Raw genomic sequence first — 57671 nt, 5'->3', positions numbered from 1 at the left:
GGCAGTGACGTGTGCCGGGCCGACTCAGCGACTCAGAAGTCCCAGTCGTCGTCCTCGGTGTTCACAGCCTTGCCGATGACGTACGACGAGCCCGACCCGGAGAAGAAGTCGTGGTTCTCGTCGGCGTTCGGCGACAGGGCCGAGAGGATCGCCGGGTTGACGTCGGTCTCGTCCTTGGGGAACAGAGCCTCGTAGCCGAGGTTCATGAGCGCCTTGTTCGCGTTGTACCGGAGGAACTTCTTGACGTCCTCGGTGAGCCCGACGCCGTCGTAGAGGTCCTCGGTGTACTGCACCTCGTTGTCGTACAGCTCGAACAGCAGCTCGAACGTGTACGCCTTGAGCTCGTCGCGCTCGGCGGGCGAGAGCTTCTCGAGGCCCTTCTGGAACTTGTAGCCGATGTAGTACCCGTGCACGGCCTCGTCACGAATGATCAGGCGGATGAGGTCGGCCGTGTTCGTGAGCTTGGCGCGGCTCGACCAGTACATCGGCAGGTAGAAGCCGGAGTAGAACAGGAACGACTCGAGCAGGGTGCTCGCGACCTTGCGCTTCAGCGGCGAGTCGCCCTTGTAGTACTCCATGACGATCTCGGCCTTGCGCTGCAGGTTCGGGTTCTCCTCCGACCAGCGGAACGCGTCGTCGATCTCGCGCGTCGAGCACAGCGTCGAGAAGATCGACGAGTAGCTCTTCGCGTGCACCGACTCCATGAACGCGATGTTGGTGTACACCGCCTCCTCGTGCGGCGTGATCGCGTCCGGGATGAGCGAGACGGCACCCACCGTCCCCTGGATCGTGTCCAGCAGCGTCAGGCCCGTGAACACACGCATCGTGAGCTCCTGCTCCTGCGCGGTCAGGGTGTGCCACGACTGGATGTCGTTGGACACCGGCACCTTCTCGGGCAGCCAGAAGTTGCCGACGAGACGGTCCCAGACCTCGAGGTCCTTGTCGTCCTCGAGACGGTTCCAGTTGATCGCGCTCACGCGATCGATGAGCTTGAGCTTCCCGGTGGGCGACATCTGCTCTCTTCTCTCCTGCTAGGCCCGGACCGACCGGGAACGACTTCGTGAACGGGACGCTGCGCCGTCGGGCGCTGCCGATAGTTGCTTACGTCAACTACAGCATGCAGCTGACGCAACCCTCCACCTCGGTCCCCTCCAGGGCCATCTGGCGGAGGCGGATGTAGTACAGCGTCTTGATGCCCTTGCGCCACGCGTAGATCTGCGCCCGGTTGACGTCACGCGTCGTCACGGAGTCCTTGAAGAACAGCGTGAGGCTCAGGCCCTGGTCGACGTGCTGGGTCGCGGCTGCGTAGGTGTCGATGATCTTCTCGTACCCGATCTCGTACGCGTCCTCGTAGTACTCGAGGTTGTCGTTCGTCAGGTACGGCGCCGGGTAGTAGACGCGACCGATCTTGCCTTCCTTGCGGATCTCGATCTTCGACGGCACCGGGTGGATGGAGGACGTCGAGTTGTTGATGTAGGAGATCGAGCCCGTCGGCGGGACGGCCTGGAGGTTCTGGTTGTAGATCCCGTGCTCCATGACCGAGGTCTTCAGCGCGCGCCAGTCGTCCTGGGTCGGGATGTGCACGCCGGCGTCGGCGAAGAGGCCACGGACCCGCTCGGTCTCGGGCTCCCACGTCCGGTCGGTGTACTTGTCGAAGTACTCACCGCTCGCGTACTTCGAGTCCTCGAAGCCGCCGAACGCCCGCCCGCGCTCGATCGCCAGCCGGTTGGAGGCCGCGATCGCGTGGTAGGCGACCGTGTAGAAGTAGATGTTGGTGAAGTCGACGCCCTCCGTGGACCCGTAGCGGATGCGCTCGCGCGCGAGGTACCCGTGCAGGTTCATCTGGCCGAGGCCGATCGCGTGGCCCATCTGGTTCGCCCGCTTGATCGACGGCACCGACTCGATGCTGGTCTGGTCCGAGACGGCGGTGAGCGCGCGGATCGCGGTGTCGATCGACTTGGCGAAGTCCGGCGAGTCCATCGTCTTGGCGATGTTCAGCGAACCGAGGTTGCACGAGATGTCGCGGCCGACGTGCTCGTACGAGAGGTCCTCGTTGAACGTCGACGGCGTCGAGACCTGGAGGATCTCCGAGCACAGGTTCGAGTGCGTGATGCGGCCCTTGACGGGGTTCGCGCGGTTCACCGTGTCCTCGAACATGATGTACGGGTAGCCGGACTCGAACTGCAGCTCCGCGATCGTCTGGAAGAAGTCGCGCGCCTTGATCTTCGTCTTGCGGATGCGCGAGTCGTCGACCATCTCGTCGTACTTCTCGGAGATCGACACGTCGGCGAACGGCGTGCCGTAGACGCGCTCGACGTCGTACGGCGAGAACAGGTACATGTCCTCGTTCTTCTTGGCCAGCTCGAACGTGATGTCCGGGATCACGACGCCCAGCGACAGCGTCTTGATGCGGATCTTCTCGTCGGCGTTCTCCCGCTTGGTGTCGAGGAACCGCAGGATGTCCGGGTGGTGCGCGTGCAGGTACACCGCGCCGGCGCCCTGGCGCGCGCCGAGCTGGTTGGCATAGGAGAACGAGTCCTCGAGGAGCTTCATCACGGGGATGACGCCGGAGGACTGGTTCTCGATGTGCTTGATCGGTGCGCCGTGCTCGCGGACGTTGCTCAGGAGGAGGGCGACGCCGCCGCCGCGCTTGGAGAGCTGCAGCGCGGAGTTGATGCCGCGCGCGATCGACTCCATGTTGTCTTCGATCCTGAGCAGGAAGCAGGAGACCGGCTCCCCACGCTGCGCCTTGCCCACGTTGAGGAACGTCGGTGTCGCGGGCTGGAACCGGCCCGAGATGACCTCCTCGACGATGTCGAGCGCCGCCTGCTCGTTCCCGTCCGCGAGCCCGAGCGCGACCATGCACACGCGGTCCTCGAAGCGCTCGAGGTAGCGCTTGCCGTCGAACGTCTTGAGCGTGTACGAGGTGTAGTACTTGAACGCGCCGAGGAACGTCTCGAACCGGAACTTCTTCGAGTACGCGAACTCGAAGAGCGACTTCACGAACGCGCGGTCGTACTTCGCGAGCACCGCGGGATCGTAGTACTTGTTCTCGACGAGGTAGTCCAGCTTCTCCGCGAGGTCGTGGAAGAACACCGTGTTCTGGTTCACGTGCTGCAGGAAGTACTGGCGCGCGGCCTCGCGGTCCTTGTCGAACTGGATCTCGCCGTCCGGACCGTAGAGGTTGAGCATCGCGTTGAGCGCGTGGAAGTCGAGCTGCGAGCTCGACAGCGAGACCTGCTGCACGGCCGGCGCGGCGCTGGCGCCCCCGGCTTCCGGGATCACGCCGGAATCTGTGACTGTCGTTGCCAAAATCGTCCCAATCCGTCGCGGACGCGGGTGGCGTCCTCGGCTGTCCCCAGAAGCTCGAAGGCGTACAGGTAGGGCACCTGGCACTTCGCGGAGATGATGTCGCCGGCGATGCAGTACGCCTCGCCGAAGTTGGTGTTGCCCGCGGCGATCACGCCACGGATCAACGACCGGTTGTGCACGTCGTTCAGGAACTTCACGACCTGTCGCGGCACGGCGCCGCCCTCGTTACCCCCGCCGTAGGTCGGGACCACGAGCACGTAGGGCTCGTGCACCCGCAGGAAGCCGTCCGTCGGCCTCAGCGGGATGCGCTGCACGTCGATGTTCAGCGCACGGAGGCCGAGCCGCTGGACGAAGCGGTGCGTGTTCTCACTCACGCTGGAGAAGTAGACGAGCGACCCCACGGGGACGCACCTCCGTCCTGCTGTGCCTGGTCGTGCTGCTCGGACCACCCGGGGGTGGCCCTGGTGCGTGTGCCGTTCAGGCCACGACGGGTGAAGCCTTCAGCGCGAGCGCGCTGATCTGGTCCGGACGGAACCCGGACCAGTGCTCGTCGCCGGCCACGACGACGGGCGCCTGCAGGTACCCGAGCTCGCGGACCATCGCGAGCGCCTCGGCGTCCTCGCTGATGTCCACGACCGTGTACTCGACGCCCTTCTTGTCGAGAGCGCGGTACGTCGCCTCGCACTGGACGCAGGACGGCTTGCTGTAGACCGTGACGCTCATGTGGATCTCCTCGTCTCGCGCGCTCGGGAGGTGTGCTCGGGGAGGGAGGGAACACCTCTGACCTCGAAGGACACCGCTGGAACTACGTCTGTGTGATTCGCCAGAGAGCCTGTGGCCCCCTGGGTGTGAAACCACTATACCTAGGGGTCCGGGCCGCGCCACCCCACAACATGTCGTGGTGAGAGGTGCGGGCGAGTTCACCCGCTGAGGTGTGCTAGCAGCCATCCGACCATGGTCTCAGCACCCTCTGACACTCCCCCTGGAGCAGGTTCCCCACCGCGTCGTCCACCGCACCGGCGGCCACGTTTCGGCGTCCTCCTGCGACTCCCGCGACGTCGTCCACAGGCTGGGGACGGCGTCGGTCCACACCCTGTGCAGACCTGCCCGACGCGTTCCGGGCGCCCGCCACGAGCGCCTCGCGGCCCGATCGAATCGGGCGGAACCGGGCACGTCCAGGCCGGGCGATGTCGCCAGAACTCGTCGGCGTGTCGTCACCCGCTCGGCGTGTCGCCGCCCGTCCTGCTCGCTGCCCGTCCTGCTCGTCGGAGCCGATGCCGCGCTGCGAGAAAGGTCACCCTCGCCGATCGAGGGACACGGGTCGTCCCCGCGGGCGCCGACGCTCGCGGGGACGACGGGAGAGGTGTCAGCCGACCTCGTCGACCCCCGGCAGCACGTTGCTCGTCGCGAGGCGGCGGTACCAGTGCGCCGAGTCCTTCCACGTCCGTTCGAGCGTGTCGTAGTCGACCCGGATGATCCCGAACCGCCGCTCGTAGCCGTAGCCCCACTCGAAGTTGTCGAGCAGGGACCACGCGAAGTACCCGCGCACGTCGGCACCCGCGTCGACGGCTGCCCCGACCGCGTCGACGTGGTCGTGCAGGTAGGCGACGCGTCGTTCGTCGTGCACGCGCCCGTCGGGCGAGACCTCGTCCTCGAACGCGGCGCCGTTCTCCGTGACCATGAGCGGTTGCCCCGGGTAGGTCGTGGCGACCGACACGAGGAGCTCCGTCATGCCGGCCGGCTCGATGTTCCACCCCATGGCCGTGTACGGGCCGGGCTGCTGGACGAACTCGACGTCGCTCACCCCGATCCACGGGCTGTGGCCGGACGCGCCGTGACCGTCGTTCTCCGACCGCTCGCCGACACCGGAGTAGTGGCGCACCCGCACGGTCGAGTAGTAGTTCACGCCCAGGACGGACAACGGCTGGCGCACGATCTCCAGGTCGCCGTCCTGCACGAACGACCAGTCGCTGACGTGCGCGGTGTCCGCGAGGAGATCGGCGGGGTAGGTGCCGTCGAGCATCGGGCCGAGGAACGCCCGGTTCGCGAGCGCGTCGATCGTGCGGACCGCGTCGAGATCGTCCGCGGACGTCGGGTCGTCGGGCCGGATCACGTGCAGGTTGAGGGTGACCGAGGTCTTCGCGTCCTGGCCGAGCTCGTCGCGGATCGCCGCCACGGCGAGACCGTGGGCGAGGTTCAGGTGGTGCACCGCGGCGAGCGCCGCCGCGGGCTCGGTGCGTCCGGGCGCGTGCACACCGGACCCGTAGCCGAGATAGGCGGTGCACCACGGCTCGTTGAGCGTGGTCCACGTGTCGATGCGGTCCCCCAGCTCTCGCGCCATGTGGCGTGCGTACTCCGCGAAGGCGAGAGCCGTGTCACGGTTGGCCCAGCCGCCGGCGTCCTCGAGCTCCTGGGGCAGGTCCCAGTGGTACAGCGTCACGACGGGCTTGACGCCCTTCTCGATGAGCGCGTCGACGAGGCGGGAGTAGAACGCCACACCCTCGGGGTTGAGGGGTCCGGTGCCCCCGGGCTGCACGCGGGACCACGAGATGGAGAACCGGTACGCACCGAGCCCCAGGTCCGCGATGTGCTGCACGTCCTCGGCCCACCGGTGGTAGTGGTCGTCGGCCACGTCCCCCGTGTCACCGTTGAGGGTGCGCCCGGGCGTGCGGGAGTAGGTGTCCCAGATCGACGGGGTCCGGCCGCCCTCGGCCGCGGCCCCCTCGATCTGGTACGACGCGGTGGCCGAGCCCCACAGGAAGTCGACGGGCAACCTTCGGCCCGACGGCGCGGCGGTGGGCTGACGACCTGGCGCGCGGTCGACGTCGGGCTGGCTGGAGATGTCGGTGCTCACGGTTCCTCGCTGATCTGTGTGCGGTCTCTGCTGGGCGGGGCGCGCGGGTGGAAGCGCTTCCACTCGCGCACCCAGCGTACGCCTTCCGCGCGAGGGCGCCGCGCACGCCTCGGTCCGGTCACGCCGAGAGACCACCCGAGCCCGGTGGAGCAGACGCGTCGCGTCAGTCCGCCGCGCCACCGACGTCGGCCCCGGCGCGCAGGACCTGCTGCACACGCAGGTCGGCGTCCGTCCGCACGACGTCGGCGCGGCGCCCCGTCACCAGGCCACCCACGTCCTCGAGCCCCAGCACCACCGCGGGCGTCCACGACGCGGCGCGGACGGCGTCGACCAGCCCCACGCCCGCCGCGACCGCCTCGCGGACGACGTCGAGCAGGTGGGAGGTCCCTCCGGCGATGCTGCCACCGTCGGCGAGACGGGCGACGCCGTCGGCGACGGCGACCCGCACCGGACCGAGCTCGTAGGTGCCGTCGGCCATTCCTGCGGCGGCCATCGCGTCGGTGACGAGGGCGACGGCGTCGGGCCCGGCCACGTGCCCGTCGGCGTCGACGTGCGCGCCCACCAGCCCGACGACGCTGCGCACGGTGCCGTGCGCGAGGTGCGTCCCGTCGGCGACCAGCTCGACGACCATCTGTCCCCGCGCCGCCGCGGCGAGGCACGCGGCGATCGGGCCGGGGTCACGGTGGTGGAGCGGCCGCATCCCGTTGAACAGGTGCGTGGCGGTCAGTCGCGCACCCGGGCGTCCGGCCGCCGCGAGCGCCGCCAACGCCGCGGCGATCGCGGCCTCGGTCTGCTCCGTGGTCGCGTCGGTGTGCCCGATCGACGGCAGGGCGCCGACCTCGACGAGCGTCTCGATGACGCCACCCGGCCCGACGACGCCCCGGACCTCGGGCGCGACCGTCATCGTGCGCAGATGGCCGCGGGCCGCCGCAGCGATCTCGCGCACGAGCACCGGGTCGCCGTCGAGCATGTCGTGCGGGTTCTGGGCACCGCACCGCGCGCGCGACAGGAACGGACCCTCGAGGTGGATGCCGACGAGGTCGCCCGTGCCGGCGACGTCGGCCAGGGTCGCGACCCGCTCGAGCAGGACCTGGCGGGGGGCCGTGACGAGCGACGCGACGAGGCTGGTGGTGCCGTGGCGCAGGTGCTCGCGAGCGGCGACGAGCACCTCCTCGGCGCTGGTCGCGTCCGGGAAGCTCGCACCGCCGCCACCGTGGTCGTGCAGGTCGACGAGACCGGGCACGAGCGTCGTGCCCGGTTCCGCCGGCGCGAGGTCGGTGACGTCGTACCCGGCCGCGGTCGCGCGGTTCCGCTCCCCCACCCAGGCGATGCGGTCGCCCTGGACGACGACGACGCCGTCGTCCAGGACCGACGTGGGGGTGACGACGCGCCCGGCCAGCACCTGGGTCGGCAGGTGGGCCGGCACCTGCGGCGGGCGGTTCGTCCGGTGCGGCGGCGTGCGTGCGGCGTCGGTCATGGCCTCATTCTGGCGCACTTCGTACACCCGGCGTGCAAACTGCTCTCAGCCGGCACGTGCCCGGAGGAGCTTCGCGGCACCGCGGCCGAGGTGGTGGGCGAAGACCCGCTGGAACGTCGGGACGACGAGCGCGAGCGGACGTACCCACCACAGCGCGGGCCGGCTGAAGACGTCGATGGTCCACCACAGGTCGCCCGCGACGTCGCGCTCCACGGCGAAGCACTCCTCGCCCACGAACGCGTGGCCCGGCAGCGTGCCGTAGCCGAACGCGACCCGGCGCTCGCCCCGCTCGACCCAGACGACCTCGCACGGCTCGAACAGCCGCAGCCGTCCGACCCCGAGGAGCGTCGTGACCTTCCCGCCCGGGGCGGCGACGGGGGCGTCCGCCTCGAGCGTGACCCGCGCCGCCGCGTGCACGCGCCAGGTCAGCAGCTGCTCGCCGAGCCACGCGAGGTCCTCGGGCGGGTGCGCCCGGCGCGACAGCCGGTGGCGCACGTGCAGGTGCCGGTAGCCCGGGGGCAGCGTGCCCGTGCGGGTCGCCCCCACCTCGGTGTACGTGAAGGTCATGTCGTTCTCCGTCCGCCGTGCTGGTCGTCGAGGAAGCCTGCGCCGTGGAGGGCGCCCGGACCGGCACCCGGATGCCCACCCGGACCGTCGGCGTCCCGCGGTCGCCGTGCGACCAGGCGCAGCCCGAGAACCGTGCACAGCACGAACCCGAAGGCGTTGGCCACTCCGTGGGTCGCCGCCATCACGTCGAGGCCCGGGTGCGCGACGTCGAACGCCTCGCCGGCCGCCCACCAGAGCGCCAGGAGCATCGAGACCGAGACCGAGACGACGCCTGTCACCAGCAGGGCGCGCGCGGCGGGGGTGACGACGGCCGGCCGTGCGAGGCTGCGGGTCGTCGCGACCGCCGTCGCCCACAGGGCACCGGTGAGGACGAGCGCGCCGACGAGCTCGGCCACGTCGCCGACGAAGTAGCCCAGCAGCACGAGCACGGTGCCGACCGGCACGCCCCACGCCCCGGCGACCGCGAGCGGGTCCACCGCCCCGTCCGACCGACGAGCGAGCTCGGCCACGCCCCCGGCGACCAGCGCCGCACCGAAGCCCGCGTACAGCATGTGCGGGACGGTCAGGGCGAGATACGTGCCTCCGAACCCGAGCAGGCCCCACCCGGCGCGCTCCGCGACGAGGGCGCACGCACCGACGGCGGGCATGGTCAGCGCCACGGTCGCCGCCACGACCGGTGCGCGCAGCCCTCCGCGCACCGCGTGCCGGAGCGCCGCGAGCAGAATGACGGCGGCGGCGACCGCGAACGGGAGCGCGAGCGCGACGGCGAGCGGCCCCCGGGGCAGGAGCAGGCTGACCGTGCCTGCCGCTCCTGCCAGGGGCCATGCCGGGCTGCGCGGCGCCGGGACGACGTCCGGCCCGAGCAGGCGCAGGCCGAGCGGCAGGACGAGCACGAGCCCCACGGCGACGAGCACGGACACGAGTGCCGCGCCGGCGGCGCTCACGCCGCACCCCTCGCACCGTCGGCGGCCCTCGCCGGCTGGTCGACCGGACCCGACGGCTCCGGACCCGGACCCGGATCCGGATCCGGGGCGACCGATCGCACGAGCCGCAGCACCTGGTCGACGACCCCCCGCGCCACGGGAAGGCGGGAGAGGCGCACGACCTGCCCGACGAGCGACGCCCCGCCGTCGACGAGCCGACGCGTCCGCACGGACCCCGGCGAGGAGTCGTAGACCCAGAAGAGCGTGACGCCGAGCTGAGCGAGCCACAGCAGCCCGGGCAGCTCCGCACGGAGCCGGGCGGGAACCTGAGGGGAGGAACCGGCGACCACCTGCTCGAACAGACCTTGGGACAGCTCGCGCGACGCGGCCGAGTCTGCGGAGAACGGGCTCGCCGGGGAGCCGGGCCGGATGGCCACCGACACGAACTCCGCCCCGAACGCGTGGAAGGGCGCGAACGCGTCGATCGCCGCGTGCCACACGCCGCGCAGGCGCTCGTCCAGCGATCCGGAGGCCTCGAGGACCGGCGCCGCGCGCTCGGCGTGCTCGTGCTGCACCTCGAGGTACAGCTCCTGGACGAGGGCGTCCTTCGAGGGGAAGTGGTAGTAGGCGTTGCCGGTGCTGACACCGGCCTCGGTGGCGATGGCGCGCATCGTGGTGCGCTCGTAGCCGACGTCGCGCAGCATCTGCACCGCGACCTCCCGCACGTGGGCGCGCGTGCGCTCGGACTTCGGGGTCGAGGTGGTCATCGTGTGCTCCGTGAGTTGTTTTTGAACACGTTCAGAATAGTAGCACTCCCGCTCCGGCCCGGCGCCATCGTGTTGTTTTGTGTCGGGAACTGTGCAAATCTGTCCGAGACACCGGTGTCAGGATCAACCTCACTCGACGACGAGGACCCCATGCGACGATCACAGACCCGGGGCGCGGGCGCCCTGGTCACGGGCGCACTCCTGCTCGCGCTCGCCGTTCCGACCGCGACGGCGCTGCCGCACGCACCCGCTCCCGGCGACCCGGCGCAGGTCGAGGTGGACGTGGACCCGACCACGCCCGCAGGGCTGCCCGAGGTCGGGGCCGGCACGTCGTTCGTCGACGGGGGCACGAAGCTCGCCGGCTACGCCGAGCAGGACTGGTACCTCGCCAACGTGCCGATGATCGACCTGCCGGACACGGACGCCGAGGCCGTCTACTACTACCGCTGGCGCGTCCTCAAGGAGCACCTGCGCTACACCGAGCCCGGCACCGGCTGGGTCCTGACCGAGTTCCTCGACTGCTGCGGCTACGCCGCGCCCTACCAGGCGATCAACGCCGCTGCGGGCCACCAGCTCGCGGAGGGACGCTGGTTGCGCGACCAGCGGTACCTCGACGACTACGAGGACTACTGGCTCACCGGACCCGGGCAGATCTCGCCCGCCCAGAACCCCGAGGCGTCCGACTGGGCCCACCAGTACTCGTTCTGGGCGGTCTCGGCGATCGTCGAGCGGGCACAGGTCACCGGCGACCTCGACCGGCTGGCGTCGTTGCAGCCCGAGCTGGAGACGTTCGTCGAGGACTGGAGCAACCAGTACGACGCCGAGACGGGCCTCTACTGGCAGACGCCCGAGTACGACGCGAAGGAGTCCTCCCCCGCGTCGTACGCCACCGACCAGGCGTACGCCGGACGCCACACGTTCCGGCCGTCGATCAACGCCTACCTGTACGGGGACATGGTCGCGCTCGCCCAGGTCGCCGACCTGAACGGCGACGCCGCGACCGCAGCCGAGTACCGGGGCCGCGCCGCGGAGCTGCGCGAGGCCGTCGACACCTACCTGTGGGACGACGACCGCCAGTTCTTCTACGACGTCGTCGACCGGGAGAACCCGGACCACGAGCAGCTGCGCGACCGCCTCGACGTCGGTCTCGTGCCGTGGAAGTTCGGTCTCGCGTCGGCCGACCAGTCGGCAGCGCTCGACCAGCTCTTCGACCCCGAGGGCTTCGCGGCACCCTACGGACCGACCGTCACCGAGCGCCGCAGCCCGGACTTCTGGAAGCACGCCGACGAGGGGTGCTGCAAGTGGGACGGGCCGTCGTGGCCGTTCTCCACGTCTCTGACGCTCGACGGCGTCGCGACCGCGCTGCGCGACGGCACGGCGGGGGACGTCACGCGCGAGCAGTACACCGACCTGTTCGACACCTACGTGCGGACCCAGTTCCGCGACGGCGAGCCGTACGTCGCGGAGGCCCATCACCCCGACGAGGACCGCTGGATCTACGACGGGTACGACCACTCCGAGGACTACCTGCACTCCAGCTACGTCGACCTCGTGCTCCAGGACGTCCTCGGGCTGCAGCCCCAGACCGACGGCACGCTCGTGATCGACCCCCTCGTCCCGGCGGACTGGGACTGGTTCGCCGCCGAGAACGTGCCGTACCACGGACGCAACGTGACGGTCCTGTTCGACCGGGACGGGTCGCACTACGGCGCCGGTGCCGGGCTGCGTGTCTTCGTCGACGGCGAGGAGGCGCTGCACTCCGACGCGACGGTGCTGGACGAGGGCGCAGATCCCGTCGTCGTGCCCGTCCCGTCCGGCGAGGCGCAGCGGCTGCCCCATGCGGTGAACACGTCGGCGAACCCCCTGCAGCACGAGTTCCCCCGGCCGATCGCCTCGTACACGTGGCAGTACGACGACGCGTGGCGGGTCCTCGACGGCAAGGCCTGGTACGACGAGGTGCCCGAGAACACGCGCTGGTCGAACTACTCGTCGCCGAACGCGAGCGACTGGATCGGTGTCGAGTTCGCCGAGCCCACGCAGATCAGCGACGTCCGCTTCCGCGGGTACGCCGACTCCGACGCCGTCAAGGCCGCCGCGTCGTACGAGCTGGAGTACTGGACGGGGTCCGCCTGGCAGGCGGTGCCGGACCAGACGCGCTACCCGGCGCAACCCGTCGGCAACGGGGTCAACCGGATCACGTTCCCGCCCCTCGAGACCACCCGGTACCGCGTCGCCCTCGAGAACGCGCCCGGGAAGTCCGTCGGGGTCACCGAGCTCGAGTCGTGGACACCCGTCTCGCGGAAGGTCTCGGTCCGCGTCGCCGCGCCGGGCTCGTCGGCGCAGGGCGAGTCGTCGCGCGTCGACGTCACCGTGTCCACCCGCGAGGACCCGGTCGACGGCGCGACGGCCTCGCTCGAGCTCCCCGACGGCTGGACCGCAGTCCCGGTCGACGACGCCGGCCCCCGGGACCTCGACGCCTGGGACCGCACGACGCTCTCGTGGGACGTCACTCCCCCGCAGCGCGCCGTCCCGGGCAGCGAGGCACAGCTGGGCGCCGTCGTGCGCTGGGCCGAGGGCGACGTCGAGCAGGAGGCGCGCGCCGCGACGACCACCCGGCTCGCGTTCGACCCCGCGTGGTACGACGACGTCGTGCTGCACGACGACTTCGACACCGACTCGTCCGACGACTACACGACGCTGCAGCCGTCCGCCGAAGCCCTGCCGACCGTGACGGTGGGCGACGGGACCCTCGCGGCGGACGGCGACGCCCGGTACTGGGGCCTGTACGGCCACGAGACCGCGCGCGCGACGAGCTCGTCGGTGCTGATCGCCGAGATCGGCGAGTTCTCCGGCGCGGGAACGTCCGAGGACTCGCTCTTCCTCGGCCTCGCCGCGGCCGACCGCACGTACGCCCTCGCATGGTTCAACCACACGAACGTCGCCGCGGGGCTCGACCGCGTCGGCGGGGAGGGCGGGCCCTCGCCGTGGTTCGGCATCAAGGGCTACGGCCCCGGTGACCGCATCGCGATGCAGGTCGACGGCTCGCGCGTCGAGGTCTTCGCCGAGGAGGACGGCGGGTGGACCTACTACGGCGGCACGACGACGGGCGGCGCGCTCGACACGTCGGACCCGGACGTCCTGGCGAGCCTGCTGCCGACCGTCGGCTTCCGCGCCGACCGTGGGACGGTGAGCATCTCGTCGTTCGAGGTCCGCGCGCGGAGCGGGGCGGCACCGACCCCCGACGTGCAGGTCACCGCCGTTCCTCGCTGCCTGGGCGGCAAGGCCTACGTCGCCGTGCGCGCCGCGTACACGGGGACGGGCGGTTCCGGAACCGGTGAACCGGTCGACATCGAGCTGGTCACGCCGTACGGCACCCGGACGGTCCCGGACGTGACGCCCGGTGCGAACGCCTACCAGTCCTTCGCAGCCCGGGCCACGAGCCTCCCGGCCGGTGCGGCCACGATCCGGGTCACGGACGCGACGACCCGGGTCACGACCCTGCACGCCTCCCACCCGGCGATCACCTGCTGAGCGCGGGGTGGCGACCACCGGGCGGGCGGTCGCTGCCCCGGCTCAGAAGAGCCGCGAGTCGACGTCGTCGACGCCCCGCATCGCGTCGTAGTCCAGGACCAGGCAGCCGATGCCACGGTCCGCGGCGAGGACGCGGGCCTGGGGCCTGATCTCCTGGGCCGCGAAGACACCGCGGACCGGCTTGAGCAGCGGATCCCGGTTCAGCAGGTCGAGATAGCGCGTGAGCTGCTCGACGCCGTCGATGTCGCCCCGGCGCTTGATCTCCACCGCCACGGTCGTGCCCGTGGCGTCCCTCGCCAGGATGTCGACCGGGCCGATCGCGGTCGGGTACTCGCGACGGACCAGCGTGTGGCCCGACCCGAGGAGCTCGATCTGCGCCGCGAGCATCTCCTGCAGGTGCGCCTCGACGCCGTCCTTGATCAGGCCGGGGTCGGTGCCAAGGTCGTGCGAGCTGTCGTGCAGGATCTCGTGCAGCTCGATCTCGAGACGGTCGTCGCTCTTCGCGTGCTGGACCGCCCAGACCTCGCTCACGCCCCGCTCGCGGTCCGCCGACGACGGCTCCCGTGCAGCGAGCGAGCACGGCGGGCTCATCCAGTTCAGCGGCTTGTACGAGCCGCCGTCGGAGTGGAGCAGCACGCTGCCGTCGGCCTTGACGAGCAGCACGCGCGTGGCGAGCGGGAGGTGCGCGGTCAGCCGGCCCGTGTAGCGGGCCGAGCAGCGGGCGACGACGAGACGCAAGGATCGTCCTTCTCAGAAGCCGGGGCGTGGGCAGGTATGGGCACGCGCGCGACGTCGCGGGGACCGTCGTGCTGGATCGTCGCCCGTCACACGACGAGGTCGCGACGACCGGGCGGCGCCGCCTCGAGCCACGAGGCGAGGCCCTCATAGGCCGCTCGGGGCATGGTGAGCTCGAGCTCCTCACCCTCGTAGCGGCAGCGCACGAGATACGTCTCAGGCCGTGAACCGCTCGGTTCGAACGGTTCACGGCCCACGATCGTCAGGTGGTGGCGCGACCAGGAGCGTGCCGGCCGTACCGAGAAGGACCAGCACCTCCACCAGTCGATCCGGCCGACGCAGTAGTGCGCGATCCCCTGCGTCACCCCCGCACCGGTCCGCAGCCCGCAGTCGAACGAGCCGACGCGGCGCGTCAACGCGCGCAGCCGCACGACCACCGCCAGCCCCGCGAGGACCGCGACCGCGACGAGCAGTCCGATCGCGATCCAGGCGAGGGCGGGCACGGTACGAGGATCCGGTCAGCGCGTGGAGGCCGGGGCCTCGACGGAGTCCACGACGACGGTCACCATGTTCGAGTCGACCGAGATGAAGCCCCCGGTGATCTGGACCTCGACCGGCGCACCGGTCGTCGCCTTGATGCGGACCGCACCCTCGCGCAGCACCGACAGCAGCGGCGAGTGCCCGGCGAGGACGCCGATCTCCCCGTCCGCCGCCGGAGCGCTCACCATCTGTGCCTCGCCCGACCAGATCTTGCGGTCCGCCGCCACGAGGTCGACGTTCAGCTCTGCCACTGCAACTCCTTCAGGTCCGGATCAGGTCCGGGTCCAGGTCCGTCGTACGGACCCTCGTCAACGGGTGAGACGTCCTGCGCGGCCGGACGGGCGAGCACCGTGGCCCACCCGCCCAGCCTTGCACGGACACGTCGGATCAGGCGCCGTACTCCTTCTGGATGCGCGCCCAGTTGCGCTCGAGGTCCTCGAGCCCACCGATGTTGAAGAACGCCTGCTCGGAGATGTGGTCGAACTCGCCGTCGGAGATCTTCTTGAACGCCTCGATGGTCTCCGTCAGCGGCACGGTCGAACCGACGACCCCCGTGAACTTCTCGGCCATGTAGGTGTTCTGCGAGAGGAACTGCTGGATGCGACGCGCACGCGCGACGACGGTCTTGTCCTCCTCGGAGAGCTCGTCGACACCGAGGATCGCGATGATGTCCTGGAGCTCCTTGTTGCGCTGCAGGATCGACTTCACGCGGGTCGCCACGTCGTAGTGCTCCTGGCCCACGTACCGGGGGTCGAGGATGCGCGACGTCGACGTGAGCGGGTCCACCGCGGGGTAGAGCCCCTTCGACGCGATCTCGCGCGAGAGCTCGGTGGTCGCGTCGAGGTGCGCGAACGTCGTGGCCGGTGCCGGGTCGGTGTAGTCGTCGGCGGGGACGTAGATCGCCTGCAGGGAGGTGATCGAGTGCCCGCGGGTCGACGTGATGCGCTCCTGGAGCACGCCCATCTCGTCGGCAAGGTTCGGCTGGTAGCCGACCGCGGACGGCATGCGGCCGAGCAGCGTCGACACCTCGGAGCCCGCCTGGGTGAACCGGAAGATGTTGTCGATGAACAGCAGCACGTCCTGCTTCTGCACGTCGCGGAAGTACTCCGCCATCGTCAGGGCCGACAGGGCGACCCGCAGACGCGTGCCCGGCGGCTCGTCCATCTGACCGAAGACCAGTGCGGTCTTGTCGAAGACGCCGGCCTCCTCCATCTCGACGATCAGGTCGTTTCCCTCACGCGTCCGCTCACCGACGCCGGCGAACACGGACACACCGCCGTGGTTCTGCGCGACGCGCTGGATCATCTCCTGGATGAGGACCGTCTTGCCGACGCCCGCACCACCGAAGAGACCGATCTTGCCGCCCTGGACGTACGGGGTCAGCAGGTCGATCACCTTGATGCCGGTCTCGAACATCGTGGTCTTCGACTCGAGCTGGTCGAACGCCGGCGGGCGGCGGTGGATGGGCCAGCGCTCGGTGATCTCGAGCGTCTCGCCCTCCTCGAGGTTCAGGACCTCGCCGGTCACGTCGAAGACGTGCCCCTTGGTGACGTCGCCGACCGGGACGCTGATCGGCGCACCGGTGTCGCGCACCTGCGCACCGCGGACGAGGCCGTCCGTCGGCTTGAGCGCGATGGCACGCACGAGCGAGTCGCCGAGGTGCTGGGCGACCTCGAGCTTGAGCGTGAAGCTGCTCTCGCCCTCGCCCTGCGCCGACAGGTCGATGTCGACCTCGAGCGCGTTGTAGATGTCGGGGATGGCGTCCGCCGGGAACTCGATGTCCACGACGGGGCCGATCACTCGCGCGACCCGGCCAGCTCCCGGCTCGGTCGGGGCCGCGCCGTGTGCTGCGTCCACGGTTGTGGCGGTCATTGCTTGCCTCGCTTCGCAGTGCCGGGAAGGGTCCCGGCGGTGTCGGTCAGGGGATCGGTGATGGGCTGGGCGGCCCTGCGGCTCGCGGTGGCGGTCATGATGCCGCCAACGCGTCGGCACCGGAGACGATCTCGCTGATCTCCTGGGTGATGTCCGCCTGTCGCGCCTGGTTCGCCAGCCGCGTGTAGTTGCGGATGAGGTCCTCCGCGTTGTCCGTCGCCGTGTGCATCGCGCGCTGCCGGGCGGCGAGCTCCGACGCCGCGGCCTCCAGGAGGCACGCGAAGATCCGGCTGCGCACGTAGCGCGGCAGCAGGGCGTCGAGCACGGCCTCGGGCGACGGCTCGAACTCGTACAGCGGGAGCACGTCGTGCTTGCCCGTCGGCGCGACGCCCTCCACGACCTCGAGCGGGAGCATGCGCACGACGCGCGGCCGCTGCGTGACCATGTTGACGAACTGCGTGTGCACGATGTGCAGCTCGCTCACGCCGCCGTCGGACACGGGTGCGAGGAACGAGCCCAGGAGGGTCTCCGCGATCTCCCCCGCCACGTCGTCGTTCGGCGCGTCCGAGCCGTAGGACCAGGACCCGGCCAGCTCGCGTCCGCGGAACTGGTAGTACGAGATCGCACGCCGGCCGGAGGCGTAGAGCACGACCTCCTTGCCCTCCGTCCTCAGCTGGTCGATCAGCCGCTCCGCCTCGCGCAGGATCGACGCCGAGTAGGCGCCGGCCATGCCACGGTCGGACGCGACGACGAGGACCGCCACCCGGTTGGTGTCGGAGCGCTCGCTCGTCAGCGGGTGCGGCGTCGAGCTGTGCGTGGCGACCGCCGACACCGCGCGCGTGATGGCACGCGAGTACGGCGAAGCGGCCGCCGTGCGGTCGCGCGCCTTGCCGATGCGCGACGCGGCGATGAGCTCCTGGGCGCGGAACATCTTCTTCAGGGACTGCGTCGACTTGATCCGCTGCTTGTAGACGCGCTGGGATCCGGCCATCGTCAGGCCCTCTTCTGGCGGACGATCTGCTCCTGCTCGACGTCCACGTCGGCGTCCTCGACGTCGTCCCCGCCGACGAGCGGCGAGCCGTCGGCCTTGAGGAAGCCGTTCCGGAACGCCTCGACGGCCGAGGAGAGCTGGGACTCGAGGTCCTCGCTCAGCTTGCCGGTCTCGGCGATCGTCGAGAGCACGTCGGTGTTGCGGCGCAGGTGGTCGAGCATCTCGGACTCGAACCGACGCACGTCCTCGACCGGGACGTCGTCGATCTTGCCCTTCGTGCCGGCCCAGATCGACGCGACCTGGTCCTCGACCGGGTAGGGCGAGTACTGGCCCTGCTTGAGCAGCTCCATGAGCACCGCACCGCGGGCGAGCTGGCCGCGCGAGGCCGCGTCGAGGTCGGACGCGAACATCGCGAACGCCTCGAGCGAGCGGAACTGCGCGAGCTCGAGCTTGAGCGTCCCGGAGACCTGCTTCATCGCCTTGACCTGGGCGGCACCGCCGACGCGCGAGACGGAGATGCCGACGTCGACCGCGGGACGCTGGTCGGCGTTGAAGAGGTCCGACTGGAGGAAGATCTGGCCGTCGGTGATGGAGATGACGTTCGTCGGGATGTAGGCCGACACGTCGTTCGCCTTCGTCTCGATGACCGGCAGCCCCGTCATCGAACCGGCGCCGAGCTCGTCCGAGAGCTTCGCACAACGCTCGAGCAGGCGAGAGTGCAGGTAGAAGACGTCACCCGGGTAGGCCTCGCGCCCCGGCGGGCGACGCAGCAGGAGCGACACGGCCCGGTACGCCTCGGCCTGCTTCGACAGGTCGTCGAAGACGATGAGGACGTGCTTGCCCTGGTACATCCAGTGCTGGCCGATGGCCGAGCCCGTGTAGGGGGCGAGGTACTTGAAGCCCGCGGGGTCCGAGGCGGGAGCCGCGACGATCGTCGTGTACTCGAGCGCACCGGCCTCCTCGAGAGCACCACGCACCGCGGCGATGGTCGAGCCCTTCTGGCCGACCGCGACGTAGATGCAGCGGACCTGCTTCTGCGGGTCGCCGGACTCCCAGTTCGCCTTCTGGTTGATGATCGTGTCGATCGCGATCGCGGTCTTGCCCGTCTGGCGGTCGCCGATGATGAGCTGACGCTGGCCGCGACCGATCGGGATCATCGAGTCGATCGCCTTGAGGCCGGTCTGCAGCGGCTCGTGGACCGACTTGCGGTCCATGACGCCGGGGGCCTGCAGCTCGAGTGCGCGACGTGCGTCCGTCGCGACGTCGCCCAGACCGTCGATGGGGGTGCCCAGCGGGTCGACGACGCGTCCCAGGTAGCCGTCACCGACCGGGACGGAGAGGACCTCCCCGGTGCGGCGGACCTCCTGCCCCTCCTCGATGCCGGTGAACTCGCCGAGGACGACGACACCGATCTGCCGGACGTCGAGGTTGAGGGCGAGACCCAGGGTCCCGTCCTCGAAGCGCAGCAGCTCGTTCGCCATCGCGCCCGGAAGTCCCTCGACCTGGGCGATGCCGTCGGCGGCCAGGGTGACCCGGCCCACCTCCTCGGACACGGCGCCCTCGGGCTCGTAGGACTTCACGAAGCTGTCCAGAGCGGCCCGGATCTCCTCCGGCCGGATCGTCAGCTCAGCCATTGCTCTTCTCCTGTCGTGGCCGCACCGCGTCGGCGGTGTCGGTCGAACGTTCGTTGGTGTGCGGCCAGGGGCCGGCAGGGCGGTCGGATCGGATCAGCTGACCAGCCGACGACGGGCGTCGGCGAGCCGGGACAGCACGGTCGAGTCCACGACGTCGGCACCGACCTGGATGCGCAGGCCACCGAGCACGGCGGGGTCCACCGAGACGTTGAGCTGCACGGCACGGCCGTACGCGCGCTCCAGCAGGCCGCCGAGGCGGGCGAGCTGTGCCTGTGTCAGGACATCCGCCGCGGTGACCGCGGCGACGAGACGGTTGCGACGCTCGGCGGCGAGGTCACCGACGCGACCGAGCGTCTGGACGAAGCGGCGTCCACGCAGCGCACGTGCCGCGTGCTCGACGAGGACCTGCGTGGCCTGGTCGACCTTGCCGGCCACCAGCCCGCGCACGAAGGATGCGCGTCGCTCCGGGTCCACCGAGGTGTCCGAGAGCAGCTGCCGCGCGTCACGCTGGCCCACGAGGGCCTGCGAGAGCCGGAACAGCTCGTCCTCGACGGTCTCGAGGGCGTCGCGCGACTGGGCGGAGGCGAGCACCGCGTCCAGGCCGAGCCGCTCGACGGCGTCGGCAAGGTCGCGGTCGCTCGACCACCGCGACCGCACCAGGCCCGAGACGAGGTCGACCACACGACCGTCGAACCCGTTGCCCAGCACGCCCGCGACGAGCGCGGCCTTGTCCTCGCCCGAACGTGCCGGGTCCGAGAGCGAGCGCCGCAGGGGGGTCGAGGCGTCGAGCGCGGCGGCGACGGCGAAGAGCTGCTCACCGAGCGCGAGCGCGTCCGCGCCCGCCGAGCGCAGGACCGGCTCGAACCGCTCCTGCGCCTGCGTCTGCGACGTCCCGCTCGTCCCGCGCATCAGCGCTCCTCGGAGGCCGAGCCGCCGGCAGCGCTGGCTGCGCTAGGTCCGGCGTTCTCGAGCTCGTCGAGGAAGCGGTCCACGACCCGGCTCTGTCGTGCCGAGTCGGCGAGCGACTCGCCGACGATCTTGGAGGCCAGCTCGGTCGCGAGCACGCCGACGTCGTTGCGCAGCGAGACCGCTGCCTGCTGGCGCTCGGCCTCGATCTGACGGTGCGCGGTCTCGACGATGCGTGCGGCGTCGCCCGACGCCTTGGCGCGCAGGTCCGCGACGATGTCGGAGCCCTCGGCCCGAGCCTGCTCACGGATCTTCGCCGCCTCGGCGCGTGCCTCCTGCAGCTGCTGGTGGTACTCGGCCAGAGCCGCGGCGGCCTCCGCCTGGGCGGACTCCGCCTTGGCGAGCCCGCCCTCGATCTTCGCGGTGCGCTCGTCGAGGACCGCCTGGAACTTCGGCAGCGCGTACCGGTAGAACACGATGCCGACGATCACGACGATCACGAGCGACCAGACGATGTCCGGCGCGTGAGGCAGCAGGATGTTGGTCGTGCTCTCCTCGGCGGCCGAGACCACTGCGGTGCTTGCGTCCAGGGGGATCATCATGCCGGGACGATGAAGCCGGCCACCAGGCCGAGGAGCGCGAGCACCTCGACGAAGGCGATACCGATGAACATGGTCGTGCGGAGCTGGCCGGCGACCTCGGGCTGGCGGGCCATGCCCTCGATCGTCTTGCCGATGAGGATGCCGAGGCCGATGCCCGGGCCGACCGCCGCGAGGCCGTAACCGACGGTGCCGATGTTTCCGGTGACCTCGGCGAGGGTGGTGACGTCCACTGGGTTTCCTTCCGTTGGGCGCCGGGACTCGGGTGACCCGGCGTCGCGTTGATGATTCAGGTGTGGGCTGTGACCGGCTCAGGCCGGGAGCCGCGAGGTGGTCAGTGCTCCGCCTCGATGGACATGTTCAGGTACACGGCGGTGAGGATCGCGAAGACGTAGGCCTGCAGCGCCGCCACGAAGATCTCGAAGAAGAAGAACGCGGCGCCCGCCACGAAGGTGCCCGCGCCGAACAGCTTCATCGCACCGTCGGAGTCGAACAGGAAGTACGACGTGGCCGTGAAGCAGATCGCGAGCATCAGGTGCCCGGCGACCATGTTGGCCAGGAGCCGGATGACGAGGGTCGCGGGCCGCAGCACGAACACCTGGAGGAACTCGATCGGGGTCAGCAGGAGGTAGAGCACCTTCGGCACGCCCGGGGGGAAGAGCGAGCTCCTGAGGAACCCGCCGACGCCCTGTGCCTTGACCCCCGCTCCCAGGTACATCACGTAGGTCCAGGCGGCGAGCACGATCGGCAGGCCGATGACGGACGTCCCGGCGATGTTGAGGAAGGGCACCACGCTCGTGATGTTCATGAACAGCACGGTGCAGAAGATCGTCGCCAGCAGCCGGAAGTACTTGCGGCCGTTGACCTCGCCCAGCACCTCGACCGCGATCGAGTTGCGGACGAAGTCGAGGATCATCTCGACCGCGTTCTGGAACCGGCCCGGCACCAGTCGCGCACGGCGTGCGGCGAGGCAGAAGATCGTCAGGAGCACGACGGCCGCGATGACGCGGACGAGCATGATCCGGTTGAACTCGAACGGGGTGCCCTCGAAGAAGATCGCTGGCGGGAAGAAGTCCGCGACGGTCGGCGCGTGGAACTCACCCTCACCCTCGGAGGCGGCGAGAAGCAGGGGGATCGCTGGCGTAGACAGGAGGGTCTCCCGGAGGTCGTAAGGCCGGAGGCGCTTCCGTACAAGGAGGGCACGCCGTCGGACCTGGCCGTCATGGATTCGCCAGTAGCCTAACGTATGGATCGCCGTGCTCACGTCCCGTTGCGAGCGCTTGTGACATTTTGCTCATGCGCCCCGGGCAACCGTCAACGAGGCTCCACGTAAGGGATTCTCCCCTTGGCGACGGCCCGGTAGTCGAGCACCGCGGAGCCCACGACGCCCACGAGCAGCACCGCCGCGAAGACCCACCGGTCGTAGAAGTCCTGACCCCGCAGCACGACCAGCACCACGATCAGCACGACCATCTTCACCAGCCAGCTGCCCATGACGACGGCCGCCGTCGTGGCCGGGGTCGAGTCCACGGTGAGCAGGACCGTCAGGACCGTCGTCCCGGAGAACAGCAGCGCCACCCCGACCCCGAGGAGCGCGCCCCACACGCCCGCCGAGCCGGAGACCAGCGCGCCGACCACGACGCCGAGGACGGCGAGCGACCCGAGCAGCAGGAGCATGTCGCGCAGCGCGGTGCGCAGGACCGACCGCACGGCATGACCCGACGGCACGGGCGTCGGCCCTGCCTGCCCTGCCTGCCCGGCCGGCCCTGCGGCCCCCTCCCGGGCTGCGGTCTCGTCGGGCACCGCTGGTTCCCGTCCGGGGTGCGGCTCGGGTGACGTGGAGGACATCTCAGGCTTCCTTCGAGGGGACGGTGGGCGCGCTCGAGGTCGTCGAGCGCGAGGACGGGGGTGACGTGGGGGCCGGAGGTGACGCGAGACCCCGCGTGCCGGTCGCCGACGAGGACACGGGCTCCTGGTCGTCGAGGAACCGGCCCCGGGTCCGCAGCGGGCCGAGCGTCAGCAGCAGGGCGATCACCACGGCGACCAGGAGACCGACGGCGACGGCGCGCCAGCTCCACGCGACCAGGGCCACGGCGCCGAACGCGAAGACCGCGGTCCAGACGTACAGGATGAGCACCGCGCGACGGTGCGAGTGCCCGATCGCGAGCATCCGGTGGTGCAGGTGCATGCGGTCCGGGTGGAACGGCGACCTGCCCGCCAGCACGCGCCGCACCACGGCCATCCCCATGTCGAGCAGAGGGAGCAGGATCACCGCGAGCGGCAGGAGGATCGGGATGACCGCCGGGAGCTGCTGTGCGCCGGAGAGGTCGCGCGGGCTGATGCTCCCCGTCACGACGATCGCGGCGGCGGACATGACAAGACCCAGGACCATCGACCCCGAGTCACCCATGAAGATGCGCGCCGGGTGGAAGTTGTGCGGGAGGAAGCCGACGCAGATCCCGACGAGACAGGCCATGACCAGCGTCGCGAGGCTCGCGTAGTCGTCCCCGCCCGCCTGTCGCGTGAGCACGTACGTGTACACGAAGAACGCGGTGCCCCCGATCGCCACGAGCCCGGCGGCCAGACCGTCGAGCCCGTCGACGAAGTTCACGGCGTTCATCGCGACCACCACCACGAGGATCGTGGCGACGAGCTGGAGCCGGGAGGACCAGATCAGCGTCCCGCCGACCGGGAGCGTGAAGAGCACGACCCCCTGCGTCGCCATGAGCCCGGCGGCGAGCACCTGCCCCGCGAGCTTCGTCATCCAGTCCAGGTCCCAGATGTCGTCGGCCATGCCCAGCAGGCACACCACGGCCGCGGCGCCCACGATCCCCCAGGTGCGCGGGTCGGCGACGAGCTCGCCCGCGACGTCGCGCACGAAGACTCCGCGCAGGAACGGCATCTGCGACGCGAACACGATCCCCACCACGAGGCCCAGGAGCATGGCGAGCCCCCCGAGGCGCGGCGTCGGGACCGAGTGCACGTCGCGGGCGCGCACGGCCGTGATCGCGCCCGTCCGCAGCGCGACCCACCGCGCGAACGGTGTCGTGAGGAACGTCACCACCGCGGCGACGAGCATCACGAGCAGATAGACCCTCACCCGCCGCTCGCCCCCGCGGGGTCGTCGGCGCTACGGGGCGCCGGCTCGGAGCCGCGGTTCGGGTCGCGGTCGGGACCCAGGACGGGCACGACGTCGTTCAGCTCCTCGAGGGAGACGGCACCGGCGCGCACGACGCGCAGCACGGACGACGTGGCGTCGACGATGGTCGAGGCGACGCCACCGGGTGCGGTACCGCCGTCGAGGTAGACGGCGACCTTCTCGCCGAGCTGGGCGCGGGCCTCCGCGACGTCGAGCGCCGCCGGGCTGCCCGTCGCGTTGGCCGACGACACCGCGAGCGGGCCGGTGCGGCGCAGGAGGGCGAGCGCGGCGTCGTGGTCGGGCATGCGCAGCGCCACGGTCCCGTTCGTGTCGCCGAGGTCCCAGGCGAGCGACGGCTGGGCGGTGAGGATGAGGGTGAACCCGCCGGGCCAGAACCTCTCGACGAGCAGGCGCGCGGCGTCGGGCACGTCGGTGGCGAGGCCGTCGAGGGTGCGGACGTCCGGGACGAGCACGGGCGGCGGCATCTGGCGCCCGCGCCCCTTGGCCGCCAGCAGGGCCGCCACGGCGTCGGCGTCGAACGCGTCGGCGCCGATCCCGTAGACGGTGTCGGTGGGCAGGACGAGCAGGCCGCCGCGGGAGACCACGTTGACCGCCTCGTCGATCGCAGGGCCCCACGTCGCGGGGTCGGTGACCGGGTGCACGGAACTCACGGCGCCAGTCTTTCACGACGGCCGGCGCCCTCGGGGAGGTCGGCGTGCCCGGCGTCGTCGCGCGGCCCACGCGTCGCCACCACCATGCGGTCACGGCCGGTGAGGTCCTGCTCGGTACGCACGTCCTCGAACCCACCGGTCGCGACGACCATGTCGCGCGCGCCGGACGCCTGGACCTCCGCATGCTCCATCACGTACAGGCCCCCGGCCCGCAGGAGCCGCGCGGCCGCGCGGGTCACGCCGCGCGGGACCTCGAGCCCGTCGGGACCGAGCCCGTACAGCGCGACGGCGGGGTCGTGGTCCGCGACCTCCGGGTCGCGCGGCACCGCGCCCGGCGGGACGTACGGGGGGTTGCTGACCACGACGTCGCACCGCCCGTCCAGATCGGGCAGCGCCGAGCGCGCGTCCCCGCGGACGAGGTGCACGACGACGCCCTGCTCCGCCCGGACGCCGGCGACGTTGCGCTCGGCCCAACGGTGCGCCCGGGCGTCGAGCTCGACGGCGTGCACCACCGCGCCGGGGACCTCGGTCGCGACCGCGAGCGCGATCGCACCCGACCCCGTGCACAGGTCGACCACGGTCGCGCTGCCCGTGCCCTGGACGGCCGCGCGCGCCGCGTCGATCGCGACCTGCGCGACCTGCTCCGTCTCGGGCCGCGGCACGAACACCCCCGCCCCGACCGCGATCTCGAGGTGCCGGAACGGCGCCGTACCCGTGAGGTGCTGGAGCGGGACGCGCGCCGCGCGCCGGGTCACGAGCTCCTCGAAGCGGGGGACGACGGCGTCGGGCAGGTCGCGGTCGAGGACCGTGAGCCGGCGGACCTCGCCCCGGGAGACACCGAGGGCGTGCGCCAGCAGGAGCTCGGCGTCGGCACGCGGCGACGGGACGCCCGACCCTGCGAGCGTGTCCGTGGCCCGACGCAGTCGCGCCGAGGGTCGGGTGTCAGGCATCGCCGGCCGCGGCGAGCCGTGCGGCCTCGTCGGCGTCGATCGCCGACCGCACCACGGGGTCGAGGTCGCCCGCGAGCACCTGGTCGAGGTTGTAGGCCTTGTACCCGGTGCGGTGGTCGGCGATCCGGTTCTCGGGGAAGTTGTAGGTCCGGATGCGCTCGGAGCGGTCGACGGTACGCACCTGCGAGCGGCGCACGTCCGCCGCGGCGGCCGCCGCCTCCTCCTGCTGCGCCGCGAGGAGACGGGCGCGCAGCACGCGCATCGCCTGCTCGCGGTTCTGCAGCTGGGACTTCTCGTTCTGCATCGACACGACGATGCCGGTCGGCACGTGCGTGATGCGCACGGCCGAGTCGGTCGTGTTCACCGACTGCCCGCCCGGCCCGGACGACCGGTAGACGTCGATCCGCAGGTCGTTCTGCTCGATCTCGACCTCGCCGGGGTCCTCGACCTCGGGGAAGACGAGCACGCCCGCCGCGGACGTGTGGATGCGCCCCTGCGACTCGGTCACCGGCACGCGCTGCACGCGGTGCACGCCGCCCTCGTACTTGAGGTTCGCCCAGACGCCCTGCTCGGGCGCTGTCGGGGTCGACCGGTTCTTCACCGCGACCTGGACGTCCTTGTACCCGCCGAGGTCGGACTCGGTGGCCTCGATGACCTCGGTCTTCCAGCCGCGCCGCTCGGCGTAGCGCAGGTACATCCTCAGGAGGTCGGCCGCGAACAGCGCCGACTCCTCGCCGCCCTCCCCCGCCTTGATCTCGAGGATGACGTCACGGCCGTCGTCGGGGTCGCGCGGGACGAGGACCCGCCGCAGCCGCTCGGTCGCCTCGGCCGCCGTCGCACGCAGCGCCGGGAGCTCGGCCGCGAACGCCTCGTCCTCGAGGGCCAGCTCCTCCGCCGCGTGCGCGTCGTCGGTCGCCTCGCTCCACGACCGGTAGGCACGCACGACCTGGTTGAGCTCGGCGTACCGCCGACCGAGGGTGCGGGCCCGGCCGGCGTCGGCGTGGATCGCGGGGTCGGCGAGCTGCGCCTCGATCTCGGCGTGCTCGCCCAGCAGCGATCGCGCGGCGGCGAACGGGTCGGTCACCTGGTCGGTCACGGGAGGCTCCTGGGCTCGGCGGGACGGGGCGAAGCGGGCGTGAACGCGACAGCGCCGGTGGTCCGAGCTCGTCGACTGCCCCTGGAGAGGTTGTCGGGCTCGGACCACCGGCGCTGCGGTGGTGCTACTTGCCGGCGTCCTTCTTGCCGTAGCGCGCCTGGAAGCGGGCCACGCGGCCACCGGTGTCGAGGATCTTCTGCTTGCCCGTGTAGAACGGGTGGCACGCGCTGCACACGTCGGAGCTGATCTTGCCCGACGTCTCGGTGCTGCGCGTCACGAAGGTGCTCCCACAGGTGCACGTCACCTCGGTGGTGACGTACTCGGGGTGGATACCAGACTTCACGGTGTCTCCTTGGATGTGATGTCTCCGGGTCAGGCCGGGAGACCCCGGGCCTGTGAACCGCAGACGGGCCTGCGTGAGCGCAGACCGACGAACATTGTGCCAGAACGCCCCGGGGTGCCGAAATCATCCCGCACCCCGGGCCGGAGCCGCCTCAGATCGTGCGACCCGCGTTCTCGTCCGCGAAGCTCGCCGGCGTGGTCTTCTGGACCTGCAGCAGGAACTCCGCGTTCGACTTCGTGTCCTTGAGCTTGCCGAGCAGCAGCTCGATCGCCTGCTGCTGGTCGAGCGCGCCCATGACCCGACGCAGCTTGTAGACGATGCGCAGCTCGTCCTGGGAGAGCAGCACCTCCTCGCGGCGGGTACCGGACGCGTTGACGTCCACCGCCGGGAAGATGCGCTTGTCGGCGAGGTTGCGCGACAGGCGGAGCTCCATGTTCCCGGTGCCCTTGAACTCCTCGAAGATGACCTCGTCCATCTTGGACCCGGTCTCCACGAGCGCGGACGCGAGGATGGTGAGCGAGCCGCCGTTCTCGATGTTGCGCGCGGCACCGAAGAACCGCTTCGGCGGGTAGAGCGCCGAGGCGTCCACACCGCCGGAGAGGATGCGGCCCGACGCGGGCGCCGCGAGGTTGTACGCGCGGGAGAGCCGCGTGAGCGAGTCGAGGAGCACGACGACGTCCTGCCCCAGCTCGACGAGGCGCTTCGCCCGCTCGATCGCGAGCTCTGCCACGATCGTGTGGTCCGACGCGGGGCGGTCGAACGTCGAGGCGATGACCTCGCCCTTGACCGTCCGCTCCATGTCGGTGACCTCTTCGGGCCGCTCGTCGACCAGGACGACCATGAGGTGGACCTCAGGGTTGTTGGTCGTGATCGCGTTCGCGATCTGCTGCATGATGATCGTCTTGCCGGCCTTCGGGGGCGCGACGATGAGACCGCGCTGGCCCTTGCCGATCGGCGCGACGATGTCGATCACGCGCGGCGTGAGACGCGTCGCCTCCTCGTTCTCGAGGCGCAGCCGCTCCTGCGGGTACAGCGGGGTGAGCTTGGTGAAGTCCGCGCGTCGACCTGCCGCGTCCGGTGCCATCCCGTTGACGGTGTCGAGCCGGACCAGCGCGTTGAACTTCTGCCGCTGGCTGCTGCCGCCGTTGTCGCCGTCCCGCGACTGCCGCACCGCGCCGGTGATCGCGTCGCCGCGTCGCAGACCGGACTTCTTGACCTGGCCGAGCGAGACGTAGACGTCGTTCGGGCCGGGGAGGTACCCGCTCGTCCGGACGAAGGCGTAGTTGTCCAGGATGTCGAGGATTCCGGCGACGGGCAGCAGCACGTCGTCGTCGTTCAGCTCGATCTCGTCGAGGCTCGCGACGTCCGGACCCTGCCGACCCGTGGTGCGGCCCCGCTTGCGGTCCCGCCCGCGATCGCGACCACGGCGGCGACGGCCGCCGCGCTCCTCGTCGCGGTCGCTCGCGCCACCCTGCCCGCTCTGACCCTGGCGGTCCTGGCGGTCCCCGCCCTGCCGGTCCTGGCGGTCCGAGCCCTGCCGGTCCTCGCGGTCCGCGCGCTGGCCCTGGTCGCCCTGGCGCTGCTGGCCCCGGCCGCCCCTGTCGGAGCGGTCGTCCGCCGCTGCTGCGTCGGTACGCTCCCCGCGCCGCGAACCCTTGTCCCCCGACACCTGGCCGACGGCCGCCGCGGCACGCGCGGCCCGGTCCCCGGACGACTCGTAGGACGTCGTGTCCCCCTCACGCCGGGCCCCCTGCCCACCGAGCGCCTCGGCGACCGCAGCGGCGGCCTCGGCACGGGAGTCCCGCTGCCCACGCTTCTGCTGGTCACGGCCCTGCTGGTCACGACCCTGCTGGTCACGACCCTGCTGGTCATGGTGCTGCTGGTCACCGCGCTCCTCGGAGCGGCCGTTCGACTCGCGGCCCTCGCCGCGCGCGTCGTCGGCACGTGCCGGGAGGTCGAGGACGGGCGTCGTCCCGCGCTGCTCGCTCGCCGCTGCCGGGGCGTGCTCACGCACCGGCTCGCTCGCGTTGCTCGCCGGTCGGTCCGCGCGCCGGCTCCGGGCACGGCTCGGCTTCTCGAGCCGCGCGCCGTCCGCGTCGCCGGCCGGGCGTGCCGGGGCGGCCTGCTCACCGGTCCTGCCCCGGATGACGTCCACGAGGTCGCTCTTGCGCATCTTGGAGGTGCCCTTCACACCGAGCTGCGACGCGAGCGCCTGGAGCTCGGGGAGGCGCAGGCTCGAGAGCGCGCCGTTCCGGGCGGTGCCGCCGGCTGCGTCCTGGCCGGACGCGCTGCCCGTGGCGGTGTTGATGGTGTCTGTCACGAAGGACCCTTCCCCCTCGTCTGCGCCCACCTCTCAGAGGGTGGACCGCGGGTGGTCGACGACCGGCGCGTGACGGCCGGCACGTAGATCAGCCCCACGCCGGTGGTACGACGACGTCAGCTGACGTGGGCTGGATTGGCCTTCTCGCAAGGAGTCCCCGCACCGGACGCGACGTGCGCCGGGGTGAACAGCCCGGAAGGAACCGGGCGAACAGCTGGCGACACGCGAGCGGTACCGCGTGAGAGGAGTTGGATCGAAGGCTTACCGCACTCTATCACCGCGAGGAGCCTTCCTGGACCCGCCGTGCGGTCACCCCGTGCTCGTCGACGGCCATCGGGTGGACGGCCCAGTCCGAGATCCCGCCGACCAGCGCACCGGCCGCAGCACGGACCCGATCCGCGTCCGCGGCCTCGCACAGGACGAGCACCGTGGGTCCGGCCCCCGAGACCGTCGCCGCGACGCCCTCGGCGCGCAGCGACTGCACGAGCTCGTACGTCGTGGGCATGACGTCCGAGCGGTAGCCCTGGTGCAGCCGGTCCTCGGTGGCGTCGAGGAGGAGATCGGGGCGGCGTGAGAGCGCCTCGACGAGGAGCGCGGAGCGTCCGGCGTTGAACGCCGCGTCGGCGTGCGGGACGCGGTCGGGCAGGACGCCGCGCGCGTGGCTCGTGGCGAGCCGGGCCGACGGCACGAGCGCGGTCAGGCACAGGTCCGGGTGGAGCTCGAGGCGGACGGCCCGGGCGCCGGCACCACCCGCACCCCACGCGACCGTCGCGCCGCCCAGGATGGCCGGCGCCGCGTTGTCGGGATGTCCTTCCAGGTTGCTCGCGAGCCGCAGCGTCGCGTCGTCGTCGAGCACGGACGGGTCCGCCACGAGAGCGCGCGCGGCCACGATCCCGGCGACCACCGCTGCCGCCGAGGAGCCCAGTCCCCGCCCGTGCGGGATCCGGTTGACGCAGGACAGGTGCAGCCCGGTCTGAGGGGCGCCCGCCACCTCGAGCGCCGCCCGCAGCGCCCGCACGACCAGGTGCGTCTCGTCCCGGGGCACGTCCGCGGCGCCCTCGCCCTCGACGTCGACCACGACCTCGTCGCTCGCGAGCGCCCGGACGTCGAGCACGTCGTAGGAGGCCAGGGCGATCCCGAGCGCGTCGAAGCCCGGCCCCAGGTTCGCGCTGGTCGCGGGTACCCGCACCTGCACGTGGTCGGCGCCGAGCTGCATCAGCCCAGCCCGAGCGCGTCGGCGATCGAGACGACGTCCGCGCCGACCCGCACCGGCTCCACGTCGGACCCGTCGGGTGTGCGCAGCGCCCACTGCGGGTCCTTGAGCCCGTGGCCGGTCACCGTGATCGTGATCCGCGCGCCCGCGGGCACGAGCCCGCGCTCGGCGCGGGCGAGGACCCCGGCGACGCCGGCGGCGGACGCCGGTTCGACGAACACCCCGACCTCGCTCGACAGGATCCGGTGCGCGGCGAGGATCTGCTCGTCCGTCACCGCCTCGATCGTCCCCCCGGACTCGTCCCGTGCGTCGAGCGCCTGCTGCCACGACGCGGGGTTGCCGATGCGGATCGCGGTCGCGATCGTCTCGGGCTCGGTGATCGGGTGCCCGGCGACGATCGGAGCGGAGCCGGCGGCCTGGAACCCCCACATCTGCGGGGTCCCCGTCGCCACCGGATCGAGACCCTCGCCCGGGTGACCCGGTGCCCCCTGGCCCGCGTACTCACGGAAACCGCGCCAGTACGCGGTGATGTTCCCGGCGTTGCCGACGGGCAGGGCGTGGATGTCGGGCGCGTCGCCGAGCGCGTCGACGATCTCGAAGGCGCCTGTCTTCTGGCCCTCGATGCGGTCCGGGTTCACGGAGTTCACGAGCTCGATCGGGTGGGTGTCGGCCAGCTTGCGGGCCGCGACGAGGCAGTCGTCGAAGTTGCCGTCCACCTGGAGCAGCCGTGCGCCGTGGGCGATCGCCTGGCTGAGCTTGCCCATCGCGATCTTGCCGTCCGGCACGAGCACGGCGCACAGCATCCCGGCACGCGTCGCGTACGCCGCGGCCGACGCGGACGTGTTGCCCGTCGACGCGCACACGACCGCCCGCGCGCCCCGACCCGCGGCGGCGGACATCGCCGTCGTCATCCCGCGGTCCTTGAAGGAACTCGTCGGGTTCATGCCCTCGACCTTCACGAAGACCTGCGCCCCCGTCCGCTCCGAGAGGGCGGGGGCCTCGACGAGCGGGGTCCCACCCTCCCCGAGCGTCACGACGCGTTCGGACACGTGCGCGGGCAGCCGGTCGGCGTACTCGCCGATCACGCCCCTCCACTGGTGGGCCCTCTGGACGGCCATGGATCAGGCTCCCTCGACTCGCAGGACGGACGTGACGGTTCGGACGGGTTCGAGCGCCGCGACGGCGTCGACCATCGCGGCCAGCGAGGCCTCGGGTGCCGCGTGGGTGGTCAGGACGAGGTGCGCGACGCCGTCCTCGGCGTCGTCGACCTCGTCCTCCTGGCGGGTGGGCTGGCGCACGGCCTCGATCGAGACACCGTGCTCGGCGAGGACCTGCGTGACCTGCGCCAGCACACCGTGCCGGTCCTCGACGTCGACCCGGACCTGGTAGCGCGTGATCGCCGCCCCGGTGGGGAGGATCGGCAGCGCGGCGTACGTGGACTCCTGAGGTCCCTTGCCCCCGAGCACACGGTGCCGGGCGGCGGAGACGACGTCGCCCAGGACCGCGGACGCGGTCGGCGCGCCCCCCGCGCCGCGACCGTAGAACATGAGCTCGCCCGCGGCGGCGGCCTCGACGAACACGGCGTTGAAGGACCCGCGCACGTTCGCCAGCGGGTGCGCCAGGGGCACGAGCGCCGGGTGGACCCGCACGGAGACGCCCGACGGCGCCCGGCCGGGTCCGTCCTCGCGCAGGTCGGCGATCGCGAGGAGCTTGATGACGTAGCCCGTGCGCGCGGCCCAGGCCACGTCCTCCGCGGTGACGGAGCGGATCCCCTCGCGCGCGACGTCGGCGATCGACACGCGCGTGTGGAACGCGAGGCTCGCGAGGATCGCCGCCTTCGCCGCGGCGTCGTAGCCCTCGACGTCGGCCGTCGGATCCGCCTCGGCGAAGCCGAGCGCCTGCGCCTCGGCGAGCGCGTCCTCGAGGCTCGCACCCGTCGTCGCCATCTGGTCGAGGACGTAGTTGGTCGTGCCGTTGAGGATCCCGAGGACCCGGCGCACGTCGTCGCCCGCGAGCGACTCGCGCACGGGGCGCACGATCGGGATGGCGCCGGCGACGGCGGCCTCGAAGTAGATGTCCACCCCGGCGCTGTCGGCGGCGCGGTAGAGCGTCGGGCCGTCCTCGGCGAGCAGCGCCTTGTTCGCCGTCACGACGGCCGCGCCGGCGGCGATCGCACGCAGCAGCAGCGCGCGCGCGGGCTCGATGCCGCCCATGACCTCGACGACGATGTCGGCGTCGTCGACGAGGGACTCGGCGTCGTCGGTGAGCAGCGCGCGGTCGATCACCGCGTCGCGCGGCGCCGTCACGTCCCGCACCGCGATCCCGACCAGCTCGAGCGGCGCGCCGGCCCGGGAGGCGAGGTCCGCGGCGTCGTGCGTGAGCAGGCGGGCGACCTGCGTCCCGACCACCCCGCAGCCGAGCAGCGCGACGCGCAGCGGACGTGGTGCGGCAGGGGTGGCGGGCACGGTCGACCTTTCCTCGATGGCGGTGGCGTCGGCGTCGACAGCCCTCGGGCGCGCTGCCCGGACGTGCAGACGCAGGGCACCGACCAGCGGTTCGACGGATCGCACGGCAAGGATACTGTCCGTGCCCGCCCACCCCGACCCGCGCCCACGGTGTGGTCACGTGTGGTCACGTGTGGTCACGTGCCGTCACGCGTGGTCACCGCGCCCCTGGACCGGCCGGACCCTCCCCGAGCTCCGCGAGCGCCTGGGCGCGCCCTTTCGCGCGTGCCCGCTCGAGCGCGGCGGCGAGGTCGTCGGCGACCGGTCCCTGCGGACCGGACCCGGACGTCGGGTCGGCGGACACCTCAGGTCCGTCGGAGCGGTGCACGCCCTCGGCGCGCGCGGCTCCCCCGGACGTCGCGCCCGCTCGCGCACGGGACCGTGCACGACGTGCCGAGAGCGCAGCGAGCGCCGCGGCGGACCTGCCGGGAGCGAGGACCGCGACCACGACGACCAGCAGGACGACCGCGAGCAGCGCCCACGGGACCGCCCAGGTCCCGGCCGTCCCGCTCGCGCTCGCGAGCGCACCGCCACCGACCCCGACCGCGGTGGCGTCGACCACGACCTCGGCCGTGGCGCGTCCCAGCGGGCGCACACCCGCGACGGTGACCTCGCGCTCGAGGCTCGACCCCGGCAGCAGCTCCGGCAGCGCGGTGGGCCCGGTCCCGCGGCGCGCCCAGCCCGCCGGGCCGGTCACCTCGCCCCGCTCGAGCGCGACGACACGCGCGTTGCCGGTGTTCGTCACCGTGTAGCGCAGCGTGGCCGTCGACGTCGCGAGCGGGTCGACGGAGCCGTGGTGCACGAGCTCGACGTCGCTCACCTCGAGCGCGGGCGCGAGCGCACCGGCGACCCGGGCGTGCACGCGCAGCGCGAGCCTGCGGTCGTAGGTGAGCGTGCTGCCCTCCTGCGCCTGGACCAGTGAGGTGACGACGCCGCCGGAGTGGTCGCCGGGTGACGCGTCGTCGGGCACCTGGAGCGTGAACGGCACCTCGACGGACTGGCCGGGCTCGAGGTCGAGCCCGGCGACGTCGAGCGTGAGCCACGAGCCGAGATCGACCGGCTCGTCCCCCGCCGGCAGCAGGTCGAGGTTCCCGCTCGTGGTCGTGAACGCGTCCGTGCCGTAGACCCCCAGGTGCAGCGGGACCGTGGAGTCGTTGGTGACCACCACCGCGTCCTGCACGCTCTGCCCGGGCTCGACGGCGTAGGCGAAGTTGGCGCGGTCCGGGTCGTCGTCGTCCGTGGCGGGCAGCATCCCCCAGGTGACGTCGCCCACGTCCCCGACGTCGGCGGCCGCGACGCGGGCGGGCACGGGCGCTGCGGCGGACGCGGACGCCGCTACGGCGGGGAGCACGAGGCCCACGGCGAGGGTGGACACGAGGGCGAGGACCGCCGCGCCCGCCCGGCGGACGCCGGCACGTCCGGGAGATCCCGGACGAACCGGTGCCACCGAGCGGGCGCGGGAGGTGGAGTCGGGCACGATGCGTCCTGTCAGCCGATCGCGGTGAGCGTGAGCACACCCGTGTAGTCGCCGGCCGGGGTGTCGAGCGGGAGCTCCAGCGCGAGCCCGGCGTCGACGGTCGCGCTCCCCTTGGCGTGCCCGGCCGGTGCGGACGCGAGCGTGGCCGAGGCCGACAACCCGCCGGAGACACCCGGGACGACCGCGAGACCGGCGACGGCGTCGACGGTGTTCTCCCCCGTCAGCGCCGGCTCCCAGCCGAGCAGGCTGCCGGAGAAGGACCGGTCGCCCGCGACGAAGTCCGTGACGGACCCGTTGATGCTCCACGCGGGGCTGCCCGTGCGCGTGTCCTCGACCGTCACGGGCCGGAGCGCGCCGGACGCGACGAACGCGTCGTCGGTCGCGGTCGCCGTGCCGAGGCTGACCGCGCCGGCACCGCCGCCGACGGTCCACGTGAACGCGCCGTCGGGCTCCGGCTCGGGGTCGACCTCGTCCTCGGGGACCGTGACGTCGATGGGGACGTCGCCGTCGCCCGCGAAGGACACGGGCACCGCGAGCTCCTGCGCGGCGTTCGCGGCCGCGCCGCCCGCGGCATAGGTGTAGACGCCGTAGCCGCCGGCGACCTCGTCGTTCTCGGCGACCGTCAGCTCGGCCGTGAACGACCCGTCCGCGGCCAGCGGCACGAGCGCCGCCCGCTGCTGCGGATAGTCCGTGCCGACCTGGGTGAAGGAGGGCTCCGGGAGCGCCCACCTCTGGGCGATGACCTTGCGGGCCGACGACGCGGCACCCTCGGACGGGCGCCAGTCGTCGGCGAACCGGCCGAACACGACGTAGACGCCCGTGGGCTGCCCGGAGGCCACCGGCGGGCGGCCCGCGGAGTTGACGTTCGCCGCCGGGTCGAAGCCGGACCCGGTGACCGTGACGGTCTCGCCCACGGCGAGGCCCTGGGTCTTCGAGACGGTGATCGTCGGGTCGCCGACCTCGACCGGGGCGCTCTCCAGCGCTGCGGTGAGCGTCAGGTCGTCGAGCGGGTCGCCCGCCGCGTAGAGCGGCAGCGCCTGCGAGCCCGCCTCGGTGAGGGTGAGGCCCGTCGCGCTGACCGTGACCGAGTCCTCGCCCAGCTCGACGTCGGCGGACGACGTCGTCGCGATCGTCACGCCCTCGCCGCCGTACGTGCCCTCCTCCCAGCTGCCGAACGAGCCGGTGACGACCGCCTCGACGTCGGCGACCACGGACGTGGTGCCGCCGGAGACCTCGAGACCGACGTTCTCGATGCTGATCTCGAAGTAGTGGGACGGGAAGTGGTACTCGAACCCGCCGTCGGACCGGATGCTCAGCTCGTCCGCCGACTCGACGGTCCCCCCGGAGACCGGCAGCAGGTACGGCAGGGTCTCGTTCGGGGTCGAGGTGTTGGTCGCGCTCGCCGGCGTGCCGTCGAGGTCGAACTCCGCGGGCGCGACGAGCGTGATCCGCTGGCCGGTCGGGACAGCACCGATCGGCGGCAGCGCCGCGGTCTGGTTGCCGACGTAGGAGCGGAAGCTCTGCTTGAAGCCCCAGCCCAGCGCACCGTCCTCGACGCCGTCGGCGGCGGCGACGTCCTGGGCGGCGGTCGCCGCGGGCGCGGTCGCGACGAGCGTCGCTGCCAGGCCGAGGGCGGCGACGCCGACCCCCGCGACCAGGCGGCGCGAGGCTCGCGTCCGATGTCCGTGCATGTGCATGATGTCCTCTCGTGCCGGTCGACCCGGCGTCTGCTCCGTGGAACGGGGTGCCGCACGCGGTGCGTGCGGTGTGCCGGACGTGCCGGCGCGACCGACCTGCCGTCGGGATCCGGGCGGGAACTCGACCCGGCGGCAGGCTCGGTGGTCTAGGTGCGGAAGGGCAGCACGAGCCATCCCTTCCGGAAGCCGTGGACCGCGCCCGCGGCGGCGAGCAGCAGCCCCGTGCCCCAGATCGCGAGCCGCTGGACGGGTCCGGACGGGACCGTCGCGCCGGTGGGCACCAGGCCCTGCCCGCCCCCGACCGTCGACGCCGCGACCGCCGGGTAGAACGGCGGCTCGGTCGTGTCGAGCGGCGATCTCGCCGCCCCCGGTGCGTCGTGCACCCTGCCGGGAGCCGCGGTGGGCGCCGCGGTGCCGTTCGCGGTCCCGGGCGTGAGGGAGGCCGGTGGCCGGACCGCTGTCGCCGTCGGACCGGGCGGTCCGGCGTCGGGCACCAGGTCCGGATCGCGCACGACCGGGTCCGCCGCGTCGAAGCTCACGGCGAGCGGCGCGGCGACCTTCGCGCTGTCGCGCGCACCGCCCGACGAGTACCAGTAGGCCGCCTGCCCGGTCGACTGCTGGAAGTCGACGAAGTCCTGCGGGAACGAGCCCCAGTGCGCCGCGTTGCTCGCGGTGCGCGGGACCTGCGGGACACCGCCCGCCGGAACTCCGACCGCGACGCCCCGATACGTGGGCACGGACTCGAAGCCCTTGTCCCCGTCGAGGGAGACGCGGGGCAGCGTGGCGAGCGTGACCACCTTCTCGCGCAGCGCCACCCACTGGGACGCGTCGTCGCGCGAGGCGCCGAAGCCGCCGGCGGTGGCGGTGAGCGTCCCGGTGCCGCCCGGTGCGACGCGCAGGACGGGGTCGCTCGCCCACCAGTACGTCATCCCGCCGTAGAACACGACGGTGAAGGTCCCCTTCCAGCGGATCTCCGCCGTCCCCGCCGCGGGGTCGACCGTGCCCGTGCCCGCGTCGAGCACGACCTCCGTTCCGGTCGACAGGTTGTTGCCGATCGACACGGTCCGGCCGTCCGCGGCCCGGCACCGCGTCCCGAACGTCGCGAGGGCGGACGACCCGTCCGCGCGCGGACGCTCGACCCGCACGTTCCCCTCCTTCGCGCGGTAGTAGCCGTCCGCCGCCTCCCAGACGTCGGAGCCCCCCGTGTCGCCGTCGGTCCCGGGCACGCCCGCCATGAGGAAGTTGCAGCCGCCGAAGTAGGCGGCGGCGCCGGACTCGTGGTTGAGCGTCCAGCGCAGCTCGGCGTCCCGCACGGCGAGCTCGCCGGGCGCGTCGACGCCCGTCCCCGCGCCCGGTACCGTCACGGTCACCGGGATGGAGGACGTTCCCGCCCCGGGCCCGCCCAGGCCGTCGTCCGCCGCGACGGCGACGCCGCCGAGTCCCGCCGTCAGCGTCAGGCACGCCAGGACGCACGCGGCGAGGCAGGTGGCGAGCTGCCGGTTCATCGGAGCACCCCGTCCTCGTGCGCGCCCACGAGGTGGCGCGGCACGTCCGGCGCGACCGGCGGGAGCGACTGCGTGGCTGCGCCGTCCGGTGCGGGCGGCGACTGCGTGGGCGTCCCGTCCGAGCGTGCGTCGCGACGTCGGCGTCGTGCGGTGACGAACGACGACACGACGACGAGGAGCAGCACCAGACCGGCGACGAGGACGGCGATCTCGGCCGGCGAGTACCCGTCGTCCGCGCCGGGAGCGGCGGCCGGCGCCGCCTCGGACGCGCTCACCGCCGCGGGGTCGCGGCGGACCGTGAGCTCCACCTCGGGCGCGCTCCCGGAGGACGCACCCGTCAGGCGCAGCACGTGCGTGCCGACGCGCAGGTCGTCGGGAAGCTCGATGATGCCGGCGACCTCGCCATGGGTACCGGCGTTGAGCGGCCCGACGGCGAGCACACCGTCGTCCACCAGCGCGACGACCTGCTCCCCGGGTTCGAAGCCCTGGCCGGCGAAGCTCAGGGCGTGCCCGGCGACAGCGGTCGCCCGGTCGATCCCGACGGTCGCCGTCTCGGGACGGTCCGCCTCGTCGGTCCCGGCCGGCTCGCGCGCGCCGGAGGAGGCCGCGGCCGGCGTCTCGTCGGGCGGGTCGCCCGCGTCCGGTGCCTGCTCGACGGCACCCGACCCGGCGTCGACGAACGACACCGGCGTGAAGGACTCGTTCGTCGCGTTGCGCACGCCGTGCGCGCCGACGGTGATGACCCCGCACTGCACCTCGCGGCAGTCGACCGTGGTCACGGCGCCGCCGCGGTCCTGGGCGTCGAACGTCGGACCCGGGACCACGATCGACGTCGACCAGGTGCCGTCCGCCGCGACCACGCCGCCGTTGGCCGACGACTCGGTGTCCGAGCCCGGGAACGCGACGAAGCGCTGATACCCGTGGTTGTCCGCGGACTCCGAGTCCGGCACGTAGCGGTAGTCGGCCCCGACGGTGCCGCCCTGGCTGGGCGCCCACGAGCCGCCCGGGTCCGCGACCCAGCCGAAGAACACGTAGATCCCGCCGAAACCGCCCTGCACCGACTGGAAGCCGCTGCCCGTGACCCGCAGCGTCGTGCTCGAGGTCGTGCTCGCCTCGGCGCGGCCGGAGTCGTTCGCGACGCTCACGCGGGCTGCGGCGTACGCAGCAGGAGCTGCCCAGCCGATGCCCGCGAGCGCGGCCAGCAGCACGACGAGCAGGCCGGCGAGCACGGCCCGGGCAGGCGGTGCGGGCGGCGTCGCAGGGCGCACGGCGCGGTTCATCGGACATCCTCCAGGACGGGGCGGCGGGGCTGACGGCGCGGAAGGACGAGCAGCTCGCCCGTGAGCGGGTGGGGCAGGACGTCGACCGGATGGCGGTAGACGCGCCCCAGGACCTCGGGGTCGAGCACGTCGGCGGGCGCGCCGACCCCGGCGATCCGACCGCCGTCGAGGATCGCGACGCGATCGGCGTACGCGGCGGCGAGGGACAGGTCGTGGAGCACGACGACGACGGCGTCCCCCGCCCGAGCCCGCTCGCGTGCCTGGGCGAGCAGGTGCTCCTGGTGCCTGACGTCGAGCGCTGCCGTCGGCTCGTCGAGCAGGAGCAGCACCGGCTCCTGCGCGAGGACGCGCGCGAACGCCGTCCGTGCCTTCTCCCCGCCCGACAGGGTCGGCACGCGCCGCGCGGCGAGGTCCAGCACGTCGGCGGTCACGAGCGCGCGCGCGACGACGGCGTCGTCGTCGTCCTCGCGCGCCGTCCCGCGCCACGGGGCGCGTCCCATGCGCACGACGTCGACCACCCGGAACGGGAAGGACACGCGCGTCTCCTGGAGCAGCACCGCCCGTCGACGTGCGAGCTCGGCGACACCCGTCGCCGCGAGCTCCACGCCGCCCCACGTGACGCTGCCCGACGACGGCACGCGGTCCCCCGCCAGCACGCCCAGCAGCGTCGACTTGCCGGCACCGTTCGGCCCGACGAGGGCGAGCACCTCGCCGGCGCGCACGTCGAGGTCGACGTCGTCGACGAGCGTCGCGGCCTCGATCGTCACGCTCACCCCGCGCACGCTCAGGAGGACGCTCATGCCCACCCTCCCGCGGTACGCCGGGTGCGCCGGATGAGCCAGAAGAAGAAGGGGCCGCCCACGAGCGCCGTGAGCATGCCGATCGGCAGGTCCGCGTACGGCACCGCGGTGCGCGCGACGAGGTCGGCTGCGAGGAGCAGCACGGCGCCGCCGAGCGCGCTCGCGGGCACGAGCACCCGGTGGCCGGGACCGACGGCCATGCGGACCACGTGCGGCACGACCAGCCCGACGAACGCGATGATGCCGCAGAACGCGACCGCACCCGCGGTGAGCAGCGCGACGACCACGATGGCCACGATCCGCAGCCGCTCGACGTCGACGCCCAGGTGACGTGCCGTGCGCTCCCCGAGCGACAGCAGGTCGAGGCGCCGCGCGAGGGCGGTCGAGGCGACGACGCCGACGAGCACGACCGGTGCCACGACCGCGACGTAGGGCCAGCGGGTCCCGTTGAGCGAACCGAGCTGCCAGAAGACGATCTGCTCGCGCGTCTGCGTGTCGCCGAGGAACGTCAGCAGGGCGAGCCCGGCGCCGCAGACGGCGTTGACGGCGACGCCCGTCAGCACGAGGGTCACGACCTCCGTGCGCCCCTCGGACCGCGCGAGCACGTAGACGAGCAGCGTCGTGACGAGCCCGCCGACGAACGCCGCGGTCGCGGTGGTCCACGGGCCGAGCGTGGTGAGCCCGAAGACGATCGTCGCCGACGCGGCGACGGCCGCTCCGGACGAGACCCCCACGACGCCCGGGTCCGCGAGCGGGTTGCCGAAGACCCCCTGCATGACCGCGCCCGCGGTCGCGAGGGCTGCGCCGACGAGCGCGGCCAGCGCGATGCGGGGGAACCGGATCGTCCACAGCGCGGCGTCGCCGTTCGGGTGGGCGGGCATCGGTCCCACGTCGAGGCCGAGGCGGTGCAGGAGCGAGCCGACGACCTCGCCCGGCGGGACGTGCAGCTGACCGGCGCCGGCGGAGACGACGACGAGTACGACCAGCAGCGCGGCCAGGACGACGAAGAGAGCGGTGGCGCGAGCGGGCCGGGCCGGCGGGAGCGCCGTCGGGCCGTCCGTCGCGCGGACGGCGGCCAGCGCGGCTGCGTCCGCAGACGACTCCCGGGATGCCGGAGCGCCCGTCGTCGGCGCGCTCACGGGGTCGCCTCCGGCGCGTAGACCGCGCCCGCCAGCGCGTCGAGGACACGGGCCGTGTCCGGACCGTAGGACAGGATCGACGAGTCCGCCATGTCCACGACGCGCCGGTGCTCACCCGCGGGCGTCTGCGCGAGGGCCGGGAGCTGCTCGAGCAACCCGTCGACGCCGCCGACCGACTCGAGGCCCTTCGTCATGACGAGGACGAGGTCGGGCTGTGCGGCGACGAGACCCTCGTCGTTGACGGGCCGCATCCCGTCCCAGCCGATCTCGGTCGCCACGTCGACCCCGCCGAGGGACGTGATGAGCGAGTCCGCACCGGAGCCCGAGCCGAACATGTAGTAGACGCCCGCCTGTCCACGCACGTAGAGGAAGACCATGCGCAGGCGTCCCTCCTCGTCCGCGGGCACGATCTCGTCGATCTGCGCCCGGGTGGCGGCGATCTCGCCCTCGACGCGCTCGGCGAGCTCCGTCCCCTGCGCGCTGACGCCGAGCGCGTCGGCGACCTGCTGCACCAGCGGTCCGACGGTCTCCAGGCTGCGGTGGGAGTCGACGACGACGACGGGGATCCCCGCGTCGCGCATCTGCAGCACGACGTCCCAGGGACCGAGGGTCGTGTCGGTGATGATGACGGTCGGGGCGAGCTCGAGGATCGCCTCGGCACTGAGCTCGTGCCCGTTCGCGGTGACGAGCGGCTCGTCCGCGATCTCGGCGAAGGTCGACGACGTGTCCCGCCCGACGACCTGGTCCCCGAGACCGAGCTCGAACGCGATGCGCGACGTCGTGCCGTAGAGGTCGAGCGCGAGGATCCGGCTCGTGTCGGTGACGGTGACCTCGGTCCCCTGTGCGTCGGTGAGGGTCACCGGGAGGTCGGGCTGCGCGTCGGTGGTCACGGGCTCGATCGGCTCCGCCGCGAGCACGGCGGTCGACTCGCCGACCCAGGATCTCGGGTCGTCGACCGGCTCGAGCTCGGACAGCGGCCGTGACGGCGCCACCGCCGCGGCCTCGGACGTACCGGCACCGACGCTTCCGCACCCGGCCAGGAGCGCGGCGAGCACCACCGGCAGCCCGAGCACGGCGAGGACGCGGGAGCGCAGACGGGGAGCACGACTGCGGGACGGCGTGGCGACACGCCCACGCGGCGCGAGAGGTCGGCTGGTGACGGCCATGGCGGTGCGGCAACTCCTCGATGGGCGCCCGGACGAGCGCGACGACCTCGTCTCCGAGGCGAGCGTTGCCTAACCTAATTTAGGAGAGCCTTTCCTAGCAAGAGCTGGATGACGGGTTGACAGAGATCACACCCGCCGGGGTTCGCGGGACCCGATCAGCCCAGGTCGAGCGCGAGGAGGTCGTCCACCGACTCCCGTCGCACGAGGACCCGGCTCGCGCCACCTGCGACGGCGACGACGGGCGGGCGTGCGATCAGGTTGTAGTTCGACGCCATCGAGCGGCCGTACGCCCCGGTCGCGGGCACCGCGAGCAGGTCGCCTGCGCGCACGTCGCCCGGCAGCAGGACCTCGTGGACCACGATGTCGCCGCTCTCGCAGTGCTTGCCCACCACGCGGGCGAGCACCGGCTCCGCGGCCGAGGACCTGCCGACGAGCTCCGCGTGGTACCTCGCGCCGTACAGCGCGGGGCGGATGTTGTCGCTCATGCCGCCGTCGACCGAGACGTACGTGCGCACGCGTCCGTCCTCGAGCGTGACGGGCTTGACCGTGCCGACCGTGTAGAGCGTCATCCCGGCCGGACCGACGATCGCCCGACCCGGTTCGATCGAGAAGCGCGGGAGCGGGGTGCCGAGGTCACGCGCGACCGCGGCGACCGCCTGCGCGACGTCGTGCGCCACGCGGTCCGGGTCGAGCGTCTCGTCGCTCGGCAGGTACGCGATGCCGTAGCCGCCGCCGATGTCGACCTCGTCCACGAGCGACCCCGTGCGCGCGGCCAGCGCGGCCCGCAGCTCCAGGACGGCTCGTGCCGCAGCCTCGAAGCCGCTCGCGTCGAGGATCTGCGAGCCGATGTGCGAGTGGATGCCCAGCAGGTGCAGCTCGGGGCGCCGGACGACGTCGAGCAGCGCGACCGTCGCGGGCGAGTCCTGGCCCGCCGGCGCGACGATCGACAGGCCGAACTTCTGGTCCTCGTGCGCGGTCGAGATGTACTCGTGGCCCCCGGCGTGCACGCCGGTCGTGACCCGGACCATGACGGGCGCGACGACGCCGCGGGCGCGCGCGGCAGCGGCGACCCGGTCGACCTCGACGAGCGAGTCGACGATGATCCGCCCGACCCCGGACCGGAGCGCCTGGTCGATCTCCGCGTCCGACTTGTTGTTGCCGTGCAGGCCGATCTCTGCGCCCGGGACACCCGCGCGCAGGGCGAGGGCGAGCTCTCCCCCGCTCGCGGTGTCGACGCGCAGGCCCTCCTCGCGCGCCCAGCGCGCGACCGCGACCGTGAGCAGCGCCTTGCCGGCGTAGTACACGTCGACGTCGGTGCCCACCGTACGGAAGGCCGTCTCGAACGCCGTGCGGTACGCGCGCGCACGGGACCGGAAGTCGGCCTCGTCGAGCACGTACGCCGGCGTACCGTGCTCGGCCGCGACGTCGCGCACGTCCGTCCCGGCGACCTCGACGACGCCGTCGTCGCGACGGCGCACACCGCGCGACCACGGCTCGCCCGGGTACACCGCCTCCCCCGCACCGGGCACCTCGTCGGTCACATCCGCTCCGGGGCGGAGACACCGAGCAGCCCGAGCCCGTTCGCGAGGACCTGGCGGACCGCGTCGTTCAGCCAGAGGCGGGTGCGGTGCGTGTCGGTGACGTCCTCGTCCGGGTACGGCAGGACGCGGCGGTCCTTCTGCTGGTACCAGGAGTGATAGTCGCCCGCGAGCGCCTCGAGGTAGCGGGCGACGCGGTGCGGCTCGCGCAGCTCCGCGGCCTGGGCCACGATGCGCGGGAACTCGGTGAGCCTGCCGATGAGCGCGGCCTCGGTCGCGTGGTCGAGCAGGGCGGGATCGAAGCCGTCCGCCCGGGCGACGTCGCGGTCTGCGGCGTTGCGGTCCACGGCGCACGTCCGCGAGTGGGCGTACTGCACGTAGTAGACCGGGTTCTCGTTGGTCGCCCGGGTGAGCAGGTCGAGGTCGAGGTCGATGCTCGAGTCCACGGACGAGCGCGCGAGCGAGTAGCGCGCGGCGTCGACGCCGACGGCGTCGACGAGGTCCTCGAGCGTGACCACGGTCCCCGCCCGCTTGGACATGCGGACCGGCACGCCGTCCTTGACCAGGTTCACCAGCTGGCCGATGAGGATCTGGAGGTTCTCGCCCGGGGTGTCGCCGAACGCGGCGCACACCGCCATCATGCGGCCCACGTACCCGTGGTGGTCCGCGCCGAGCATGATGATGACCTCGTCGAACCCGCGCTCGCGCTTGTCGAGGTAGTAGGCGATGTCGCCGGCGATGTAGGCCGCCTCGCCGTCCGACTTGATGACGACGCGGTCCTTGTCGTCGCCGAAGTCGGACGTGCGCAGCCACGACGCGCCGTCCCGCTCGAACATCCTTCCCGCGTCGCGCAAGCGCCCGACGGCGCGGTCGACCGCACCCGACTCGTGCAGCGAGTCCTCGTGGAAGTACACGTCGAAGTCGACGCCGAAGTCGTGCAGCGCGGTCCTGATCTCGGAGAACATCCGGTCGACGCCACGCGAGCGGAACACCTCCTGCGCGTCGGCGTCCGGCAGCGTGCGCGGGTCCGGCTCTCCCGCGGCGACCGCGTCGGCGATCACGGCGTCGGCGATCTCCGAGACGTACTCGCCGCCGTACCCGTCCTCGGGCGCCTCGAGGCCGCGAGCGCGCGCGAGGAGCGAGCGGGCGAACCGGTCGATCTGTGCGCCGTGATCGTTGAAGTAGTACTCGCGGGTCACGTCGGCGCCGCTCGCCTCGAGCACGCGCGCGAGCGAGTCCCCCACGGCCGCCCAGCGCACGCCACCGATGTGGATCGGGCCGGTCGGGTTCGCGGAGACGAACTCGAGGTTGACGCGCTTGCCGGACTCCGACTCCCCGCGCCCGTAGGCCGGGCCCGCCTCGACGACCGTGCGCGCGAGCTCGCCCGCCGCGGCGGCGTCGAGCGTGATGTTGAGGAAGCCCGGCCCTGCGACGTCGACCGACCTGATCCCCGACGTCGACGCGAGACGTGCGGCGAGGTCCTCCGCGATCGCGCGCGGCGTCGTGCCCGCCTTCTTGGCGAGCTGCAGCGCCACGTTCGTCGCCCAGTCGCCGTGCTCGCGCTGTCGGGGTCGCTCGACGTGGACGGAGGCCGGGACGGCGTCCGCGGGGAGGGCGAGGGTGCCGTCGGCGACGGCGGCGGCCAGGGCAGCGCTCAGCGCTTCGGAGAGCTCGTCGGGGGTCACGGGTCGATCCTACCGAGGCGGGACCGACCCCCGTCGCGCCGACGCCCGACCATCCCCGGCGTGCTGGTAGTCTCGTGCATCGCGCCGACCGGTCGTCACGACCGGCGCCGCGCGCCCTCGTAGCTCAGTGGATAGAGCGTCTGCCTCCGGAGCAGAAGGTCGTAGGTTCGAATCCTATCGAGGGCACCTTCTTGTGCGGTGTCTCCCCTGGGGAGAGCGTTCTGCCGGGAGCAGAACACCGAGCGGTCGACCGGTTCGCCGACCTACCATCCAGCATGGCCGAGAACATTGCCCCGCCTGCTCCCCGGCCCGACGGACTGCGGCCCGCGCCGGACCGGGACCGCGCGGCGGCGCGACGAGAACGTGGTCCGCTGTGGCGACACGTCCTCGGCGACCAGCTGCGGGCCCTGCGCCACGCGCGGGCCGAGACCCTGTCCGAGACCGCGGGCCGGGCCGGGGTCTCGCCGCAGTACCTCTCCGAGATGGAACGGGGGACCAAGGAGCCGTCCAGCGAGATGATCGCAGCGGTCGCCGGTGCGCTGGACGTCACGCTGGTCGATCTCACGCTCGGCGTCGCCCAGAGCCTGCAGCCCTCGCACGTCGACGGCGCGCGAGCCGCGACCTGCCGCAGCGCCTACGCCCTGGCCGCATAGGCCCGGCTGGCCGCTCAGGTCCGTACGGCTTCCCGCTCCTCGAGCACGTGGTCGAGGAGGCCGTACTCCCGTGCCGCCGCGGCGGTGAATACCCGGTCGTGGTCCGTGTCGGCGCGGAGCCGCTCGACGGTCCGACCCGTGTGCCGCGAGAGGATCCCTTCCATGTCCGCGCGGACGCGGACGACCTCGTCGGCCTGCAGGATGAGGTCCGGGACGGTCCCACGACCCTGTGCGGCCGGCTGGTGCAGGACCACCCGGGTGTGCGGGAGCGCGGCCCTCTTGCCCGCCGCGCCGGCCGCGAGGAGCACGGCACCGACCGCGACGGCCTGCCCGACGCAGGTCGTCGCCACCTGCGGTCGGATGTAGCGGATGGTGTCGTAGACGGCGAGCATCGCGCTCGGGTCCCCGCCCTCGCAGTTGATGTACAGCTGCACGTCCCGCTCGGGGTCGTCCGACTCCAGGTGGAGGAGCTGGGCGACGAGGGAGTTGGCGACGCCGGCGTCGATTCCGGTGCCGAGGTAGATGATGCGCTCCGTGAGCAGCTGCGAGTAGACGTCCATGACCCGCTCACCGCGCGGGTGCTGCACGATGACGCTCGGGATCGTGTAGGTGCTCATGCGATCGCCCGCCCGGCGGTCGCGCTGAGACTGACCTGGCGGCGTCGGCGCGGAGCGATGTCGTCGAACGACCGCACGATCGAGTCGACGAAGCCGTACTCCAGCGCCTCCTGAGCCGTGTACCAGCGATCGTGCAAGGAGTCCTCGTGGATGCGCTCGACGGGCTGCCCCGTGTCCTGGGCGACCAGACCGAGCACCGTGTCCCGGGTGTGGCGCAGGTCGCCCGCCTGCAGCTCGATGTCGACCGCGGTCCCGCCGATCCCGGCCGAACCCTGGTGCATCAGCACGCGCGAGTGCGGCAGCGCACGGCGCTTGCCCCGGGTGCCGGACGACAGCAGGAACTGACCCGCGCTGTAGGCGATCCCGAGCACGAGGGTGGAGACGTCGCACGGGACGATCCGGACGACGTCGCGGATCGCCAGCATGGCCGGTACCGAGCCACCCGGGGAGTGGATCCACAGCGACACGTCGGCAGCAGGGTCCTCGGCGGCGAGCGCGATCAGGTGGGTCGCCAGCAGCATCCCGTTGTCGTCGTCGAGGGGACCGTCGAGGACGAGGACGCGCTGCTCGTACAGCTCGCGTCGTACTCGTTCGGAGAACAGCTGTGGACTCGGGTGCTCGCTCATGCCCACCACCGTGCCCGGCCGCAGCGCCGTCCGGGGCCGGATCTGCCGAGGGCAGATCTGCTGTCGGCAGCGGCGCGCTCCGGCCCCCGCCGGACGGCCCGACCGCTACCGTGGCAGGCATGACTGACGGCGGGTACGGGGACTTCGAGTTCGAGCGCCGCTTCCTCGTGCGGTCGGTACCGCCCGACCTGCGCGACGCACCGACCCTCATCGTCCAGAGCTACTACCTCGCGGACGAGGGGTACGCCCTGCGGCTGCGCGCCAAGGCCCCGGAGGTCGACGCACCGATGGCGCCCTCCACCGACGCTCTCGACACGCTCGCGGAGCACGCCGACGCCGTCGACCTGTGCACCCTGACCGTCAAGGGGCCGACGGCCGGCGGGACGCGCTACGAGGCCGAGCGCGAGATCGACCCGGCGGTCGGTCTCCAGATGATCCGACGCGGCGGCGCTCTCATCGTCAAGACGCGTTACTCCGCGTGGCTGGGGGACGACGGCTGGGTGATCGACGTCTTCGGCGGGGCCAACCACCCGCTCGTGATCGCCGAGTGCGAGCGTACGGGACCCGTGACGGACCTGCGGATCCCCGCCTTCTGCCTCACCGAGCTGACCGACGACGCGAGGTTCTCCAACGACGCCCTGGCCGGGCGCCCGTTCGGCGGGTGGCGCACGGCGTTCGACGCCGAGCTCGAGTCGACCGGGCCCCACTTCGCCCAGGACTTCGGCCGCAACCAGCGGCTGTGACGGGGATCAGGCCCCGTCCATCTCCTCGACGCCCTGGGTGTACTCGAAGTGCCAGGGCTCGTAGGCGCCGACACCGCCGCGCTTGGCCCACGCCGGGTTGTCCCAGCCGTACACCGGGCCGTTCAGGTTGATCCAGTCGTACACCTCGCGAGAACCCGTCTCCTTCGAGCACAGGTCGATCGCGAGGCCCCACCCGTGCATCGACGTGCCCGGCCGGGCGGCGAACGCGCCGCGCGTGCCCTTGAGCGAGACCTGGGTGTCCAGCGAGCGGTAGGACGACACGAGGCACAGGTCGCGGCCGAAGTTCGCCCGGAACGCCTCGTTGAGCGCCGAGAGCGCGACAGCCGCGTCGGGCCGCAGGTAGGAGTCCGGCTGCCACAGTGCGCACAGACCGTGCGGGTCCAGCTGGCCGTTCGAGCCGGTGGGCCGCACCTCGGGGTCGCAGCCGGGCAACGGCTCGCGCAGCGACGACCGGGAGGCGGCGGCACTGCGGCCCGCGACCCGCGGCGCCGCGGCGACCGCCTCCGAGACCGCGGGGACGGTGGAGGGAGCGGTGGCCAGGTCGAGCGCGCTCGGTCCTTCCGGGCCCGTCTCGGGCTCGTACGGTGAGGGGACACCACCGTCCAGGCCGGCCGCGGAGAGCGGCATCGCGATCGTGGCGACGGCGAGGGTGCCGAGGACGGCCATCCGCGGTGCCCAGCGGTGCTGGCGGGGCACGTCCACCGCCCGGCGTCGGGGGCGTCGAGGACCGGCCTCGGCCTCGCGGCGTGCCCGGCGGGACTCGAACGCGGGGGAACCTGGATCCTGCGGCTCCACTGCCACCCGCCTCTCACGCCGTCGAAGGAATCACTCCGGCAAACCGGATCAATCACGGAACAGTAACGAAGTGTCCCGGGGATGCCAAGTCTCCTGGTCACCGCCATGGGAACGCGCCCACGCCGTCCGCGCGCGGACGCTCAGTGCTGCGGTCGCTGCATCGCGTCGCGCACCTCACCGACGAGCTCCTCGAGGATGTCCTCCAGGAACACCACGCCCAGCGCGGCGACCTGGGCCGCTCCGTCGACACGGGCCAGGTGGGCACCGGACCGCTGCATGGCCCGGAGCACGTCCTCCACCTCGTCCCCCGGCACCGCCGTCGCGAGCGCGCGCACCCGCCAGGCGGGGATCGCACGGTGCCGGGTGGACTCGTCCGCGTACAGGACGTCCTTGACGTGGAGGTACCCCACGAGGTCGCCCGTGCGGTCGAGCATCGGGAACCGGGAGAAGCCGGTCTTGGCGACGAGCCGCTCGACGTCGTCCGGCGTGCAGCCCTCGGTCACGGTCACGAGCCCACCGACCCCGACCATGACGTCGGCGGCCGTGCGCTCCGAGAACTCGATCGCCCCCGACAGCAGGCCCTGCTCGTCGCGGAGCACGCCCTCGGCCTGCGAGTGCTCGACGATCGACTGGACCTCCTGGGCGGTGAACGCCGACGCGACCTCGTCCTTCGGTTCCACCCCCGACCAGCGCACGACGTGGTTGGCCACCCAGTTCAGCGCGCCGATGATCGGTCGCAGCACCCGACCGAGCCACACGAGCGGGGGCCCGAACCACAGGACGGCCGCCTCCGGGCCGGACACGGCAAGGTTCTTCGGCACCATCTCGCCCAGGACCACGTGCAGGTAGACCACCACCGCCAGGGCGACGACGAAGGCGATCGGGTGCGCGAGCGAGGTGCTGACGCCCAGCGCGTGCAGAGGCGCCTCGACGAGGTGCGCGAGCGCGGGCTCGGCCACGATCCCCAGACCGGTGGAGCACACCGTCACGCCCAGCTGCGCGCACGCGAGCATGAGGGACACGTGCTCCATCGCCCACAGCACGGTGCGTGCGCGCCGGTTGCCCTGCGCGGCGAGCGGCTCGATCGCGGAGCGGCGCGAGGAGATCACCGCGAACTCGGCGCCCACGAAGAACGCGTTGCCGGCCAGCAGCACGAGGCCGACGAGCAGGGCCGTGGTCGAGCTCATGCGGAGACCTCCTGGACGCGCAGGCGCTCGACGCGACGCCCGTCCATCACCTCGACGCGGACCACGACCCGCGAGCTCTCCTCCCCGACGACCACCTGGTCACCGACCTCCGGCACCCTGCCGAGCACGGACATCACGAGGCCGCCGAGCGTCTCGTACGCGGCGTCCTCGGGAGCCGCGAGGCCCGTGACCTCCTTGAGCTCGTCCGGGCGCATGACGCCGGGGACCAGCCACGAGCCCGCCTCCGCGCGGGTCGCGCCGGCACGCCGCGAGTCGTGCTCGTCGGCGACGTCGCCCACGAGCTCCTCCACGACGTCCTCGAGCGTGACCACGCCGGACGTCCCGCCGTACTCGTCCACGACGACGGCCATCTGCATCCCGAGCCCGCGCAGCTCCACCAGCAGCGGGCCGAGGCGCACGGTCTCGGGGACACGCGGCACGTCGTCCATGAGCGCGGCGGCCGGCACGTCGGCGCGGCGCTCGTACGGGACCGCGACCGCGCGGCGCAGGTGCACGAGCCCGACGACGTCGTCCCGGTCCTCCCCGATCACGGGGAACCGCGAGTGGCCCGTGCGACGCGCGGCGTCCATCACGTCGTCCGCCGACGCGTCCCGCTCGAGGACGACCATCCGCATGCGGTCGGTCATGACGTCGACCGCGCTGAGCGCATCGAGCTCGATCGAGTTGGTCAGGAGCGTCGCGACGGAGACGTCCAGCGTGCCCTCCTCGGCGGAGCGCCGGACCAGCGCCGCGAGCTCCGGTGCGGACCGCGCCCCGGAGAGCTCCTCCCGCGGCTCGACCCCCAGCCGGCGCAGCAGCGCGTTCGCCGAGCCGTTCAGGACGGCGATGAGCGGGCGGAACGCCTTGGTGAACTGCCGTTGGACGGGCACGACCTGGCGCGCCGTCGCGTACGGGGCGCTGAGCGCGAAGTTCTTCGGGATCAGCTCACCGAACAGCATCGAGAAGGCGTTGACCAGGACGAGCGCGAGGACGACCGCGAGCACCGCGGCGACGGCCTCGCTCAGCGTCGTGCCCGAGAGCCCGGCGCCGAGGAGCGACGCGAGCGCCGGCTGCGCGGTGTAGCCGAGGAGGATCGTGGTGATCGTGATGCCGACCTGGGCGGACGAGAGCTCGGTCGACAGGTGCTTGAGGCCGGCGCGCACGCTGCGTTCGCGGCGGTCGCCGGGCCCCGGTCCGTCGCCCTCGTCGTGGTCGTCACCGGCTCCGATGACGGCGGGGTCGAGGGTGACGAGAGAGAACTCCCCGGCCACGAAGACGGCTGTGCCTGCGGTCAGGAGCACCCCGAGCGCGACCATGAACCAGTCGCCTACCACGAGGTGCTCCACCGATATCGAGAGGTGCTCTTCATCGTGCGACGATGCTAGCGCCGCACGACGCGCCGCAGCACCACGGCGCACCCGCGGTGGACGCATATCCGGACGCTCGGGGCCCTCGTGTGCCACGCTGTCCCTATGGCTGCCAGCGCAAACCCTTCCGGTGCGGGTGTCGGGCCCACTGCGGGGCCACGGCCCGTGTCCCCGACCGGTTCGGCCGGTCAGCAGAACGCGACCGTCCTCGTCGTGGAGGACGAGCCCGCGATCGCGACCGCCATCGCCCAGCGCCTGAGCGCGGAGGGCTGGCGGGTCGAGGTCGCGCGGGACGGGCTGTCCGGGGTGGACGCCGCGAACCGGCTGCGTCCCGACGTCATGGTCCTCGACGTCATGCTGCCGGGGATCGACGGCCTCGAGGTGACGCGCCGGGTCCAGGCGGAGCACCCGGTGCCGATCCTCATGCTCACCGCGCGCGACGACGAGACGGACATGCTCGTGGGCCTGGGCGTCGGCGCGGACGACTACATGACCAAGCCGTTCTCGATGCGCGAGCTGGTGGCACGCATCAAGGTCCTCCTGCGCCGCGTCGACCGCGCCGCCCAGGCGGCGAGCACCGCACCCGTGGAGCCGCCGATGGCGATCGGCGACGTCACGATCGACAAGGCCCAGCGCCGCGTGTACCGCGCGGGGGACGAGGTCCACCTGACCCCGACCGAGTTCGAGCTGCTGGTCATGCTCGCGACCTCGCCGAAGACGGTGCTCACGCGCGAGCGCCTGCTCGCCGAGGTGTGGGACTGGGCGGACGCGAGCGGCACCCGCACCGTCGACTCCCACATCAAGGCGCTGCGTCGCAAGCTCGGCGCGGACCTGATCCGTACCGTGCACGGGGTCGGGTACGCGTTCGAGCCACCCGCCGAATGACGGCGCCCTCGGGTCGCACGGACCCGCCCGACGTCCCGGCGCGAACAGAGGTGGAGCATCGGACGATGCGCCCGCACCTGCCGGACGTCCGACCGCTCGACTCGTTCCGCTCGCTGAAGATCAAGCTCGGCGTCCTCGTGGCGGCCACCGTCACGCTCGCCGTCCTGATCACCTGGATCGGGCTGCGCAACCAGCTCGGTCCCTCGCGCACCTTCCCGCTGGCGATCGTCCTGTCGCTGCTGCTCACCCAGCTGCTCGCGCGCGGCATGACGTCCCCGCTGCGGGAGATGACGGCTGCCGCGCAGGCGATGGCCGACGGCGACTACAGCCGACGCGTGCGCGCGACCAGCCGCGACGAGGTCGGGCAGCTCGCGGTGGCGTTCAACGTGATGGCCCAGGACCTCGCGACGAGCGACCAGCTCCGCCGCGAGCTGATCGCCAACGTCTCGCACGAGCTGCGCACACCGATCGCGGCGCTGCAGGCGCAGCTCGAGAACGTCGTCGACGGTGTCACCCGGCCGACGCCGGCGACCATGGAGATGGCGCTCGCGCAGACCGAGCGGCTGACCCGGCTCGTGACCTACCTCCTGGACCTGTCCCGCATCGAGGCGGGGGCGGCGGCACTGAACATCGCGCAGATCGACGTCGGAGACTTCCTCGAGGAGAACGCAGAGGCGGTCGCGATGGTCGACGCCGCCAAGGGGCTGCGCTACCTCGTGGACGTCGCACCCGAGGACCTCGTCCTGGAGGCGGACCGCGAGCGTCTGCACCAGGTCGTCGTGAACCTCCTGCAGAACGCGATCCGGCACTCCCCGGCGGGCGGCGAGATCCGGCTCGAGGCCTACCCGGTGGACGACGACGTCGTGATCGAGATCGGCGACGACGGGCCCGGCATCGCTGCCGCGGACCGCGAGCGGATCTTCGAGCGCTTCGCCCGGGCGAGCGCGACCGGCGGCGGCCACGCGGGCTCGGGTGGCACGACCGGCGGAACCGGCATCGGTCTCGCGATCGTGCGCTGGGCGGTCGACCTCCACGGCGGGCGCGTCGAGGTGGCGGACAGCCCGCGCGGCGCGACGATGCGCGTGACGCTCCCGGCGCGCGTGGCCGGGGTGGCGGGCGACGGTGAGGAGGAGGAGCCGGTGGACCCCACCGTGTCCGACGACGCGCGGTGAGTTCCATCACACGGACCCTCCGGCATACCCGGTGATGGGGCCAGATTCCGCGCTCTTGCCCGGATCCAAGGTGCGCGTGGCACCACTTTTGCCTGCCGACAACACGGTGTGAAGAACCCGCGGACGGCTCGCGCGAGAAGGCCTGTCGGGGACTGCTACGACGAGGACGAGGGCCTAGTCTGGGAGGGTCCGGCAACCGGACCGGACCGGCCGCCCTCCCTGGCGACGGACGGCAGCAGAAGTCGATGTTTCATGGAAAGTGGGCGATCCACGCGTGTCCCCGAAGGCTGAGTCAGAGACGATCAGCGACGCTCGTTCCGTCTTCGGCGCGAACGAGTGGTTGGTCGACGAGCTGTACGAGCAGTACCTGAAGGACAAGAACGCGGTCGATCCCGCGTGGTGGGACTTCTTCGCCGACTACCGCCCCGCAGACCGCTCGGAGGACGTCGCCGCGTCCGACGGCGCCGTGGCCCCTGCTGCCACGACGAACGGCAGCACGAACGCGGCGACGACGCCCACGCCGTCGACCGGCCCGGCGCCGGCGAAGGCCTCGAAGACCGCTGAGTCGCAGCAGCGCCCGGCGCCCGCGACCGACGGCTCCGCCGCGGCGGAGTCGGCCCAGCGTGCCAAGCCGCGCATCCTGCCCGCCGACCCGGAGGTCAACGCCGCTGCCGAGGCCGCGCGCGCCAACAGCCCGGTCGCCACCGCACAGCCTGCCACCGCCCCCTATGCCCAGGTACCGGCCCGCAAGGTCGCCGGCGTGCCCGCCGACGAGGCCCCGGCCGACGACGACGTGCAGAAGCTGCGCGGACCCGCCGCTCGCGTCGTGACCAACATGGAGGCCAGCCTCCAGGTGCCGACCGCCACGTCGGTGCGCGCGGTGCCCGCCAAGCTGATGGTGGACAACCGCATCGTCATCAACAACCACCTCGCGCGCGGCCGCGGCGGCAAGATCTCGTTCACGCACCTCATCGGTTTCGCCCTCGTCGAGGCGCTGGCCGACATGCCGTCGATGAACGCGAGCTACACCGAGCTGAACGGCAAGCCGGCGATCAACCAGCCCGCCCACGTGAACTTCGGCCTCGCGATCGACCTCGCGAAGCCGGACGGCACCCGCCAGCTCCTCGTGCCGAGCATCAAGAAGGCCGAGACGATGGACTTCGCCCAGTTCTGGGCGGCCTACGAGGACCTGGTGCGACGCGCGCGCGGCAGCAAGCTGGGCGTCGACGACTTCGCCGGCACGACGATCTCGCTGACCAACCCCGGCGGCATCGGCACGGTGCACTCCGTCCCGCGTCTCATGCAGGGGCAGGGCACCATCGTCGGCGTCGGCGCGATGGACTACCCGGCCGAGTTCGCGGGGGCCTCGACCGAGCGTCTCGCCCGGCTGGGCATCTCGAAGGTCCTGACGATCACCTCGACGTACGACCACCGCATCATCCAGGGGGCTCAGTCCGGAGAGTTCCTGCGCGTCCTGTCGAACAAGCTCCTCGGCGAGGACGGCTTCTACGACCGCGTGTTCGCCGCCCTGCGCATCCCGTACGAGCCGGTGCGCTGGGTCCGCGACAACACGACGGACGCGGAGATCGAGGCGGCCAAGCCCGCCAAGATCGCCGAGCTGGTGCACTCCTACCGCTCGCGCGGGCACCTCATGGCGGACACCGACCCGCTCGCCTACCGCCAGCGCAAGCACGGCGACCTCGACATCCAGAACCACGGGCTGACCCTGTGGGACCTGGACCGCACGTTCCCCACCGGCGGGTTCGGCGGGAGCACGCGGTCGTCCCTGCGCGACGTCCTCGGGCTCCTGCGCGACTCGTACTGCCGCACGATCGGTGCGGAGTACATGCACCTCGCCGACCGCAGGCAGCGCAAGTGGTTGCAGGAACGGCTCGAGTCCGGGTACGCCCGCACGCCCCGCGAGGACCAGCTGCGCATCCTGCGCCGGCTCAACTCCGCCGAGGCGTTCGAGACCTTCCTGCAGACCAAGTTCGTCGGCCAGAAGCGCTTCTCGCTCGAGGGCGGCGAGTCGCTCATCCCGCTGCTCGACGCGATCCTGTCGCGCGCGGCGGAGAACGGGCTCGACGAGGTCGGGATCGGCATGGCACACCGCGGGCGGCTCAACGTCCTCGCGAACATCGCCGGCAAGAGCTATGCGCAGATCTTCGCGGAGTTCGAGGGCAACCTCGACCCGAAGAGCGTCCAGGGCTCCGGCGACGTGAAGTACCACCTCGGTACCGAGGGCACGTTCACCGCGGAGTCGGGCGCGACGACCAAGGTCTACCTCGCGGCCAACCCGTCGCACCTCGAAGCCGTCGACCCGGTCCTCGAGGGCATCGTGCGAGCCAAGCAGGACCGCATCGACCTGGGCGGCGACGGCTTCTCGGTGCTGCCGATCCTCATCCACGGCGACGCGGCGTTCGCGGGCCAGGGTGTGGTCCCGGAGGTGCTCAACCTCTCGCAGCTGCGCGGCTACCGCACGGGCGGCACGGTGCACGTCCTCATCAACAACCAGGTCGGCTTCACGACGGGTCCGTCGTCGTCCCGCTCCACGACGTACGCGACCGACGTGGCCAAGGGCTACCAGGTGCCGATCTTCCACGTGAACGGGGACGATCCCGAGGCGTGCGTGCGCGTCGCCGAGCTCGCGTTCGCGTTCCGCGAGCAGTTCGACCGCGACGTCATCATCGACCTCGTCTGCTACCGCCGCCGCGGGCACAACGAGGGCGACGACCCGTCGATGACCCAGCCCCTGATGTACAACCTCATCGAGGCGAAGCGCTCGGTGCGCAAGCTCTACACCGAGAACCTCGTCGCGCGCGGCGACATCACGCTCGAGGAGGCCGAGCACGTCCTGCAGGACTACCAGTCCCAGCTCGAGCGCGTGTTCACCGAGACCAAGGAGGGCGGCTACACGCCGACCGCCGACAAGGAGCCCGTCGCGGGACTCGAGCGGCCCGAGTCGCAGCTCGAGGACGCCGGCACCATGGTGGGCTGGAAGACAGCGATCGACCGGAAGGTCCTCGAGCGCGTCGGCCAGGCGCACGCCTCGCCCCCGGAAGGCTTCACGATCCACCCGAAGCTCGCGCAGATGCTCGACCGCCGTCGGCAGATGGCGGAGTCGGGCGGCATCGACTGGGGCTTCGGCGAGCTGGTCGCGTTCGGCTCGCTGCTCGCCGAGGGCACGCCCGTGCGCCTCGCCGGACAGGACTCACGGCGTGGCACGTTCGTGCAGCGCCACGCCGTCCTGCACGACCGCGAGACAGGTGCCGAGTGGACGCCGCTGCTGTACCTGTCGGCCGACCAGGCCAAGTTCTGGGTCTACGACTCCTCCCTGTCGGAGTACGCGGCCGTCGGGTTCGAGTACGGCTACTCGGTCGAGCGCCCCGACGCGCTCGTGCTCTGGGAGGCCCAGTTCGGCGACTTCGTCAACGGCGCCCAGACCGTCATCGACGAGTTCATCTCCTCCGCGGAGCAGAAGTGGGGCCAGTACTCCTCGGTCGTCATGCTGCTCCCCCACGGCTACGAGGGTCAGGGTCCGGACCACTCGTCGGCTCGCATCGAGCGGTTCCTGCAGCTCGCAGCGGAGAACAACATGACGGTCGCCCAGCCGTCGACGCCCGCGTCGTACTTCCACCTGCTGCGTCGCCAGGCCTACGACCGTCCTCGTCGTCCCCTCATCGTCTTCACCCCGAAGCAGCTGCTGCGCCTCAAGGCCGCCGCCTCCTCGGTCGAGGACTTCACGAGCGGCACGTTCATGCCGGTGATCACCGACGCCGCGGCCGACCCGGCGAAGGTCGAGCGCGTCCTGCTGTGCACCGGCCGCGTCTACTACGACCTCCTCGCCGAGCGCAACCGGCGTGACGACGACGGCGTGGCGATCGTCCGGCTCGAGCAGCTCTACCCGCTCGACCTGGACGCCCTGCGCGCCGAGCTCGGCCGGTTCGGCGACGCGGAGGTCGTGTGGGTCCAGGACGAGCCCGAGAACCAGGGCGCGTGGTCCTACATCCACATCAACCTGCCGGAGGACCTGCCGCGCGTCGGCGTCGTCTCCCGCCCGGCGTCGGCCTCCACCGCCGCCGGCACGGCCAAGAAGCACCAGGCCCAGCAGGCGGTCCTGATCGACCAGGCCTTCGCCCGCTGACCCCTGACCCCTGACCCCTGATAGCAGTCGAAAGGCTCCCTCCCGCGCGGGACGGAGCCTTTCGTCATCCCCCGACGAGGCGAAGGCCGGGCGGGGGGCCAGACGCCGACGAGGCAAAGGCCGGGCGGGGAGGGGCGGCGGCGGGTCGTGGCGGGCCTGGCGGGAGCCCGCGAGGAACGAGCGGGCGGATGGAAGACCCGCCGCCGCCCCTCCCCCCCCCGGCCCCGCAC

At 72.3% G+C, this 57671-nt stretch carries 49 protein-coding genes and 1 tRNA gene; 7 read left to right on the top strand and 43 right to left on the bottom strand.

Going from position 1 to position 57671, the window contains the following annotated elements:
• Window positions 1-32: 32 nt before the first annotated feature.
• From nrdF to IF651_RS13670, 9 genes are all read right to left on the bottom strand, one after another.
• Window positions 33-1013 (bottom strand): class 1b ribonucleoside-diphosphate reductase subunit beta, encoded by a 981-nt coding sequence (nrdF, locus tag IF651_RS13710; RefSeq protein WP_191829688.1) that lies wholly within the window; start codon window positions 1011-1013, stop codon window positions 33-35.
• A gap of 97 nt (window positions 1014-1110) precedes the next feature.
• On the bottom strand, window positions 1111-3246 hold the full coding sequence (gene nrdE, locus IF651_RS13705; RefSeq protein ID WP_191829756.1) for a class 1b ribonucleoside-diphosphate reductase subunit alpha: 2136 nt from the start codon (window positions 3244-3246) through the stop codon (window positions 1111-1113).
• Window positions 3247-3281: 35 nt separating this feature from the next.
• Window positions 3282-3713 (bottom strand): class Ib ribonucleoside-diphosphate reductase assembly flavoprotein NrdI, encoded by a 432-nt coding sequence (gene nrdI, locus IF651_RS13700; protein ID WP_191829687.1) that lies wholly within the window; start codon window positions 3711-3713, stop codon window positions 3282-3284.
• 76 nt (window positions 3714-3789) lie between these two features.
• Window positions 3790-4035: a glutaredoxin-like protein NrdH gene (nrdH, locus tag IF651_RS13695; RefSeq protein WP_191829686.1), complete on the bottom strand. Its 246-nt coding sequence runs from the start codon at window positions 4033-4035 to the stop codon at window positions 3790-3792.
• A 643-nt stretch (window positions 4036-4678) separates the two neighbouring features.
• A complete protein-coding gene (locus IF651_RS13690) occupies window positions 4679-6085 on the bottom strand; it encodes a GH1 family beta-glucosidase (protein WP_194720233.1) in 1407 nt (468 codons plus the stop codon).
• A gap of 244 nt (window positions 6086-6329) precedes the next feature.
• On the bottom strand, window positions 6330-7643 hold the full coding sequence (locus tag IF651_RS13685; protein ID WP_191829685.1) for an N-acetylglucosamine-6-phosphate deacetylase: 1314 nt from the start codon (window positions 7641-7643) through the stop codon (window positions 6330-6332).
• 45 nt (window positions 7644-7688) lie between these two features.
• Window positions 7689-8210 carry a DUF1990 family protein gene (locus IF651_RS13680; protein WP_191829684.1) on the bottom strand — a complete coding sequence of 174 codons (522 nt, stop codon included), beginning with the start codon at window positions 8208-8210 and terminating at the stop codon, window positions 7689-7691.
• Entirely contained in the window at window positions 8207-9154 is a 948-nt protein-coding gene (locus IF651_RS13675; RefSeq protein ID WP_191829683.1) for a YndJ family transporter, read from the bottom strand. The genes IF651_RS13680 and IF651_RS13675 overlap by 4 nt, the downstream gene beginning before the upstream one ends.
• A complete protein-coding gene (locus tag IF651_RS13670; RefSeq protein ID WP_191829682.1) occupies window positions 9151-9900 on the bottom strand; it encodes a TetR/AcrR family transcriptional regulator in 750 nt (249 codons plus the stop codon). The genes IF651_RS13675 and IF651_RS13670 overlap by 4 nt, the downstream gene beginning before the upstream one ends.
• A 150-nt stretch (window positions 9901-10050) precedes the next feature.
• On the opposite strand from IF651_RS13670, the gene IF651_RS13665 reads away from it, so the two are divergent.
• Window positions 10051-13431 carry an MGH1-like glycoside hydrolase domain-containing protein gene (locus tag IF651_RS13665; RefSeq protein WP_191829681.1) on the top strand — a complete coding sequence of 1127 codons (3381 nt, stop codon included), beginning with the start codon at window positions 10051-10053 and terminating at the stop codon, window positions 13429-13431.
• Window positions 13432-13473: 42 nt separating this feature from the next.
• Here the strand turns inward: IF651_RS13665 and nucS are convergent, their stop codons facing one another.
• The 29 genes from nucS to argS form a co-directional block, all read right to left on the bottom strand.
• Entirely contained in the window at window positions 13474-14169 is a 696-nt protein-coding gene (gene nucS, locus IF651_RS13660; RefSeq protein ID WP_191829680.1) for an endonuclease NucS, read from the bottom strand.
• Window positions 14170-14255: 86 nt separating this feature from the next.
• Window positions 14256-14669: a DUF2550 family protein gene (locus IF651_RS13655; RefSeq protein WP_191829679.1), complete on the bottom strand. Its 414-nt coding sequence runs from the start codon at window positions 14667-14669 to the stop codon at window positions 14256-14258.
• 15 nt (window positions 14670-14684) lie between these two features.
• Complete coding sequence (locus tag IF651_RS13650; protein WP_191829678.1) at window positions 14685-14957, bottom strand: F0F1 ATP synthase subunit epsilon; 273 nt, start codon at window positions 14955-14957, stop codon at window positions 14685-14687.
• A gap of 136 nt (window positions 14958-15093) precedes the next feature.
• Window positions 15094-16578: a F0F1 ATP synthase subunit beta gene (gene atpD, locus IF651_RS13645; protein ID WP_191829677.1), complete on the bottom strand. Its 1485-nt coding sequence runs from the start codon at window positions 16576-16578 to the stop codon at window positions 15094-15096.
• A 94-nt stretch (window positions 16579-16672) separates the two neighbouring features.
• Window positions 16673-17569, bottom strand: a complete 897-nt coding sequence (locus IF651_RS13640) for a F0F1 ATP synthase subunit gamma (RefSeq protein WP_191829676.1) — start codon at window positions 17567-17569, stop codon at window positions 16673-16675.
• Between the two features lie 2 nt (window positions 17570-17571).
• Window positions 17572-19203: a F0F1 ATP synthase subunit alpha gene (gene atpA / locus IF651_RS13635; RefSeq protein WP_191829675.1), complete on the bottom strand. Its 1632-nt coding sequence runs from the start codon at window positions 19201-19203 to the stop codon at window positions 17572-17574.
• A 93-nt stretch (window positions 19204-19296) separates the two neighbouring features.
• A complete protein-coding gene (locus IF651_RS13630; RefSeq protein ID WP_191829674.1) occupies window positions 19297-20112 on the bottom strand; it encodes a F0F1 ATP synthase subunit delta in 816 nt (271 codons plus the stop codon).
• Window positions 20112-20711, bottom strand: a complete 600-nt coding sequence (locus IF651_RS13625) for a F0F1 ATP synthase subunit B (RefSeq protein ID WP_422110491.1) — start codon at window positions 20709-20711, stop codon at window positions 20112-20114. Before IF651_RS13625 ends, IF651_RS13630 begins: the two co-directional genes overlap by 1 nt.
• Window positions 20708-20941: an ATP synthase F0 subunit C gene (locus IF651_RS13620; protein ID WP_166849664.1), complete on the bottom strand. Its 234-nt coding sequence runs from the start codon at window positions 20939-20941 to the stop codon at window positions 20708-20710. The genes IF651_RS13625 and IF651_RS13620 overlap by 4 nt, the downstream gene beginning before the upstream one ends.
• Window positions 20942-21042: 101 nt before the next feature.
• Window positions 21043-21726: a F0F1 ATP synthase subunit A gene (atpB, locus tag IF651_RS13615; protein WP_422110490.1), complete on the bottom strand. Its 684-nt coding sequence runs from the start codon at window positions 21724-21726 to the stop codon at window positions 21043-21045.
• 296 nt (window positions 21727-22022) lie between these two features.
• Window positions 22023-22556 (bottom strand): Cg1360 family ATP-synthase-associated protein, encoded by a 534-nt coding sequence (locus tag IF651_RS13610; RefSeq protein ID WP_241744450.1) that lies wholly within the window; start codon window positions 22554-22556, stop codon window positions 22023-22025.
• A 1-nt stretch (window position 22557) separates the two neighbouring features.
• A complete protein-coding gene (locus tag IF651_RS13605) occupies window positions 22558-23808 on the bottom strand; it encodes an undecaprenyl/decaprenyl-phosphate alpha-N-acetylglucosaminyl 1-phosphate transferase (RefSeq protein WP_191829673.1) in 1251 nt (416 codons plus the stop codon).
• Window positions 23805-24509 (bottom strand): L-threonylcarbamoyladenylate synthase, encoded by a 705-nt coding sequence (locus IF651_RS13600; protein ID WP_191829751.1) that lies wholly within the window; start codon window positions 24507-24509, stop codon window positions 23805-23807. Before IF651_RS13600 ends, IF651_RS13605 begins: the two co-directional genes overlap by 4 nt.
• A gap of 5 nt (window positions 24510-24514) precedes the next feature.
• Window positions 24515-25468 carry a peptide chain release factor N(5)-glutamine methyltransferase gene (gene prmC / locus IF651_RS13595; protein WP_191829672.1) on the bottom strand — a complete coding sequence of 318 codons (954 nt, stop codon included), beginning with the start codon at window positions 25466-25468 and terminating at the stop codon, window positions 24515-24517.
• Window positions 25461-26552, bottom strand: a complete 1092-nt coding sequence (gene prfA, locus IF651_RS13590; RefSeq protein WP_191829750.1) for a peptide chain release factor 1 — start codon at window positions 26550-26552, stop codon at window positions 25461-25463. The genes prmC and prfA overlap by 8 nt, the downstream gene beginning before the upstream one ends.
• A 136-nt stretch (window positions 26553-26688) precedes the next feature.
• Window positions 26689-26907 (bottom strand): 50S ribosomal protein L31, encoded by a 219-nt coding sequence (gene rpmE / locus IF651_RS13585; protein ID WP_191829671.1) that lies wholly within the window; start codon window positions 26905-26907, stop codon window positions 26689-26691.
• Window positions 26908-27058: 151 nt separating this feature from the next.
• Complete coding sequence (gene rho, locus IF651_RS13580) at window positions 27059-29227, bottom strand: transcription termination factor Rho (RefSeq protein WP_191829670.1); 2169 nt, start codon at window positions 29225-29227, stop codon at window positions 27059-27061.
• 274 nt (window positions 29228-29501) lie between these two features.
• Window positions 29502-30443: a homoserine kinase gene (gene thrB / locus IF651_RS13575; RefSeq protein WP_191829669.1), complete on the bottom strand. Its 942-nt coding sequence runs from the start codon at window positions 30441-30443 to the stop codon at window positions 29502-29504.
• The gene (gene thrC / locus IF651_RS13570) at window positions 30443-31558 is read right to left on the bottom strand and encodes a threonine synthase (protein WP_191829668.1); all 1116 of its coding nucleotides are present in this window, start codon (window positions 31556-31558) and stop codon (window positions 30443-30445) included. Before thrC ends, thrB begins: the two co-directional genes overlap by 1 nt.
• A gap of 3 nt (window positions 31559-31561) precedes the next feature.
• Complete coding sequence (locus tag IF651_RS13565; protein WP_191829749.1) at window positions 31562-32905, bottom strand: homoserine dehydrogenase; 1344 nt, start codon at window positions 32903-32905, stop codon at window positions 31562-31564.
• A gap of 196 nt (window positions 32906-33101) precedes the next feature.
• Window positions 33102-34421 carry a WxL protein peptidoglycan domain-containing protein gene (locus IF651_RS13560; RefSeq protein ID WP_338403964.1) on the bottom strand — a complete coding sequence of 440 codons (1320 nt, stop codon included), beginning with the start codon at window positions 34419-34421 and terminating at the stop codon, window positions 33102-33104.
• Window positions 34422-34432: 11 nt separating this feature from the next.
• Complete coding sequence (locus IF651_RS13555; RefSeq protein ID WP_191829667.1) at window positions 34433-36112, bottom strand: HtaA domain-containing protein; 1680 nt, start codon at window positions 36110-36112, stop codon at window positions 34433-34435.
• A gap of 152 nt (window positions 36113-36264) precedes the next feature.
• On the bottom strand, window positions 36265-37623 hold the full coding sequence (locus tag IF651_RS13550; protein ID WP_191829666.1) for a hypothetical protein: 1359 nt from the start codon (window positions 37621-37623) through the stop codon (window positions 36265-36267).
• Window positions 37620-38903 (bottom strand): hypothetical protein, encoded by a 1284-nt coding sequence (locus IF651_RS13545; RefSeq protein WP_191829665.1) that lies wholly within the window; start codon window positions 38901-38903, stop codon window positions 37620-37622. The genes IF651_RS13550 and IF651_RS13545 overlap by 4 nt, the downstream gene beginning before the upstream one ends.
• Entirely contained in the window at window positions 38900-39703 is an 804-nt protein-coding gene (locus IF651_RS13540; RefSeq protein WP_191829664.1) for a heme ABC transporter ATP-binding protein, read from the bottom strand. Before IF651_RS13540 ends, IF651_RS13545 begins: the two co-directional genes overlap by 4 nt.
• On the bottom strand, window positions 39700-40782 hold the full coding sequence (locus IF651_RS13535) for a FecCD family ABC transporter permease (protein ID WP_191829747.1): 1083 nt from the start codon (window positions 40780-40782) through the stop codon (window positions 39700-39702). Before IF651_RS13535 ends, IF651_RS13540 begins: the two co-directional genes overlap by 4 nt.
• A 56-nt stretch (window positions 40783-40838) precedes the next feature.
• Complete coding sequence (locus IF651_RS13530) at window positions 40839-42008, bottom strand: heme/hemin ABC transporter substrate-binding protein (RefSeq protein ID WP_191829663.1); 1170 nt, start codon at window positions 42006-42008, stop codon at window positions 40839-40841.
• Window positions 42009-42163: 155 nt separating this feature from the next.
• Window positions 42164-43549 carry a diaminopimelate decarboxylase gene (gene lysA / locus IF651_RS13525; protein WP_191829662.1) on the bottom strand — a complete coding sequence of 462 codons (1386 nt, stop codon included), beginning with the start codon at window positions 43547-43549 and terminating at the stop codon, window positions 42164-42166.
• On the bottom strand, window positions 43546-45231 hold the full coding sequence (argS, locus tag IF651_RS13520) for an arginine--tRNA ligase (RefSeq protein WP_191829661.1): 1686 nt from the start codon (window positions 45229-45231) through the stop codon (window positions 43546-43548). Before argS ends, lysA begins: the two co-directional genes overlap by 4 nt.
• A 113-nt stretch (window positions 45232-45344) precedes the next feature.
• Between argS and IF651_RS13515 the strand changes: the two genes are divergently transcribed.
• Both IF651_RS13515 and IF651_RS13510 read left to right on the top strand, forming a co-directional pair.
• Window positions 45345-45417, top strand: a tRNA-Arg gene (locus tag IF651_RS13515).
• Window positions 45418-45506: 89 nt separating this feature from the next.
• Window positions 45507-45884, top strand: a complete 378-nt coding sequence (locus IF651_RS13510) for a helix-turn-helix domain-containing protein (protein WP_191829660.1) — start codon at window positions 45507-45509, stop codon at window positions 45882-45884.
• A 14-nt stretch (window positions 45885-45898) separates the two neighbouring features.
• Here IF651_RS13510 and IF651_RS13505 read toward each other — a convergent pair whose 3' ends face one another.
• Both IF651_RS13505 and IF651_RS13500 read right to left on the bottom strand, forming a co-directional pair.
• A complete protein-coding gene (locus IF651_RS13505; protein WP_191829659.1) occupies window positions 45899-46501 on the bottom strand; it encodes a ClpP family protease in 603 nt (200 codons plus the stop codon).
• A complete protein-coding gene (locus IF651_RS13500; RefSeq protein WP_191829658.1) occupies window positions 46498-47127 on the bottom strand; it encodes a ClpP family protease in 630 nt (209 codons plus the stop codon). The genes IF651_RS13505 and IF651_RS13500 overlap by 4 nt, the downstream gene beginning before the upstream one ends.
• A 119-nt stretch (window positions 47128-47246) precedes the next feature.
• Here IF651_RS13500 and IF651_RS13495 point away from each other — a divergent pair, with 119 nt between their 5' ends.
• On the top strand, window positions 47247-47870 hold the full coding sequence (locus IF651_RS13495) for a CYTH domain-containing protein (RefSeq protein WP_191829657.1): 624 nt from the start codon (window positions 47247-47249) through the stop codon (window positions 47868-47870).
• Window positions 47871-47876: 6 nt separating this feature from the next.
• Here IF651_RS13495 and IF651_RS13490 read toward each other — a convergent pair whose 3' ends face one another.
• The 3 genes from IF651_RS13490 to IF651_RS13480 all read right to left on the bottom strand — a co-directional run bounded on the left by IF651_RS13490 (window position 47877) and on the right by IF651_RS13480 (window position 51207).
• Window positions 47877-48692 (bottom strand): M15 family metallopeptidase, encoded by an 816-nt coding sequence (locus tag IF651_RS13490; protein ID WP_338403963.1) that lies wholly within the window; start codon window positions 48690-48692, stop codon window positions 47877-47879.
• Window positions 48693-48826: 134 nt separating this feature from the next.
• The gene (locus tag IF651_RS13485) at window positions 48827-49873 is read right to left on the bottom strand and encodes a hemolysin family protein (RefSeq protein WP_191829656.1); all 1047 of its coding nucleotides are present in this window, start codon (window positions 49871-49873) and stop codon (window positions 48827-48829) included.
• Window positions 49870-51207, bottom strand: a complete 1338-nt coding sequence (locus tag IF651_RS13480) for a hemolysin family protein (protein ID WP_338403962.1) — start codon at window positions 51205-51207, stop codon at window positions 49870-49872. The genes IF651_RS13485 and IF651_RS13480 overlap by 4 nt, the downstream gene beginning before the upstream one ends.
• Before the next feature lie 138 nt (window positions 51208-51345).
• On the opposite strand from IF651_RS13480, the gene IF651_RS13475 reads away from it, so the two are divergent.
• The 3 genes from IF651_RS13475 (at window position 51346) to IF651_RS13465 (ending at window position 57441) form a co-directional block, all read left to right on the top strand.
• Entirely contained in the window at window positions 51346-52125 is a 780-nt protein-coding gene (locus IF651_RS13475; RefSeq protein WP_194720218.1) for a response regulator transcription factor, read from the top strand.
• A gap of 65 nt (window positions 52126-52190) precedes the next feature.
• Window positions 52191-53297, top strand: coding sequence for a HAMP domain-containing sensor histidine kinase (locus IF651_RS13470; RefSeq protein WP_191829655.1), 1107 nt, complete (start codon window positions 52191-52193; stop codon window positions 53295-53297).
• Window positions 53298-53571: 274 nt separating this feature from the next.
• Window positions 53572-57441, top strand: a complete 3870-nt coding sequence (locus IF651_RS13465; protein WP_191829654.1) for a multifunctional oxoglutarate decarboxylase/oxoglutarate dehydrogenase thiamine pyrophosphate-binding subunit/dihydrolipoyllysine-residue succinyltransferase subunit — start codon at window positions 53572-53574, stop codon at window positions 57439-57441.
• The last annotated feature ends 230 nt before the right edge of the window (window positions 57442-57671 follow it).

The organism is Cellulosimicrobium arenosum (assembly GCF_014837295.1).
Lineage (GTDB): Bacteria > Actinomycetota > Actinomycetes > Actinomycetales > Cellulomonadaceae > Cellulosimicrobium > Cellulosimicrobium arenosum.
Note: the sequence above shows the minus strand (reverse complement) of the source record. Positions and strands in the feature narration are given on the sequence as shown.

Excerpts from the sequence above, each read along its gene's own strand:
- IF651_RS13630 (WP_191829674.1), bottom strand. The coding sequence starts at position 20,112 with ATGCGCGGGACGAGCGGGACGTCGCAGACGCAGGCGCAGGAGCGGTTC.
- atpB (WP_422110490.1), bottom strand. The coding sequence starts at position 21,726 with ATGCTCGTCCGCGTCATCGCGGCCGTCGTGCTCCTGACGATCTTCTGC.
- IF651_RS13540 (WP_191829664.1), bottom strand. The coding sequence starts at position 39,703 with ATGAGCGTCCTCCTGAGCGTGCGCGGGGTGAGCGTGACGATCGAGGCC.
- IF651_RS13640 (WP_191829676.1), bottom strand. The coding sequence starts at position 17,569 with ATGGCCGGATCCCAGCGCGTCTACAAGCAGCGGATCAAGTCGACGCAG.
- atpD (WP_191829677.1), bottom strand. The coding sequence starts at position 16,578 with ATGACCGCCACAACCGTGGACGCAGCACACGGCGCGGCCCCGACCGAG.
- thrC (WP_191829668.1), bottom strand. The coding sequence starts at position 31,558 with ATGGCCGTCCAGAGGGCCCACCAGTGGAGGGGCGTGATCGGCGAGTAC.
- IF651_RS13485 (WP_191829656.1), bottom strand. The coding sequence starts at position 49,873 with ATGAGCTCGACCACGGCCCTGCTCGTCGGCCTCGTGCTGCTGGCCGGC.
- IF651_RS13680 (WP_191829684.1), bottom strand. The coding sequence starts at position 8,210 with ATGACCTTCACGTACACCGAGGTGGGGGCGACCCGCACGGGCACGCTG.
- thrB (WP_191829669.1), bottom strand. The coding sequence starts at position 30,443 with ATGCAGCTCGGCGCCGACCACGTGCAGGTGCGGGTACCCGCGACCAGC.
- IF651_RS13545 (WP_191829665.1), bottom strand. The coding sequence starts at position 38,903 with ATGAACCGCGCCGTGCGCCCTGCGACGCCGCCCGCACCGCCTGCCCGG.
- IF651_RS13610 (WP_241744450.1), bottom strand. The coding sequence starts at position 22,556 with ATGTCCTCCACGTCACCCGAGCCGCACCCCGGACGGGAACCAGCGGTG.
- IF651_RS13495 (WP_191829657.1), top strand. The coding sequence starts at position 47,247 with ATGACTGACGGCGGGTACGGGGACTTCGAGTTCGAGCGCCGCTTCCTC.
- IF651_RS13555 (WP_191829667.1), bottom strand. The coding sequence starts at position 36,112 with ATGCACGGACATCGGACGCGAGCCTCGCGCCGCCTGGTCGCGGGGGTC.
- IF651_RS13625 (WP_422110491.1), bottom strand. The coding sequence starts at position 20,711 with ATGATGATCCCCCTGGACGCAAGCACCGCAGTGGTCTCGGCCGCCGAG.
- IF651_RS13470 (WP_191829655.1), top strand. The coding sequence starts at position 52,191 with ATGCGCCCGCACCTGCCGGACGTCCGACCGCTCGACTCGTTCCGCTCG.
- IF651_RS13665 (WP_191829681.1), top strand. The coding sequence starts at position 10,051 with ATGCGACGATCACAGACCCGGGGCGCGGGCGCCCTGGTCACGGGCGCA.
- IF651_RS13550 (WP_191829666.1), bottom strand. The coding sequence starts at position 37,623 with ATGAACCGGCAGCTCGCCACCTGCCTCGCCGCGTGCGTCCTGGCGTGC.
- IF651_RS13530 (WP_191829663.1), bottom strand. The coding sequence starts at position 42,008 with ATGGCCGTCACCAGCCGACCTCTCGCGCCGCGTGGGCGTGTCGCCACG.
- nrdH (WP_191829686.1), bottom strand. The coding sequence starts at position 4,035 with ATGAGCGTCACGGTCTACAGCAAGCCGTCCTGCGTCCAGTGCGAGGCG.
- prmC (WP_191829672.1), bottom strand. The coding sequence starts at position 25,468 with ATGCCTGACACCCGACCCTCGGCGCGACTGCGTCGGGCCACGGACACG.
- IF651_RS13475 (WP_194720218.1), top strand. The coding sequence starts at position 51,346 with ATGGCTGCCAGCGCAAACCCTTCCGGTGCGGGTGTCGGGCCCACTGCG.
- IF651_RS13500 (WP_191829658.1), bottom strand. The coding sequence starts at position 47,127 with ATGAGCGAGCACCCGAGTCCACAGCTGTTCTCCGAACGAGTACGACGC.
- nrdF (WP_191829688.1), bottom strand. The coding sequence starts at position 1,013 with ATGTCGCCCACCGGGAAGCTCAAGCTCATCGATCGCGTGAGCGCGATC.
- IF651_RS13670 (WP_191829682.1), bottom strand. The coding sequence starts at position 9,900 with ATGACCACCTCGACCCCGAAGTCCGAGCGCACGCGCGCCCACGTGCGG.
- IF651_RS13510 (WP_191829660.1), top strand. The coding sequence starts at position 45,507 with ATGGCCGAGAACATTGCCCCGCCTGCTCCCCGGCCCGACGGACTGCGG.
- IF651_RS13685 (WP_191829685.1), bottom strand. The coding sequence starts at position 7,643 with ATGACCGACGCCGCACGCACGCCGCCGCACCGGACGAACCGCCCGCCG.
- atpA (WP_191829675.1), bottom strand. The coding sequence starts at position 19,203 with ATGGCTGAGCTGACGATCCGGCCGGAGGAGATCCGGGCCGCTCTGGAC.
- IF651_RS13505 (WP_191829659.1), bottom strand. The coding sequence starts at position 46,501 with ATGAGCACCTACACGATCCCGAGCGTCATCGTGCAGCACCCGCGCGGT.